We start from the raw sequence: 57671 nt of genomic DNA, 5'->3' as shown, positions 1-57671 counted from the left end.
TACGCCCACTGCCCTTGAGCGTGTGCAAGGCGCGCCGAACATCGCCCAGTGCTGCCATCTGCTGGTTATCGGCACGCCAGCGCAGCCAGTGCCGCTCGATTTCCGGTAACAGCTCACCGGCCTCTTCGAGGAACACCTCGCGCAGCTCATCATCGATGCCATCACTGCTGTCATCGGCGCCTTCAGTGGCGGTGGGTTGCGTACACTGCACCCCAAGCGCAGCCAGGCTGGCCCGTGCGGTGTCGATAAAGGGCTGGCCATCGGCCAGCGGATCTGCGACACGCCATTGCAGATAACACTCGGCCGCGCTCAGGGCCTGCGCCAGGTGGGCCAGCTCATCGGCCGGCGGCTCCGCTTCCAGGTGTTGCAGCCAACCCTGCACATAGCCGGCACACCCCCCAAACAGCTCGGCCACCGCAGGCAGCATCAACATGGCCAGTGCCCCGCGAACCTGCTGCAACAACCCCGGCAGGGGTTGCAGGCGCTGCCGCGGCCAGCCGGACTCCAGGCAATCGCCAATCAGGTCCTTGGCCTGCTGCAGCACATTCAGCGACTCGTTCAGCACCAACTGGCGAATCTCGGCCAGGTCCGAGCCAGCCAGGCCGCCCTGGCCGTTTTCCTCCAGCGGGCCGACCATGCCGTTGAGGGTAGCCTCCACGTACAGCAGCGCACCTGCCACATCCATCAGCACCGCATCGTCAACGGCACGCGCCCCCTCGGCCAGCGCCTGCAAGGCCAGCACCTGGTCGATGATCACCCGCCGTGGCTGCTGAAAGCCCAGCACGGCGAGGGTATCGGCGACATGCCGCAGGGGCGCCAGCAAAGCGTCAAGCTGTTCACGGTGCTGACGGTCGCCCCGCACGAACTGGTCAAGCCGCTCCTTGATGCGCATCAGGTCGTCGCACAGCGCGGTCACTACCGAGCGCAAGGCGTCCCGGCCCGGCCCGGCCTGCAGCTGTTCACGCCAATTGCCCAGCGACAGATCGAGGTTGGCCAGGTCATCGGCACCGGCGAAGCGGTGCGCCGTGCCGCTGATCAGGCTGGCCTGGGCCAGCGGCTCGACACCCCGGCAGGCGCGCAACTGGTTGAGCAACGGCAGCATCACCAATGGCAGGTCATGGCGCGCGCCACGCAAGCGTTCAAGGTACGCCGGCAATTGCTCGAGGCCGCGGAACAATGCGCCCAGGCAATCCCCGCGCGGGCTGACCTGGCCATCGGCCAAGGCCTTGGCGAACAGCTCCAGCTCTTCGGCCAAGCGTGTTGCGCCGCGCAATTCGAGCATCCGCAGGCAACCATGCACCTGGTGCAGGTTGTCGACCACGAAGGCCAGCATCGACAGCTCGCCCGGCTCGCCGGCAAAGCGCTCCAGCGCCTGGCGGGCCTGGCCCAGGCAATCGAGGATGGCGGCCTTGGTCCAGGTCAGCGCCACGGTATCGTGGCGCTCGGGGCTTAGTGCTGCTACAGCCATGGGCACTCCTCAGCGCGGCATATCAGTACGGCTCATCGCAAGGCCGGTTCACTTGGGCTCGGCAGGTGGTGGCAAGGTGAAGCCAGATACCGAACGGCGCATCTCGCTGGCCATGCGCGCCAGGTGGCGAATACTGTCGGCGGTCGCACCAGAACCGGCGGAAGTCTGCGCAGTGATCTGCTGGATCACCGCCATGGTGTGGGAAATCTGCCCGGCCGAAGAGGTCTGCAACTGCGCAGCATCGGAAATGCTGTGGATAAGGTCGGCAAGGTTCTGCGACACCCCTTCGATCTCGGCCAGCGCCACCCCGGCATCCTGGGCCAGGCGGGCACCGCGCACCACCTCGGCGGTAGTTTGCTCCATGGATATGACGGCTTCGTTGGTGTCGGCCTGGATGGTGCGCACCAACGCCTCGATCTGGCGGGTGGCCGACGACGAGCGCTCGGCCAGGCGCTGCACTTCGTCGGCGACCACGGCAAAGCCGCGCCCGGCTTCGCCCGCCAGCGAGGCCTGGATCGCCGCATTCAGGGCAAGGATATTGGTCTGGTCGGCGATATCGTCGATCAGGCTGACGATATCGCCGATTTCCTGGGACGACTCGCCCAGCCGCTTGATGCGCTTGGCGGTGTCCTGGATCTGCTCGCGAATGTTGTCCATGCCGTTGATGGTGTTGTGCACCACCTCGTTGCCCTTGTTGGCGATGGCCACCGAGCGCTCGGCAACCTTGGCAGATTCATAGGCATGTGCGGAAACCCGGTCGATCGACTCGACCATGTCGCCCACCGCCTCGGACGCCTCGCTGATCTGCTCAGCCTGCTGCTCGGAGGCCTTGGCCAGCTGCCGCGCGGTGTTCTGCGTATCCTGCACGGCGGCGGCAACCTGCACCGCACTGTGGTTGATGGTAGCGACCAGGTCACGCAGCTGGTCGACCGAATAGTTGATCGAGTCGGCAATGGCGCCGGTAAAGTCTTCGGTGACCGAAACCGTCACCGTCAGGTCGCCATCGGCCAGCTCTTCGATTTCATCGAGCAGGCGCATGATTGCCTGTTGGTTGCGTTCGTTCTTTTCTGCCGTCTCGCGCAGCTGGCGGTTGGTGGTACGCACCATCACCAGGCCGATGAGGATGATCGAAGCCAGGGCCAGCAGGCCCAGGGCGTAGCCACCCACGGTATCGAGGGTGCGCCCGCCGGCCAGGTTTTCAAAACCGTTGGCCAGGTGCGAGGCCTCGTCGAGCAGGGTTTGCGACAAGCTGAAGATATTGCCCGCCGCCTCGCGCACCCGGAACAGCTCTGGGGAGGTTTCGAGAATTTCGTCCACCGAACCGGCAACGAACTGGAACAGCTCGGCAATTTCGGCCAACCGGGCACGGGCGTCGGCATCTGCAACTCGGGTTACCTGGATGCCCGCATCGCCGTTGAGCATCCCTTGCAGCACCTGGCCGAAACGCCCGGCATCACGCCCGAACGCATCGGCCGCCTGGGCTGCCGCGTCATCACCGGCCAGCACGGTGTTGACCGAGCCGAGGATCCGCTCGGCCAGCAACAATTGGCGCTGGGCCACCGCCACCTGGTTGGCCGGGGCGCCGCTCTGCAGCAGGATCTCGACGACCTTTTCGTACTCCACCTGCAGTTGCGGCACGGTTTCGGCCAGTGTCGCCGCCACCTGGTGCAGCGACAGCACCGTCTGTTCAGTGGCCAGGATGGTATCGGTGTTCTTGCGCAGGTTTTCCCAGTCACGCCGCACCGCTTCCATTTCATCACGCACGGCGGGCGGCGCCGGCGGCAGGCCGGTGGCCTTGTCACCTTGGCGCAGGTAGCCCCAGCGCCGCTCGAAATCGTTGCGCGCATCCGACAGCAACTTGAACGCCAACGCCTTGCCTGCAGCGGCTTCGGTGGCGTTCTTGGCGATGCGCTGCGACAGCACGCGCAACTCGCCGGCATGGCCGATGTACTGCTTGTCGTAGTTGGACTGGGTGTTCAGGTAAGCGAAATTGGCGAACAGCAGGATGATCGACAGGATCAGGATCAGGAACAGCACGGTGATCTGCGCGATGCTGCGGGTACGCGGGGTCACGGTGGTGGCCGTGACGGGGGCGGCGGGTGTGTTCACGTTCGCAGGTCCTATAGCGCCACATCGAGAAAGCCCGGCGCCTGGGCCAGGGCGAAGGGGCTGAAGATCGCCCAATTGCGTTCACGCGGGAAGTGCCCCTGCACAAAGCGCGCAGCGGCCCGAATCAGCGGCTGTGGCGGGGACAGTTGCAGGCTGTCGAGGGTAAAGTGCTGCAAACCGAGCACTTCGTCCACCAGCAGGCCGACGAACAGGTCGTCGTGGTCCACCACCAGCACCCGGCGCTGCTTGCCCGGGGCGGCGTGGCCCAGGCCAAAGAAGCTGCTCAGGTCCATGACCGGCAACAACCGGCCACGCAGGTTGGCCACGCCGCAGACCCATGGCTGCACCCCCGGTACCCGGCTGCTACGCGGCTCGCGCAGCACCTCGGCCACCTCGCCCATGGGCGCGACGAACCATTGCCCGGCGGTGCGAAAGCCAATGCCACTCCACTCTTGCAGGCGGTTGTCTTGCGGCGGCTGGTCAGCGACCAGCAAACGGCAGCGCCGGTCGATGTCCAGCAACAACTCGAAGGCGGTCAGTGACGCGCCCTGCGGGCGGGTGGTCAAGCCCCCAGCACTTCTTTGAGCTTGGCGATCAGCGCCTCTTCGCCCACCGGTTTGGTGAGGAAGTCGCGGGCGCCCTGGCGGGTGGCCCAGATGCGGTCGGTCTCCTGGTCCTTGGTGGTGACCACGATCACCGGAATGGCACTGGTTTCCGGGTCTTTGCTGAGCTGGCGGGTGGCCTGGAAGCCGTTCATGCCCGGCATGACGATGTCCATCAGCACGGCGTCCGGCTTTTCCTGCCGGGCCAGGGCCACGCCGTCGGCACCGTTGTTGGCCTTGAGCACCTCGTGGCCATTCTTTTCAAGAAACTGGGTCAAACTCGTCATCTCTGTCGGCGAGTCGTCGACAATCAGAACTCGGGCCATGCTGTTACCCCATCAGGAAAGTAGAACCGTGCCATGGCGGGGCGCGGTCAGGGTGCTTGTGGTTCAGGTGCCGCAAACCCGGGCACATGGGCACGGATTGCGTCGAGCAGTTCTTCCTTGCTGAACGGCTTGGTCAGAAACTGATCAGAGCCGACTACCCGGCCGCGGGCCTTGTCGAACAGCCCGTCGCGCGACGACAACAGGATCACCGGGGTGTCCTTGAAGGCGCTGTTGTGCTTGATGATGGCGCAGGTCTGGTAGCCGTCCAGGCGCGGCATCAACACGTCGACGAAGATGATGCCGGGGCGGTGATCGACGATCTTGGCCAGGGCATCGAAGCCATCGCTGGCGGTGATCACCTCGCAGCCGGCTTCACCGAGCAACATCTGCGCAGTGCGGCGGATCGTGCGCGAGTCGTCGATCACCATCACCTTCAGGGGTTGTTCCATAGACGCCTACCCGTGGGAATTGAGCTGCAAGTTGCAAGCGGCAAGTTACAACAAAAGCCCAGCCGGCACGCGGCTGCTTTGCTCTTGAGGCTTGGAGCCAAGGGCTTGCAGCTGCATTTTTAACACACTCCGGGTGGCCGTTCCATCTGCGCCGCCCCTTGACCAGCGGCGTTCACAGCGCCACCCTGAGCCACTTTTCTTTCGACCCATCGCGGCAACGCGCCGCCAAGAGGAACCACCCCATGAGCGTTCGCCTCGGCATTGTCATGGACCCGATCGCGTCCATCTCCTACAAAAAGGACAGCTCGCTGGCCATGCTGCTGGCCGCCCAGGCACGCGGCTGGAGCCTGTTCTACATGGAGCAGCGCGACCTGTACCAGGGCGAAGGCAAAGCCCGTGCGCGCATGCGCCCGCTGAACGTTTTCGCCGACCCGGCCCGCTGGTTCGAGCTGGGCGAAGAACAGGACAGCACCCTGGCCGAGCTGGACGTGATCCTGATGCGCAAGGACCCGCCGTTCGACATGGAGTTCGTCTACAGCACCTACCTGCTGGAGCAAGCCGAGAACGATGGCGTGCTGGTGGTCAACCGCCCGCAAAGCCTGCGTGACTGCAACGAAAAACTGTTCGCCACGCTGTTCCCGCAGTGCACGCCACCGACGCTGGTCAGCCGCCGCCCGGACATCATCCGCGAGTTTGCCGCCAAGCATGGTGACGTGATCCTCAAACCGCTGGATGGCATGGGCGGCACGTCGATCTTCCGCCATCGGGTGGGCGACCCGAACCTGTCGGTGATCCTCGAAACCCTGACCGCGCTGGGTGCCCAGCAGATCATGGCACAGGCCTACCTGCCGGCGATCAAGGACGGCGACAAGCGCATCCTGATGATCGACGGCGAGCCGGTCGACTACTGCCTGGCGCGCATTCCGGCCAGCGGCGAAACCCGTGGCAACCTGGCTGCCGGTGGCCGCGGCGAGGCGCGCCCGCTGAGCGACCGGGACCGCTGGATTGCCGCCCAGGTGGGGCCAACCCTGCGCGAGAAAGGCCTGCTGTTCGTGGGCCTCGACGTGATCGGCGATTACCTCACCGAGATCAACGTCACCAGCCCGACCTGCATTCGCGAAATCGACAACGCCTACAACACCGATATCGGCGGCAAGCTGATGGATGCCATTGATCGCCAGTTGCAGGCGCGCTGACCGCCGACGCACGGCATTTACCCGGAGTGGGGTATGATGCGGGTCCCATTTGCCTGGCCTGCTGCCCCGCCCTGCGGTTGCTGGATACCCGATGACGCTGCCCGCTGACATCCCTTCCGACCTGCTGCCCCCACGTGTTCGCCCAGTGGACCGGCTCGGTTTCACGCTGTTCCTGGCTGCGCTGGTGCACCTGGCGCTGATCCTCGGCGTCGGTTTCACCGTGGTCAAGCCTGCCGAAATCCGCCATACCATGGACATTACCCTGGCCACCTTCAAAAGCGAAAAGCCGCCGGAGAAAGCTGATTTTCAGGCCCAGGACAACCAGCAAGGCAGCGGCACCCTGGACAAGAAGGCGGTGCCCAAGACCACCGAAGTGGCGCCGTTCCAGGACAGCAAGATCAACAAGATCACCCCCCCGCCGGCAGCCAAGCCGGAAGTAGTGCCGCCACCAACCCCGCAGAAGTCAGCGGTGGTGACCACCGCGCCCAAGGCGCACAAGGTCGAGCCCAAGCCCAAGCCCAGCAAGGCGCAACCCAAGCCAGCCGCGCCCGCCCCGGACTTCGACAGCTCGCAGCTGTCCAGCCAGATCGCCAGCCTGGAGGCAGAGCTGTCCAACGAACAGCAACTGTACGCCAAGCGCCCGCGCATCCACCGCCTGAACGCTGCCTCGACCATGCGCGACAAGGGCGCCTGGTACAAGGAAGAGTGGCGCAAGAAAGTCGAGCGGGTGGGCAACCTCAACTACCCCGACGAGGCGCGCCGGCAGCAGATCTACGGCAACCTGCGCATGATGGTCTCGATCAACCGCGACGGCTCGCTGTACGAAGTGCTGGTACTGGAGTCGTCCGGGCAGCCGGTGCTGGACCAGGCAGCGCAGCGTATCGTGCGGCTGGCGGCGCCGTTCGCACCGTTTACCGGGGACCTGGCCGAATTCGATCGCCTGGAGATCATCCGCACCTGGCGCTTTGCCCGTGGGGACCGTTTGTCCAGTAACTGAGTTATGCCTTGGGTTTAGGGCTTGCGATATGCGGCGGCGCTCGATCTCACAACCAACAAAACCCTCAAGACACTGACCAACCAAACGACACAAAGCGGACCTTGTCAGCCCCGCCACCTGGCGCCACACTACTACCCCATGAAAACCCTCACGCCGAGCTACCTCAAGCATCAGTTCCTGATCGCCATGCCGCACATGGCCGATCCGAACTTCGCCCAGACCCTCACGTACATTGTCGAGCACAACGCCCATGGCGCCATGGGCCTGGTGGTGAATCGGCCGCAGGAACTGAGCCTGGCCGATATTCTCGAGCAATTGCGCCCGGACGAAACGCCGCCGGACAGCACCTTGCAGGTGCCGATCTACCAGGGCGGCCCGGTGCAGACCGACCGTGGTTTCGTGCTGCACAGCAGCGAGTGCAGCTTCCAGGCGAGCGTGGCGCTGGAAGGGCTGACGCTGAGCACGTCGCAAGACATCCTGCTGGCCATTGCCGCCGGGGTCGGCCCCAAGCAAAGCCTGATCACGCTCGGCTATGCCGGCTGGGAAGCCGGCCAGCTGGAAGCGGAGCTGGCCGACAATGCCTGGCTCAACTGCCCGTTCGACCCGCAAATCATCTTTGAAATGGCCAGTGACCTGCGCCTGGAGGCCGCCGCCGCCAGCCTGGGCATCAACCTGCACCTGCTGACCAGCCAGGCGGGCCACGCCTGATGGCCGAACTACGCCTGCTGCTGGGTTTCGACTATGGCAGCAAACAGATCGGTGTGGCCGTCGGCCAGGTCATCACCGGCCAGGCACGTGAGCTGTGCACGCTGAAGGCGCAGAACGGCGTGCCGGACTGGGCCCAGGTGGAAAAGCTGATCGGTGAATGGAAGCCAGACGCCATCGTCGTTGGCCTGCCGCTGAACATGGACGGTACGCCCAGCGAAATGAGCGCCCGCGCCGAAAAATTTGCCCGCCGCCTCAATGGCCGCTTCAACCTGCCCGTGCACACCCACGACGAGCGCCTGACCACTTTCGAGGCCAAAGGCGAGCGCATGGCCCGTGGCGGCCAGCGCGGCAGCTACCGCGACAACCCGGTCGATGCCATCGCCGCGGCCCTGTTGCTGCAAGGCTGGCTGGAGGCCAATACCTGATCATCTTTGCCGCCGGCCATGCCCGGCGCACCCTTCCGAGGAGCCCGCAATGAGCCTACCAAACCCCGCCGAGCTGGTCCGGCAGATGGCTGTCGACCTTCGCGCCCACCTGGCCCGCCGCAGCATCAGCGAGCCGCGTTACATCGGTATTCGTACAGGTGGTGTCTGGGTTGCCCAGGCCCTGCAGGAGGCCATGGGCGACGAGAGTGCCATGGGTACCCTGGACGTCTCGTTCTACCGCGATGACTTCAGCCAGAATGGCCTGCACCCGCAGGTACGCCCGTCCGAGCTGCCGTTCGAAGTCGAAGGCGAGCACCTGGTGCTGGTGGATGACGTGCTGATGAGCGGCCGCACCATCCGCGCGGCGCTCAACGAGCTGTTCGATTATGGCCGCCCGGCCAGCGTCACCCTGGTCTGCCTGGTGGACCTGGATGCCGGCGAACTGCCAATCCGCCCGAATGTGGTCGGCGCCACCCTGTCGCTGGCCCCCGATGAACGGGTAAAATTGACCGGGCCCGCACCGCTCGCCCTCGAGCGCCAGGACCTCGCCTCCGCTTCCGCCCTTTAAGAGTCCCCCGCGATGACGCCAATCGACGCCAAGCGCCCGCTGCAGCTCAATGACCAGGGCCAGCTGCGCCACTTCCTCTCGCTTGACGGTTTGCCCCGCGAACTGCTCACCGAGATCCTCGACACCGCCGACTCCTTCCTGGAAGTCGGTGCCCGGGCCGTGAAAAAAGTCCCTTTGCTGCGCGGCAAGACCGTGTGCAACGTGTTCTTCGAGAACTCGACCCGTACCCGCACCACCTTCGAGCTGGCAGCCCAGCGCCTGTCTGCCGACGTGATCAGCCTGAATGTGTCGACGTCCTCGACCAGCAAGGGCGAGACCTTGTTCGACACCCTGCGCAACCTCGAAGCCATGGCCGCCGACATGTTCGTTGTGCGCCACTCCGACTCGGGGGCTGCGCACTTCATCGCCGAGCACGTGTGCCCGCACGTTGCCGTGATCAACGGTGGCGACGGCCGCCATGCGCACCCGACCCAGGGCATGCTCGACATGCTGACCATCCGTCGCCACAAAGGCAGCTTCGAGAACCTGTCGGTAGCGATCGTCGGCGATATCCTGCACTCGCGGGTAGCCCGCTCTGACATGCTGGCGCTCAAGGCCCTGGGTTGCCCGGACATTCGCGTGATCGGGCCGAAAACCCTGATCCCGGTCGGTATCGAGCAGTACGGCGTGAAGGTCTACACCGACCTCGCCGAGGGCCTGAAGGATGTCGACGTGGTGATCATGCTGCGCCTGCAGCGTGAGCGCATGGCCGGTGGCCTGCTGCCCAGCGAAGGCGAGTTCTACCGCCTGTTCGGCCTGACCACCGCCCGCCTGGCCGGGGCCAAGCCGGATGCCATCGTCATGCACCCAGGCCCGATCAACCGGGGCGTGGAGATTGAGTCGGCGGTGGCCGACGGCAAGCATTCGGTGATCCTCAACCAGGTTACCTACGGCATCGCCGTACGCATGGCAGTGCTGTCCATGGCCATGAGCGGGCAGAACGCGCAACGTCAATTCGACCAGGAGAACGCCCAGTGACCATCAGCATTCTTGGCGCCCGGGTCATCGACCCCAACAGCGGCCTGGACCAGGTCACCGACCTGCACCTGGACGGTGGCCGCATTGCTGCCATCGGCGCCGCCCCGGCCGGTTTCAGCGCCAGCCGCACGATCCAGGCGCAAGGCCTGATTGCAGCGCCTGGCCTGGTCGACCTTGGCGTGTCCCTGCGCGAACCGGGCTTTAGCCGCAAAGGCAACATCGCCAGCGAAACCCGCGCAGCCGTGGCCGGCGGCGTGACCAGCCTGTGCTGCCCACCGCAAACCAAGCCGGTGCTGGACACCTCGGCCGTGGCCGAGCTGATTCTCGACCGTGCCCGCGAGGCGGCCAACAGCAAGGTCTACCCGATCGGCGCCCTGACCAAGGGCCTGGAGGGCGAGCAACTGGCGGAACTGGTGGCCCTGCGTGACACCGGTTGCGTGGCATTCGGCAACGGCCTGAAGGAAATCCCCAACAACCGTACCCTGGCCCGCGCCCTGGAGTATGCCGCCACCTTCGACCTGACCGTGGTGTTCCATTCCCAGGACCGCGACCTGGCCCAGGGCGGCCTGGCCCACGAAGGCGCCATGGCCAGCTTCCTTGGCTTGCCGGGCATTCCGGAAAGTGCCGAAACCGTGGCCTTGGCGCGCAACCTGCTGCTGGTCGAGCAGAGTGGCGTGCGCGCGCACTTCAGCCAGATCACCAGCGCCCGTGGCGCGCGGCTGATCGCCCAGGCCCAGGCACTTGGCCTGCCGGTAACCGCTGACGTGGCGCTGTACCAGCTGATTCTCACCGACGAGTCGCTGCGCGAGTTCTCCAGCCTGTACCACGTGCAGCCACCGCTGCGTACTGCTGCTGACCGTGACGGCCTGCGTGAAGCGGTCAAGTCTGGCGTGATCCAGGCGATTTCCAGCCACCACCAGCCGCACGAACGCGATGCCAAGCTGGCCCCTTTCGGTGCTACCGAACCGGGTATCAGCAGCGTCGAGTTGCTGCTGCCGCTGGCCATGACCCTGGTGCAGGACGGCCTGCTCGACCTGCCCACCCTGCTCGCCCGCCTGAGTAGCGGCCCGGCTGCCGCCCTGCGCCTGCCTGCGGGTGAGCTGAAGGCAGGCGGCGCGGCCGACCTGGTGCTGTTCGACCCGCAAGCCTCGACCGTTGCCGGCGAGCAATGGCTGTCGCGGGGTGAGAACTGCCCGTTCATCGGCCACTGCCTGCCGGGTGCAGTACGTTATACCTTGGTCGATGGGCACGTTTGCCACGAGGCCTGAGGGCTAGCTGCAAGCTGCAAGTCGAAAGTCGAAAGTCGAAAGTCGCAAGAAGAAGCAAGCCTCCCACGGATCTGCTTTTTCTTGCCGCTTGTAGCTTGCAGCTTGCAGCTTGCAGCTTGCAGCTTGAAGAAGAAGCAAGCCACCCACCGATCTGCTTTTTCTTGTCGCTTGTAGCTTGAAGCTTGAAACTCTCCCCCCCACCCCCATATGAGTCTGCATCAGGCACTTTCGCCCCGCTGCGTGGAGACTCTCCCCTTGACCACCATCGTTTCTGTCCGCCGTAACGGCAAAGTCGTCATGGGCGGCGACGGCCAGGTATCCCTCGGCAACACGGTAATGAAAGGCAACGCCAAGAAAGTGCGCCGCCTGTACCACGGCCAGGTCATCGCCGGCTTCGCCGGTGCCACCGCCGACGCTTTCACCCTGTTCGAGCGCTTTGAAGGGCAGTTGGAGAAACACCAGGGCCACCTGATCCGTGCCGCCGTCGAGCTGGCCAAGGAATGGCGTACCGACCGTTCCCTGAGCCGCCTGGAAGCCATGCTGGCCGTGGCCAACAAGGATGCCTCGCTGATCATCACCGGCAACGGCGACGTGGTCGAACCCGAAGATGGCCTGATCGCCATGGGTTCCGGTGGTGCCTACGCCCAGGCTGCCGCCCGCGCACTGCTGAACAAGACCGACCTCTCGGCCCGTGAAATCGCCGAGACCGCCCTGAACATCGCCGGCGACATCTGCGTGTTCACCAACCATAACCTGACCATCGAGGAGCAGGACCTGGCCGACTGACTCAGCTGTTCTGGCGCCCCATCCCGGTGATGGGGCTTTTCCACGCTGACTCATCTGCCCAAGGACCCAATTGATCATGTCCATGACCCCCCGCGAGATCGTCCACGAACTCAACCGCCACATCATCGGCCAGGACGACGCCAAGCGCGCCGTGGCCATTGCCCTGCGCAACCGCTGGCGGCGGATGCAGCTGCCGGCTGAGCTGCGCGCCGAAGTGACGCCGAAGAACATCCTGATGATCGGCCCGACCGGTGTCGGCAAGACCGAAATCGCCCGCCGCCTGGCCAAGCTGGCCAACGCCCCGTTCCTCAAGGTCGAAGCCACCAAGTTCACCGAGGTCGGCTACGTCGGCCGTGACGTCGAGTCGATCATCCGCGACCTGGCCGATGCCGCACTGAAGATGCTGCGCGAGCAGGAGATCATCCGCGTGCGCCACCGCGCCGAAGACGCCGCCGAAGACCGTATCCTCGATGCCCTGCTGCCACAGGCGCGGGTGACCAGCTTCAGCGAGGAAGCCGCGCAGACCAGTAGCGACTCCAACACCCGCCAGCTGTTCCGCAAGCGCCTGCGCGAAGGCCAGCTGGATGACAAGGAAATCGAGATCGAAGTCGCCGATGCCGTAGGTGTCGAAATTGCCGCGCCGCCCGGCATGGAAGAAATGACCAACCAGCTGCAAAGCCTGTTCGCCAACATGGGCAAGGGCAAGCGCAAGGCGCGCAAGCTGAAGGTCAAAGAAGCGCTGAAGATGGTCCGCGATGAAGAAGCGGGCCGCCTGGTCAACGAGGAAGAGCTCAAGGCCAAGGCCCTGGAAGCGGTCGAGCAGCACGGTATCGTGTTCATCGACGAAATCGACAAGGTCGCCAAGCGCGGCAATGTGGGCGGTGCCGATGTGTCCCGTGAAGGCGTGCAGCGCGACCTGCTGCCGCTGATCGAAGGCTGCACCGTCAACACCAAGCTGGGTATGGTCAGGACCGACCACATCCTGTTCATTGCCTCGGGCGCGTTCCACCTGAGCAAGCCCAGCGACCTGGTACCCGAGCTGCAAGGCCGCCTGCCGATCCGTGTAGAGCTCAAGGCACTGACCCCGGAAGACTTCGAGCGTATTCTGCGCGAGCCGCACGCGTCGTTGACCGAACAGTACCAGGCGCTGCTGAAAACCGAAGGCCTGAACATCGAGTTCGTCGCCGACGGCATCAAGCGCCTGGCCGAAATTGCCTATCAGGTCAACGAGAAGACCGAGAACATCGGTGCCCGTCGCCTGCATACCCTGCTGGAGCGCCTGCTTGAAGAGGTGTCGTTCAGTGCCGGTGACCTGGCCAGCGCCCATGACGAAACGCCGATCCAGATCGACGCGGCCTATGTGAACAGCCACCTGGGTGAGCTGGCGCAGAACGAAGACCTGTCGCGTTACATCCTGTAAGCGGCAAGCTGCAAGCGACGAGCTGTTCGACGTCGCTTGCAGTACCGCAAAACATGGCCGTTACATGTCTTGGCCATCTCCTCTTGCAGCTTGAGGCTCGAAGCTTGAAGCTTGAGTCTTGTCGCCAAGAAGAGATTCAGCCCATGGCCCGCATGCCCACCGCCATCAACCTGCACAAAGCCTCGAAAACCCTCAGCCTTACCTATGCGCCCGGTGAGGTCTACACCCTTCCCGCCGAGTTCCTGCGCGTGCACTCCCCCTCCGCCGAGGTCCAGGGCCACGGCAACCCCATTCTGCAATTCGGCAAGCTCAACGTCGGCCTCAGCGGCATCGAGCCAGCCGGCCAATATGCACTGAAACTGACCTTCGACGACGGCCATGACAGCGGCCTGTTCACCTGGGAATACCTGGAACAGCTGTGCCTGCGCCAAAACGAGCTGTGGGCCGAATACCTCGACGAGCTGCACAAGGCCGGCAAGTCCCGCGACCCGGCGGAGTCGGTCGTCAAATTCATGCTCTAGCGCAAGGGCTGCAAGGTTTAGAGCGCATTTTCTAGTTTCATCTGTTTGAATGATGGGCAGACGGCCCAGTGACGGGCTGTCTTGCGCATTACATGAAAGTCGGGTAACCAATGTGAGTGGCAAGTTCCCTGCATCACGCTGCAGGTATACAGAACCCCGCAGCACCGCTGTTCCTTATCACTGGTCACCCGAGTAGCAGTACCGGGCTCAGGGCTGTGCCCTCGTCACAGCAACCGGTACTCGTCTCAGGACAACGGAGCGTCGTAGATGAGTAACAAGAACAACGATGAGCTGCAGCGGCAGGCCTCGGAAAACACCCTGGGGCTGAACCCGATCATCGGCATTCGCCGCAAAGACCTGTTGAGTTCGGCACGTACCGTATTGCGCCAGGCCGTGCGCCAACCGCTGCACAGCGCAAAGCACGTGGCCCATTTTGGCCTGGAACTGAAAAACGTCCTGCTGGGCAAGTCCAGCCTGGCCCCGGAAAGCGACGACCGACGCTTCAACGACCCGGCCTGGAGCAGCAACCCGCTGTACCGCCGCTACCTGCAGACGTATCTGGCCTGGCGCAACGAACTGCAGGACTGGATCGGCAGCAGTGACCTGTCACCTCAGGACATCAGCCGCGGCCAGTTCGTCATCAACCTGATGACCGAAGCCATGGCGCCGACCAACACCTTGTCCAACCCGGCGGCGGTCAAGCGCTTCTTCGAGACCGGTGGCAAGAGCCTGCTCGACGGCCTGTCCAACCTGGCCAAGGACATGGTCAACAACGGCGGCATGCCTAGCCAGGTGAACATGGACGCCTTCGAGGTGGGCAAGAACCTGGGCACCAGCGAAGGTGCGGTGGTGTACCGCAATGATGTGCTGGAACTGATCCAGTACAGCCCGATCACCGAGCAGGTGCACGCCCGGCCACTGCTGGTGGTGCCGCCGCAGATCAACAAGTTCTACGTATTCGACCTGAGCCCGGAAAAGAGCCTTCCACGTTTTTGCCTGCGCTCGCAGCAGCAAACCTTCATCATCAGCTGGCGCAACCCGACCAAGGCCCAGCGTGAATGGGGCTTGTCCACCTACATCGACGCACTCAAGGAAGCCGTCGACGCCGTATTGGCGATTACCGGCAGCAAGGACCTGAACATGCTCGGTGCCTGCTCGGGCGGCATCACCTGCACGGCACTGGTAGGGCACTACGCAGCCCTCGGCGAGCACAAGGTCAATGCCCTGACCCTGCTGGTCAGCGTGCTGGACACCACGATGGATACCCAGGTGGCGCTGTTCGTCGACGAGCAGACCCTGGAAGCCGCCAAGCGCCACTCCTACCAGGCCGGTGTGCTGGAAGGCAGCGAGATGGCCAAGGTGTTCGCCTGGATGCGCCCCAACGACCTGATCTGGAACTACTGGGTGAACAACTACCTGCTCGGCAACGAGCCGCCGGTGTTCGACATCCTGTTCTGGAACAACGACACCACGCGCCTGCCCGCCGCCTTCCATGGCGACCTGATCGAAATGTTCAAGACCAACCCGCTGACGCGCCCCAACGCCCTGGAAGTGTGCGGCACCCCCATCGACCTGAAAAACGTGCAGTGCGACATTTTCAGCGTGGCGGGTACCGCTGACCACATTACCCCGTGGCAATCGTGCTACCGCTCGGCCCACCTGTTCGGGGGCAAGATCGAGTTCGTGCTGTCCAACAGCGGGCATATCCAGAGCATTCTCAACCCGCCGGGCAACCCCAAGGCACGCTTCATGACCGGTGACGACCGCCCGGGTGATCCGCTGGCCTGGCAGGAAAATGCCACCAAGCATGCCGACTCCTGGTGGCTGCACTGGCAAGGCTGGCTGGCCGAGCGCGCAGGCGAACTGAAAAAAGCGCCGACCCGCCTGGGCAACCGTGCCTATGCTGCGGGCGAGGCGGCCCCAGGCACCTACGTTCACGAGCGTTGAGTGGCAGCGCCGTGGCGGCCCGCAGGGCGCCACGGTGTTCATTTCACCCAAGAGTCACGCGCATGACGCAACCGTATATCTTCCGGACCGTCGAGCTGGACAACCAGTCCATCCGCACCGCCGTCCGCCCCGGCAAGCCGCACTTGACGCCGCTGCTGATCTTCAATGGCATCGGCGCCAACCTGGAGCTGGTATTCCCGTTCATCGAAGCACTGGACCCGGACCTGGAAGTGATCGCTTTCGACGTACCCGGTGTCGGCGGCTCGTCCACCCCGCGCCACCCGTATCGCTTCCCCGGGCTGGCCAAGCTGACGGCACGGATGCTCGATTACCTCGATTACGGCCAGGTCAATGTGATTGGGGTGTCCTGGGGCGGCGCCCTGGCCCAACAGTTCGCCCACGACTACCCCGAACGCTGCAGGAAGCTGATACTCGCCGCCACTGCCGCCGGTGCGGTGATGGTACCCGGCAAGCCCAAGGTGCTGTGGATGATGGCCAGCCCCAGGCGCTATGTGCAGCCGTCCCATGTCTTGCGCATTGCCCCGCTGATCTACGGTGGCGGTTTTCGCCGGGACCCGGAGCTGGCCATGCACCACGCAGCCAAGGTGCGCTCCGGCGGCAAGATGGGCTACTACTGGCAGCTGTTCGCCGGCCTGGGCTGGACCAGCATTCACTGGCTGCACAAGATCCAGCAGCCGACCCTGGTGCTGGCGGGCGACGACGACCCGCTGATCCCGCTGGTCAACATGCGCCTGCTGGCCTGGCGGATTCCCAACGCCGAGCTACATATTATCGACGACGGCCATTTGTTCCTGATTACCCGAGCCGAGGCTGTCGCGCCAATCATCATGAAGTTCCTGCAGCAAGAACGTCAGCGCGCCGTGATGCACCCGCGCCCGGCCTCGGGAGGGTAAGCGCCAGCACCGCGAAAGGGGCTACAACGCGCAATGGGTCAGACAAGGGAGTGTTGCCATGACAGACAAACCGGCCAAAGGATCGCAAACGCTCCCTGCCGGCAGAATGACCGTGCAGCATGCCATGCTCGGCCTGCGCGGCCGCGACCTGCTGGCCACGCTACGCAATGTCGGCCGCCACGGGCTGCGCCACCCGTTGCATACCGCCCATCACCTGCTGGCCCTTGGCGGGCAACTAGGGCGGGTGATGCTGGGCGATTCACCGCTTCAACCCAACCCGCGTGACAACCGGTTCAGCGACCCTGCATGGAGCCTGAACCCGTTCTACCGCCGAGGCCTGCAAGCCTACCTGGCCTGGCAGCAGCAGACCCGCCAGTGGATCGACGAAAGCCATCTGCATGACGATGACCGGGCCCGCGCCCACGTTCTGTTCAACCTGCTCAACGATGCGCTGGCTCCCAGCAACTCGCTGCTCAACCCGCTGGCCGTGAAGGAACTGTTCAACACCGGTGGCCAGAGCCTGGTGCGCGGCCTGGCCCACCTGCTCGAAGACCTGCGCCACAACGATGGCCTGCCGCGCCAGGTCGATGAGCGGGCCTTCGACGTGGGCCGCAACCTGGCCGCCACCCCTGGGGCCGTGGTATTTCGCAACGAGCTGCTGGAGCTGATCCAGTACCGGCCGATGAGTGAAAAACAGCACAGCCGCCCGCTGTTGGTGGTGCCGCCGCAGATCAACAAGTTCTATATCTTTGACCTGAGCACGAACAACAGCTTCGTCCAGTACATGCTCAAGAACAACTTGCAGGTATTCATGGTCAGCTGGCGCAACCCGGACCCGCGCCACCGTGAATGGGGCCTGTCCAGCTACGTGCAGGCGCTGGAAGAAGCCCTGGATGCCTGCCGCCGCATCAGCGGCAGCCGCGACCCCAACCTCATGGGCGCTTGCGCCGGCGGCCTGACCATGGCCGCCTTGCAAGGCCACCTGCAAGCCAGGAACCAGTTGCGCCGGGTGCGCAGTGCCACCTACCTGGTCAGCCTGCTGGACAGCAAGTTCGACAGCCCGGCCAGTCTGTTCGCCGACGAGCAGACCCTTCAGGCAGCCAAACGCCGCTCTCACCAGCGCGGCGTGCTGGACGGCGCCGAAGTGGCGCGGGTGTTTGCCTGGATGCGCCCCAACGACCTGATCTGGAACTACTGGGTCAACAACTACCTGCTCGGCAAGACACCGCCTGCGTTCGACATTCTCTACTGGAACGCCGACAACACGCGCCTGCCTGCCGCATTGCATGGCGACCTGCTGGATTTCTTCAAGCTCAACCCGTTGACCTACCCGGCCGGGCTGGAGGTCTGCGGCACGCCAATCGACCTGCAACAGGTCAGCGTGGACAGTTTTACCGTTGCCGGCAGCAACGACCACATCACCCCTTGGGACGCGGTGTACCGGTCGGCCTTGCTGCTGGGCGGTGAGCGCCGCTTCGTGCTGGCCAACAGCGGGCATATCCAGAGCATCATCAACCCGCCAGGCAACCCCAAGGCCTATTACCTGACCAACCCCAGCCTGAGCAGTGACCCGCGCGCCTGGTTCCACGAGGCTACGCGCAGCGAGGGTAGCTGGTGGCCGTTGTGGCTGGCGTGGATCACCCAGCGCTCCGGGCCGCTCAAGGCGCCACGCAACGACCTGGGCAACGCCACCCACCCGCCCCTGGCCCCTGCGCCCGGCACCTATGTGCTGACCCGATGAGCAGACCGACCGGATGAAAACCCGCGATCGTATCCTTGAGTGCGCCCTGCAGCTGTTCAACCAGCAGGGCGAGCCGAACGTATCGACCCTGGAGATTGCCAACGAGCTGGGTATCAGCCCGGGCAACCTCTACTACCACTTCCACGGCAAGGAGCCCCTGGTACTGGGGTTGTTCGAGCGCTTCGAGGAAGCGCTGATGCCGCTGCTGGACCCGCCGCTGGAAGTGCGCCTGGATGCCGAGGACTACTGGCTGTTCCTGCACCTGATCGTCGAGCACATGGCGCAGTACCGGTTTCTGTTCCAGGACCTGTCGAACCTGACTGGGCGCCTGCCCAAGCTGGCCCGCGGCATGCGCAGCCTGATCAACGCCCTGAAGCGCACGCTGGCGGCACTGCTGGCCAGCCTCAAGGGCCAGGGCCTGGTACAGAGTGACACCCAGGCCTTGGGGCAACTGGTGGAACAGATCACCCTGACGCTGCTGTTCTCGCTGGATTACCAGCGGGTGCTGGGGCGCGAAGGGGACGTGGGAATCGTGGTGTACCAAGTGATGATGCTGGTGGCGCCGCACCTGCAGGCTCAGGCCCGGGGGGCAGCCGAGCAGTTGGCGATGAAGTATCTGGAGGACTAGCCCTGCAGGGGCTGTGCTGCTGCCGCCAACGCATTCGCGGGTGAACCCGCGCCTACAGGGTTGTGCTGAACCTGTAGGCGCGGGGCCACCCGCGAAGAGGGCGTTGCGGTATCAGATCAGGGTACCGGTCCCGTTGGCCGCCGACGGCGTGTTGCTGGCCGGGGCTGCAGCCGGGGCCGGGGCATCGGTTGCGGCAGGTGCAGCGCTGGCCGCCGGCTTGGCCGGTGCTTTCTTCGCTGCAGGCTTCCTGGCTGCTGCCGGTTTGGCTGCTGCCGGCTTTGCCGCAGGCTTGGCGGCGGGTTTCGCTGCTGCCGCCTTGCTTGCAGGTTTGGCAGCCGCAGGTTTTGCCGCGGCCGCCTTGGCTGCAGGTTTCGCCGCAGCGGTTTTGGCTGCGGGTTTGGCCGCTGCCGCCTTGGCCAGTGGCTTGGCTGCCGCCTTGCTGGCTGCCGGCTTGGCTGCGGCCCCACGCGACGAAACCGGCGCCACCGAGGCACCGGTCAGCTTCTCGATCTGCTTGGTCAGGCTGTCTACCTGTTGGTGCAGGGCCTTGATTTCGTTGCGGCTCGGTACACCCAGGCGCGAGATGGCGCTGTTCAGACGTTTATCGAAAGCCTCTTCGAGTTCGCTCCACTTGCCCAGCGCCCGGTCCTTCACGCCAGACACCCGCGAAGTGGTCGAAGACTTGGCGCTTTCGGCCACATCTTCGGCGCTCTTCTTGGCCTGCTTTTCGGCCTTCTCGCCATCTTTCACCAGCGAGTCGAAAAGCTTGGGGCCGTCCTGGTCGATCTTCGAATAGATACCCAGCCCCGCCAGCCAGATCTTGCGGGAGTACTTTTCGATCCCGCCGACCCAGGAGTTGCCTGCTTTGTCGGTATTCTTCTTGCCAGCCATCCTGCTCTCCTTATGGTTTGTGCGCGACGCGCTCAAGCAGCTCGTGCAGCTGTTCAAGCTTGATCGACAGCGCCTCAACGTCATGTTTAGACGGTATGCCAAGGCGATTCAAGGCGCGCCCTACCCGTGCGTCGAAAGCTTTTTCGATCTTGTCGAGTTGAATTTCTACCTTGCCACGTACGCGGCTCACTTCCTGGGCGGCGTCATCGATCTGCTGGTTGGCGGCGTCCAGCTCTTTATCGATGCGCTTCTTGCCCCGCTTCTCGACACCTTCGCCGGCCTTGACCAGCGCCTGGAAATAGTCGGCGCCTTCGTGGCCGACACGCGCATAGGCGCCGATGCCCGCCAGCCAGATCTTGCGTGCGTAACCCCGCACCTCACCCAGCGTGCCCGGCGCGTCCGCCTTTTTCTTCACATTCACTTTGGCCATGCTCTGTACCTCATGCTCATGAGTGGAGGAGGAACCGCCCATGGAGGGTGGGCTTGAGCATAAGGTAGAGGCAGGAATTAGAATCTTCACCCTAAGATCGGCGCACTGCTTTATCTACCACAGACGCAGCAGCCTGCTGCTCCAGCATTCGGCTCCCTTCAACCGGAGCCTCCTGCCATGCCATCGTCATCGCCCCTCTCGTTCAGGCAGCTTGTAGCCACCCAGTTCGCCAATCGCCCGCGCTTGCGCGAAGTCATCGCCCGCGCAGGCTTCGAGGTCATCGCGGCACGCTACCCGTGGACGCGCAGCCAGCACCCACAGCTGCAATCGATCCAGGGCTTCAGCATCCTGCGCGGGGTGAATGGGCAGCCGCCGACAGCGTCAGGCCAGCTGGTCGATACCCTGCTGACACATTTTTTCAATGGCCAGCCCATGGCGCTGCAGCCGACCGACCAGCTGAGCCTGAACCCACCGCGGGTCTTTCGCCCGCAAGACAGCGCCCCGGCCATCGACCTGCGCATGGAAGACCTGAACACCGACTTCGACAACATGCTTTCTACCCTCAGCGAGACCTTCCAGCGGGCGCAGGTCAGCTTCTGGAATGGCTGCGAGAAAGACTCGGACGTGACCCGCCTGCAATGGCTGCAGCAAGTGCTCAAGGCCGCCCTGCTCGGTACGCTTGAGCGCCAGGGCCTGGACCATGACCAGAAAGCCCTGCTGTACCCGCTGCTGGCCCAAAGCCACGCCGCGGCACAGGTGCAAGCGCTGCAGGTTTCCCTTGCCAGCCCTGGGGACACCCTGCAATGGGTGCTGCCGGACCTGCTGGTCACGGGCAGGCAAGGTACCCGTGAGCTCATTCTGTGGTGCCAGCCTTCGGGCACCGTGCGCAGCTTCGATGATCTGGCTGCTTTTTCCCGGGCCCTGCGCGAAGCGCTCGGCGAGCAGCATGCGTTCGACTCTATGTCCTGGGCCTGCACGCCCTTGCGCGAGGACCCGTTCGCCTATCAGGCCCGGCAACTGCTCAATGGCCTGCTGCAAAGAATCGATCGGCTGCAGCTTCGCCCAGGCGACCAGGCTAGCGACCTGGATGAGCGCTTCTACACCCTCAGCGACCCTTCATGGGTATTCCCGGCAAGTTTTGTGCTTCAGCCATCGACCCCGGCCATAGGGTTTCCGGACTGGCTCGGCAACGCCAGCCTGACTGATCGCTTCGAGTACCACACGGCGTTGCTGGCGCTGTCGGCCAGGCAGATGCTGGCCCAGGGTGGTTCGTCCCTGGACGGCATCGAGGACCTGCAGCAGTACGCGGTTCGCCGCTTGCGGGAACACATGCGCAATGACCACCCTGCGCAGGTCCTGTACGACCCTGATCAGCTGCTGATCAGCCTTGCCCAGGTGGTGCAGGTTTCCTCCACCGGCCCGGCGCGGCTTGAGTACCTGAGAACCATCAGCCTGACAGAACTGGCCATCACCCGGCTGCCGCCAGGCGGCGAGCAGGTCGCAGCGGCGATCCAACGCGCCGACCAGCAGCCACTGGATAGCTGGATGAACCTCGATTACGTCGCCGCCCTGGTCGACAGCGTGGATATCGGCGGCCAGTACCCGCTATTCGTTCACGACCAGTTGCAACGTGGCAACGACGCCGACCAACGGCGCCAACGCTTTGCCGAAGAATGGCGCACAAGCCTGCTGCTGAGCGCGCTGCAGGCCAAGATCATGGCCCAGCTGGACGAACGCACCTGGCAGGTCATCGCCGATTTTTGCCGGCGGCAACCCCATGCCAGCGGCACGCTGAAGCTGGCGCCGCTGGCATTCAACAGCGTGCCCGGCGGCCCGAAGAGCAACCCGGTGCATGGCATGTTCGTCATCGAAGTACCCACCACCGGGGCCTGGCTACTGTACCGGCCGATGCACACCCGGCAGCCCATCAGGCAGTTCGACAGCCGCCAACAACTGATCACCTGCATCCGGACCGAACACGCCCTGCAGCAGGACATCCTCATCTGGCTGGATGACGACGCCCGCCCCATTTACGCCGATGGCGGCTTTGTTCACCCCCACCTGCATTCCGGGCTGGCCGAGGTGGCCCATCTGCTGGCGCCCGGGGCTGCCTTGGTGGGGCTTGCCATCGAGCGCCTGAGGGTGCCGGTCACACTGGCTTTCAGCCCCTGGGCCGACGACCTGGACAGCCGTATTTACCAAGCCCGGGCCGAGGTTCTGCTGTTGCTGGCCTCACGGCAGAGCGTGTCCAACCAACAACTGCGCTGGGCGCTGGTCGAGCAGTTCGCCTGGGTGGCGTTCAATACGGTCACGCCGCTGCTGCGTGGCGCGGCAGGCATGCTGGCCTGGCTGGTGACCGCCCTGCTCGGCATCCGGCATGACCTCAACGCGTTGACCGCCGGCAGCGACCAGGAAAAATGGCTCGCTGGCGCAGATATCCTGCTGAACCTGGCCATGCTGCTGGCCCACGGCCCTGCCATTGCCCGCACACCGCCGGAACCCGCATATCAGGCCCCGCCGCGTCGGGCGCCGGCCGTGCTGGCCGATCGGTTACCGGAACAGCAAACCTGGACAGCCCTCGCCGAGCCAGCCCAGCCGACAGCGCTGAATGTCAGCCAATGGGGCCATGACCAACGGCTCGGCAACCTGCCGCGCGACGCCCGCGCCGCCCTCGAACGCCTGCGCGCCGCGGTCAGCCTGAGTGGGCTGCAACCGGTGGCCAGCGGGCGCATGCGCGGTTTGTATGCACTGGATGGGCGCTACTACGTGCAGTTGCAGAACGTGCCTTACGAAGTGGTCGAGAGCTGGAGCGGCATGCGCATCATGGGGCCGCCGCTGAGCCAGAGCGAATGGTCGCAGTCATGGGGGGCGGAGCCTGACGGCTATTACCTCCCCAGCCGCGAACGCAGCCGTGGCCCTTGGCTGAAACGCTGGAACGGTGAATGGATGCTGGACCTGCACCTTGCCGGGGGCATGCCGAAAAGCGCCCGAGCACTGATCAACGAAAAAACCGAGGCATTCAACACCCTGCTGGCGACCCGTGTCGCCAATGATCAAAAGCTCAACAACACGGAAACCTTCATCGGTGTCTACCTGAAGCGGGTGGAACCCTACGACCAGGCACTCGAGGCATTCCTGAAGTCGCTCGATGAGCACCCCGGCGCTTCGCTCGACAATTTGCCGGAGCACCTGCAGGAGCGCCTGCGCGCCCTGCAGGCGCTTCGCCAGGAGACGCGCGCCAACCTCGATGTGTTGGCACTCACCTATGAGAAACAGGCCACGCTGATCAGGGAGCAGATACAACTCTACACCCGCATGGGCGAACCGAAGTACCTCAGGTTCGACCCGCAAGCCACCGCTTCATTTGTCCGTGGCCAATGGTGGGAGCAGTTGCTGCAAACTGACCTGCAGCAGTTCCGCCGCCTGCTCGACATGAATGACTACGAGGTGCTCAAGAGCCAGTCCCGTCGCCTGGTGCAACTGCCGTTCGGCCAGGAGCAGGCAGAGCTGTACCTGGACTACAGCAAGAACATCGAAGCCGCACTGGCTGTGCACAGGCGTATCCTCTGCGTCAGCCAACGCCTGGACCAGAATCTCGCCGAGGCCTTGCAAGATGGGCAGATCCAGTTCCCCGGCAAACGCAAGAAGCTCGACGGCATCATCAGCACCCGGCAGTACTCGACCCTCATTACCCGCGCCCAGATCATCAGTGACCTGCATCAACTCGTCGTCCGCAGAGACCGGCTCAGCGCAGACGATTTCGAAAGTACCCTGCTCGCCCAGCAAACCCTGCGCAGCAAGCATTTCCACGAGGCACTGCTGAGCCACGACAGCCTGGCTGCCGCCGGCCTGACGCCCGAACAGCAAAAGGCGCCCCTGGAGAGCGCCGTTCGCGAATACAAGCTGGCCCTGAGCAATGCCCAATACCTGCTTTCACGCAACATGCCTGCGATGGACAGCAGCCAACTCCAGGCCTACATCGCCGAGCTCAATATACTGATAAGCCTGGGCGAGGATGACATGGCCAACCTGGCGGCCGCGACCGATCGCCAGGATGCAGTACCCGAGCAACCGCTGACCCACAGGGTGCGGGCCGTCCGACGCAAGGTGATCCGCACGGCGCGAGGCAGGTCGCTGGTGGTGGAGGAAACCGGGGAGGCCGGCGAAACCGTGCAGATCGACCCGATGACCCAGCAAACGGTTGCACGCTACCAGCAGCAAGGCGATCACTGGGACACCATTGCCCCCGCCACGCCGGCCCCTGACTACGCGCGCCTGCGGCGCATCGGCAATGATCTGCTGAGCCAGCAGGCGGCCAGGCTCAACCACGCCGCGCGCCACCTGGATGGGCCCAACAGCCTGGCCGACCTGCTGGATTTCTACTTGCAGGACCTGGCGGAAATCGCCGGTAACCTGCGCAGCGGCCCCGACCGGGAGCAACCCCTGGCCAGCAGGATCGAACAGGCCATTACCGAAGTGCGCGCTGACAAGCAGCGCCTCTTGACCAGCGCCTACCTTGGCACCCGCTACCCGGACAGCAAAGCCCTGCGCTTTCTGGTAGAGGCCCGCGAGGTCGAAATCACCCCGAACAGGGCGCGCAAACAGCTCAAGGCCAATGACTTTCTGGATGTGTACGACATCTATCGCCTGCAACCCAGGCAGAAGCTCTGGGAGGCGCACTTTCACTACACCACCGCCACCGCCAATGCCCGGCGCTTTGCCAAAGGCCATTTGAAGTTCCCGGAGGCCATGGGCCGCGACGAACGCTTGCAACGGGCACAGGCTTCGGCGGAGCGTTGCCAGGTGTACCGGGGTGACCTGCGTCTGGACCAGATCGAAGGCCTGATCCCGTTCCCCGCCAGCTGAATAAAGCGGGCGTCAGGCCAGTGCCTTGTCCAGCGCCCGCTCGATCTCGCCCTTGATGGTGCCGCTCATCATCGACAGCATCATGCCCAGTTTCAGCTCCACGCGGATGCTGTCTTCGCCGATCTGCACGCTACCCTTCGCGCCGCTGCGGGCCACATCGACCCGGTCACCGTTCCAGGTGGCCTGGAGGTCGTACTCGCGGCTGAGCTTGTCGACCAGCGCCTGGGCCTTGGCACGGGCGGCGTCACGGCCGAGGGAGTGTTTGCGTTCGACGCTGATCTGGGTCATGCGGGTGTTCCTGATGATGTAGACATAATCGGCATTATGCCCGCCCCCGGCCACAGGCACACCCTGCCAAGACAAATCCGCCCGTTCGCCCTAGAATGGCGGTAATTTTTTCCGGTGAAGCGATATGAACGACCAGCGCAAAGGCGACCACGCCGAACCCACCACCCATTTCGGCTACCAGGACGTCCCTGAAAGCCAGAAAGCCAAGAAAGTTGCCGAGGTATTCCATTCGGTAGCTGCCAAGTACGACCTGATGAACGACGTGCTCTCCGGCGGCATGCACCGCCTGTGGAAGCGCTTCACCATCGAGCTCTCGGGTGTGCGCAGCGGCAACCGCGTGCTGGACATCGCCGGTGGTACCGGCGACCTTGCCGCCAAGTTCTCGCGCCTGGTCGGCCCGACCGGGCAAGTGGTACTGGCCGACATCAACGACTCGATGCTCAAGGTTGGCCGTGACCGCCTGCTGGACCGCGGCGTGGCCGGCAACATCGAATTCGTGCAGGCCGACGCGGAAAAGCTGCCGTTCCCGGACAACCACTTCGATTGCGTGACCATCGCCTTCGGCCTGCGCAACGTCACCCACAAGGATGCAGCCATCCGCTCGATGCTGCGTGTACTCAAGCCCGGCGGCCGCTTGCTGATCCTGGAGTTCTCCAAGCCGACCAACAAGCTCATGTCCAAGGCCTACGATGCCTACTCGTTCGCCTTCATGCCACTGGCCGGCAAGCTGATCACCAACGACTCCGAAAGCTACCGCTACCTCGCCGAGTCGATCCGCATGCACCCCGACCAGGAAACCCTGAAAAGCATGATGGTCGAGGCCGGCTTCGACCGCGTCACCTACCACAACATGACCAGCGGCATTGTTGCCGTACACCGGGGAATCAAGCCCTGATGCTGCTGGCCGGGCTGCTCGCCAGTGTCGAACAGGGCCTGAACCGCGTCCTGCGCATGGACAGCACGGCCCTGCCGCGGCTGGGCGCGCTGGCGGGCAAGGTCATCGAGATAGACTGCCGCCAACCGGCCTTGCAGGTGTTCATCCTGCCCGATGAAGAGGGCCTGATGCTCGCCGCCCACTGGGAAGGCGAGGTCGACTGCAGCCTGCGCGCCCCGGCCGGCAGCCTGGCGCAACTGGCCATGGCCAAGGACAAGACTGGCGTGTTGCACAGCCCACAGGTCGAACTGCACGGCGACAGCGCCGTGCTGCTCGACCTGTTCGGTGTGCTGCAGGACCTGGAACTGGACTGGGAGCACGAGTTGCAACGCTGGCTCGGCCCGGTGGCCACGGCCCTGCTGGCCGGCCATATCCGCCTGCGCGCGCGCTGGACCCGCCAGGGCCTGGCGCGCTTCAGCCAGAATTTGTCCGAATACCTGGCCGAAGAGTCGCGCACGCTGGTCGGCAAGCGCGAAGCCGAGGCTGCCTTCAGCGAACTCGATGCCCTGAAACTCGACACCGAACGCCTTGAGGCGCGCCTCAAGCGCCTTTCCCGATCCCTTGATTCCAGCGATAACGCATGAAGCTGCTCGCCGTCCGCCGCCTTTTCCGCATTCAGCGTGTGGTCATCCGCTACCGCCTGGATGACCTGCTGTTCGATCAACCCCTGCTGCCCTGGTGGCTGGCCAGCCTGCGCCTGCTGATGCCGTGGCGCTGGCTGCCACGCAAGCCGTCCGAGCTCAACCGTGGCGCACGTCTGCGCCTGGCGCTGCAGGACCTGGGGCCGATCTTCATCAAGTTCGGCCAGTTACTGTCCACCCGCCGCGACCTGCTGCCCCCCGACATCGCCGACGAACTGATGCTGCTGCAGGACCGCGTGCCGCCATTCGACCCGAAACACGCCGTGGCGTTGATCGAAGCGCAACTGGGTGCCAAGGTGGGCGAGCTGTTCAGCCGCTTCGACGTCGAGCCGCTGGCCTCGGCCTCGGTCGCCCAGGTGCACGCCGCGCGCCTGAAAACGGGCGAAGAGGTGGTGGTCAAGGTGGTACGCCCCGGCCTCAAGCCGGTCATCGCCCAGGACCTGGCCTGGCTGTTCCTGATTGCCAAGGCCGCCGAGCGCGCCTCGGCCGATGCCCGCCGCCTGCACCCGGTGGACATCGTCGGCGACTACGAAAAAACCATCTACGACGAACTCGACCTGCTGCGCGAAGCGGCCAATGCCAGCCAGCTGCGGCGTAACTTCGAAGGGTCCGAGCTGATGTACGTGCCCCAGGTGTACTGGGACCTGTGCCGCCCCAAGGTGCTGGTCATGGAGCGCATCTATGGCGTACCCGTGACCGACATGGCTACCCTGGCCGACCAGCGCACCGACATGAAGCTGCTGGCCGAACGGGGTGTGGAGGTGTTCTTCACCCAGGTGTTCCGCGACAGTTTCTTCCATGCCGACATGCACCCGGGCAACATCTTCGTCAGCACGGTCAAACCGTGGAGCCCGCAATACATCGCCATCGACTGCGGGATCGTCGGCAGCCTCACCGCCGAAGACCAGGACTACCTGGCGCGCAACCTGTTTGCCTTCTTCAAGCGCGACTACCGGCGTGTGGCCGAGCTGCACATCGATTCGGGCTGGGTCCCGGCGCATACCAAGGTCAACGAATTCGAAGCCGCGATCCGCACCGTGTGCGAACCGATCTTCGAAAAACCGTTAAAGGATATTTCCTTCGGCCAGGTGCTGATGCGCCTGTTCCAGACCGCACGGCGCTTCAACATGGAAGTGCAGCCGCAGTTGGTTCTGCTGCAAAAAACTTTGCTCAACATCGAAGGCCTCGGCCGCCAGCTGTACCCCGACCTGGACCTGTGGAGTACCGCCAAGCCCTACCTGGAACGCTGGATGCGCGAGCGCTACAGCCCCAAGGCCATGTTCGGCAACCTGCACAGCCAGGTCGAGCAGTTGCCGCACCTGGCCGGTATGACCCGCGACCTGCTCGAACGCCTGTCGCAACCGCATTTGCATGATCCGCAACTGCCAGAGCGCCGCAAGGGCGACCGCTGGGCGCTGCGCCTGCTCGGGGCCGGCCTGCTGGGCGGGGGCGCGGTACTGGCCGCGGGTGCTGCCGAGGCCGCCAGCCTGGCCGCGCCTGCAGCCTGGCCCGCCTGGCTGATGCTGGCCGCCGGCCTTTACCTGATCGTGCGCCAATAGCCAGCCGCGCCTGTGGCTGGCACACTAGCGCAAATGGCCCGGTACAGGAGCGGGCTCGCTTTGGAGTCGACGATGAAAGACTGGCTGGACGAGATCAAGTGGAACAGCGATGGCCTGGTGCCAGCGATCGCCCAGGACCACAAGACCGGACGGGTGCTGATGATGGCCTGGATGAACCGCGAATCGCTGGCGCTCACGGCCGCCGAGCAACGCGCCATCTACTGGTCGCGCTCGCGTGGCAAGCTGTGGCGCAAGGGCGAAGAGTCCGGGCATGTGCAGAAGCTGCATGAACTGCGCCTGGACTGCGACGCCGACGTCATCATCCTGATGGTCGAGCAACTGGGCCATATCGCCTGCCATACCGGCCGGGAAAGCTGCTTCTATCGCGTCTACGAAGACGGCCAGTGGAAAATCGTCGACCCGGTCCTCAAGGACCCGGATGCCATCTACAGCGCAGGACACTGACATGAGCGACACCCTCAACCGCCTGGCCGCCGTGCTTGAAGAACGCAAGCAAGCGGCGCCCGACAGCTCCTATGTGGCCAGCCTGTACCACAAGGGCCTGAACAAGATTCTTGAAAAGCTCGGCGAAGAGTCGGTCGAAACCATCATCGCCGCCAAGGACGCCGCGCACAGCAAGGATTACAGCGATGTCATCTACGAAACCGCCGACCTGTGGTTTCATAGCCTGGTAATGCTCAGCGCGCTGGGCCAGCATCCGCAAGCGGTGCTGGACGAACTGGAGCGCCGCTTCGGGCTGTCCGGGCATGATGAGAAGGCTGCGCGAACGCCTTCTGCCTGATGCATTTGCGGGGGGCGCCGGGCGCCCCTGAAGCTTCACTGACATTTTTCAGGAGTACGAAATGGGTATCTTTGACTGGAAACACTGGATCGTCCTGCTGGTGGTCGTGGTGCTGGTATTCGGCACAAAGAAGCTGAAGAACTTCGGCAGTGACCTGGGCGAGTCGATCAAGGGCTTCCGCAAGGCCATGAACGATGAAGAGCACAAGCCGGCCGAGCAAACCCCGCCGCCTGCCCAGCCTGTGCCGCCAGTGCAGAACACCGCCCAGCCACAGCCAGGCCACACCATCGAGGGCCAGGCACAGCCGGTCCAAGAGCCACAGCGGAAAGACTGACCCATGTTCGGCATCAGTTTCAGCGAGCTGCTGCTCGTCGGCCTGGTCGCCCTGCTGGTGCTCGGCCCCGAGCGCCTGCCAGGCGCCGCCCGCACCGCAGGTTTGTGGATCGGGCGGCTCAAGCGCAGCTTCAACAGCATCAAGATGGAAGTGGAGCGTGAAATCGGCGCCGACGACATCCGCCGCCAGCTGCACAACGAGCACATCCTGCAGATGGAAGAGGAAGCCAAGCGCATCCTCAACCCGCTGACGCCACCGGCACAGCCGCCCGTGACCACCGCCACCGTGCAGCCACCCGCCGGGGTCGCAGCCAAGCCAGTGGAAACACCGGCCACCCCGGGCACAACCACTGAACCGCCTCAACCGCCGCGAGCCCCATGAGCGAGAATCCGGAACACGACCAGCCAATGCCGCTGGTTTCGCACCTGACCGAACTGCGCACCCGCCTGCTGCGCTGCGTTGCGGTCATTTTCCTGATCTTTGCCGGGCTGTTCTCCTTCGCCCAGCAGATCTACACCCTGGTCTCCGCCCCCCTGCGTGATCACTTGCCGGCCAATGCAACGATGATCGCCACCGACGTGGCCTCGCCGTTCCTCACGCCGTTCAAGCTGACCATGATCGTGTCGCTGTTCCTGGCCATCCCCTTCATCCTCCAGCAGATCTGGGGCTTCATCGCGCCGGGGCTGTACCGCCACGAAAAGCGCATCGCGATCCCGCTGCTGGTGTCGAGCATCCTGCTGTTCTATGCCGGTATGGCGTTCGCCTATTTCCTGGTGTTCCCGCTGATGTTCAAGTTCTTCGCGGCAGCCACCCCGGCAGGCGTGGCCATGATGACCGACATCGCCAACTACCTCGATTTCGTGATGACGTTGTTCTTCGCCTTTGGCGTGGCCTTCGAGATCCCGGTGGCGGTGGTGCTGCTGGTGTGGATCGGCGTGGTCGACGTGAAGTACCTGAAGAAGATCCGCCCTTACGTGATCATCGGCTGCTTCGTGGTCGGCATGATCCTCACGCCACCGGACATTTTCTCGCAGACCCTGCTGGCCGTACCCATGTGGTTGTTGTTCGAAGTCGGCGTGCTGTGCGGCAGCCTGGTGCGCAAGCGCAGTGCCCACGACGAAACTGCCGACGATTCCAACGACCAGCCACCAGCGACTCAACCGTGAACCTGCTGCTGCTTGAACAGGCCGACTTCGTTTCGGCCGACCGCGTGGTGCTGGCTGACCGGCGCTTCACCCACATGCAGGAAATCCACCGCGTGGCGGTCGGCGACCAGCTGCGGGTGGGCCGCGTCAACGGCTTGATGGGCAAGGCCACGGTGCTGCGCCTGGCACCGCACCAGGCCGAGCTGGAGGTGGCCTTCGACCAGCAACCGCCGGCCAAACTGCCGCTGACCCTGGTGCTGGCTGTACCCCGCCCGAAGATGCTGCGCCGGCTGTTCCAGACCGTGGCTACCCTGGGTGTACCGCGGTTGATCCTGCTGAACAGCTACAAGGTCGAGAAAAGCTTCTGGCAAACGCCGTTCCTGCAGCCGGAAAACATTCGGGACAACCTGATCCTCGGCCTGGAACAGGCCCGCGATACGGTACTGCCCGAGGTGATCATCGAGAAGCGCTTCAAGCCGTTCGTCGAAGACCGCCTGCCCGCGATCGCTGCTGGTACCCTGGGCCTGGTCGGTCACCCCGGCCCGTACCCTGCTTGCCCGCGCGCCGTGGACCAGCCCGTGACCCTGGCCATCGGCCCCGAAGGTGGCTGGATTCCTTACGAAATCGACCTGCTGGGCAAGGCAGGCCTGGCGCCCGTGCAGCTGGGTGAGCGCATTCTGCGCGTCGAAACGGCCGTCACTGCGCTGCTTTCGCGCATTTTCTGACGCAAACGCCACCTAATCGCCCATCAAGTTTCCCCTTCCCGGGCCGATGGCCTTGGCAACACAACAAAGTTTCGTGCTGCCAAGCCGACCGGGAGTCTACATGTATCAATGGTTAGCCCAATCGCTGGGCAATATGAGCGTGAACCGCAAACTGGGAATGGGTTTCGGCCTGGTCCTGCTATTGACCGTGGCCATCACCCTGACCGGCTGGCACGGCATGGACAGCATCATCGGCCGTGGCGACAAGCTGGGGAACATCTCGGTCATTCAGCAGCACACTCAGGAACTGCGTATCGCCCGCCAGCGTTATCAACGCGAGCGTGACGATGCCTCGATCGCAGACGTGGAAAAAGCCCTGGCTACGCTGGACCGCCAGGTGCAAGTGATGCTCGGCCAGATCGAGCAGCCCGCCGACCACCAGCGCCTGGAGCAGCAGCGCGAGGCCGTGCGCGGCTACCAGCAAGCCTTGGGCGAGCTGAAGCAGGCCGGCCAACGCCGCGAGGCAAGCCGCGCAGTGCTCGGCGATAGCGCCGACAAGGCCGTGGAACTGCTGAACCGGGTGCAACAGCGCCTGCGCCAGGGCGGCGACATAAGCCAATACCAGTCCGCCGTGGAGGTCAACGCCCTGCTGCAGCAAGCCCGCTTCCAGGTACGCGGTTATACCTACAGCGGCAATGCCGAGTACCAGCAAACCGCTTTGAAAGCCATCGACCAGGCCTTGCTCGAACTGCGGGCCCTGCCGGCCAAGGTGCCGGCCGACTACGCCGCCAGCCTGGACGACGCTACCACTGCCATGGGCGGCTACCGGGATGCGGTCAACCAGTTCGGCGCTGCCCAGACGACCAGCGATCAAGCCTTGCAACGCATGGTCGAGCTCGGCGCAGCGCTGCTGCAGACCAGCGAGGCGATGACCACCTCCCAGACCGCCGTACGGGATAGCGCTGCCGCCCAGGCCAAGACCCTGCTGCTGATCGCCACCGTGCTGGCGCTGGCCCTTGGCCTGCTGGCAGCCTGGGCGATTACCCGGCAGATCGTCGTGCCCCTGCGCCAGACCCTGAGCGCCGCCGAGCGGGTAGCCAGCGGCGACCTCAGCCACAACCTGCCGGTAGACCGCCGTGACGAGCTGGGCCAGTTGCAAGCCAGCATGCAGCGCATGACCCAAGGCTTGCGCGAGCTGATCGGTGGCATCGGCGATGGGGTAACGCAGATCGCCAGTGCGGCCGAGCAACTGTCGGCGGTGACCGAGCAGACCAGCGCCGGGGTCAACAACCAGAAGGTCGAGACCGATCAGGTGGCGACTGCCATGAACCAGATGACCGCGACCGTGCACGACGTGGCACGCAACGCCGAGCAAGCCTCGGAAGCGGCCTTGATGGCCGACCAGCAGGCCCGTGAAGGTGACCGGGTGGTGGGCGAAGCGGTGGCGCAGATCGAGCGCCTGGCCGGCGAAGTGATCAACTCCAGCGAAGCGATGAACCAGCTCAAGGCCGAGAGCGACAAGATCGGCAGCGTGCTCGACGTGATCAAGTCGGTGGCTCAACAGACCAACTTACTGGCGCTCAACGCAGCGATCGAGGCTGCCCGTGCAGGCGAAGCCGGGCGCGGCTTTGCCGTGGTGGCCGACGAGGTGCGCAGCCTGGCCCAGCGCACCCAGCAGTCGACCGAAGAAATCGAAGAACTGATTGCCGGCTTGCAAAGCGGAACCCAGCGGGTGGCCAGCGTGATGGACAGCAGCCGCCAACTGACTGACAGCAGCGTCGAGCTGACCCGCCGCGCCGGCAGCTCGCTGGAAACCATCACCCGTACCGTGTCGTCGATCCAGGCGATGAACCAGCAGATCGCCACCGCGGCAGAAGAGCAAACGGCCGTGGCCGAAGAGATCAACCGCAGCGTGATGAATGTGCGGGACATTTCCGACCAGACCTCGGCGGCCAGTGAGGAGACGGCCAGCTCCAGCGTGGAGCTGGCGCGGCTGGGCACCCATTTGCAAGGGTTGGTGGGGCGCTTCAGGCTCTGATCGGGTGTGCCTGGCCTCTTCGCGTCAGTTCGGCGCGGAGCGGCCAGGCACAGGCGACACATTTCCTACTAGCCGCAGCGAAATTTCCTACCTGATTATCAGGTCAAGTCCTACAGCTCCGCTGCCGATGGGCAAAGGTATCATGCCGGCAATACGCCTGCATGCCCTCCCCCTTTCGCACGGAGACTCACCATGCTCGGCTACCTCAACCGCAAGCTCGGCAACATCAGCGTGGCTGCCAAGCTGGCCCTCGGCTTCGCTGTGGTCCTGCTGCTTACCCTGGCCACCACCATCAGCGGCTGGCGTGCGTTGGACGACGCCATCGTCCGCTCGCAACAGCTCAGCGAAATCGGCCGGATCAACGACCTGACCAAAGACCTGCGCGCAGAGCGCATCACCTTCCGCGTGCTCAACGACGACGCCAGCAAGGCCACTATCGGCAACATCCTCGACCAGCTCAACAGCATGCTCAGCACCCTGCAGCAGCGCAGCAACGTCGATGAGTCGCGCCAGATGCTGACCGATAAGCTGACCCTGCTGCAGCGCCTGCGCGATGACTTCACCGAGTTGCAGCGCACCGTCGCCAACCGGGTGGCCTTGCGCCAGGCAATGCAGGAGCAGGAGCAGAAGCTCAACGATGCCATCGACGAGCTGCAGACCCAGGCGTTGCTGAACATGCCGGCCCACAGCCAGCAAAATGGTGCCCTGGCGCAAATGGACACCCTCAGCCGGCAAGTGGACGGTGCCAACCAGCAAAGCCTGGTACCCGCCTACACGTTCGTCCCGGTCGAGGACTTTGCCAAAGTCGGCGACAGCGCCCTGGACGCAGCCCAGGCCAGCCTCGAGCAACTGCTCAAAGGCCTGGCGCCGCTTGGCCTGCCACGCGCTGTCAGCGAACAGCCCGGTGTCGAGCTGGCCAAATACCGCGCCAGCCTGGACCAATACCGGCGCGCCGCCGTGCGGGTCGAGCAATTGCAGAACAACATGGAGCGAATGGGCAACGAGTTGCGCGCGCTCAGCCTGGAACTGGGTAAACGCAAGATCGAGCAACGTGACCGCGAAGCCCTGGCCGCCCGCTCGCTGCTCACCAGCGTTGCCTTACTGGCATTGGTGGCGGGAGCCCTGGCTGCCTGGCTGATCACCTTGCAGATTACCCAGCCCTTGCGCCAGACTCTGGCATTGGCGGCGCGCATCGCCAAGGGCGACCTGAGCCAAGTCGACACCGTGCAGCGCCGTGACGAAATGGGCCAGTTGCAGACCAGCATGCGGGAGATGACCTTGAGCCTGCGCGAACTGATCGGGGGCATCGACCAGGGCGTCGGCCAGCTGTCGCAGGCGGCCTCGCAGCTGGCGACCAGCAGCGAAGACACCAAGCTGCGCATCAACCAGCAGCGCGAGGAAACCGATCAGGTTGCCACCGCCATGAACCAGATGAGCGCCACGGTTCAGGAAGTGGCACAAAACGCCGAGCAGGCCTCGCAGGCCGCCACCAGCGCCGACCAGCAGGCTCAGGTGGGCGACCAGGTGATGGCCGAAGCCATCGGCCGCATCGAGCAACTGGCCGGGCAGATGGACCATTGCCTGGCGGCCATGCATCACCTGGCGGGCGAAAGCCAGCGGATTGGCAGCATTCTCGATGTCATCAAGTCGGTCTCCGAGCAGACCAACCTGCTGGCCCTGAACGCCGCCATCGAAGCGGCGCGGGCCGGTGAAGCCGGGCGCGGTTTCGCCGTGGTGGCCGACGAGGTACGCGGCCTGGCCCAGCGCACCTCCACGGCAACCGAAGAGATCGGCCAGTTGATCGACAGCCTGCACAGCGGCACCGACGAGGTCACCCGCTTGCTGGACAACAGCAAGCAGCTGACCGAACAAAGTGTGGAGCTGAGCCGCAGGGCCGGCGATGCCTTGGGCCAGATCACCAACACGGTGTCGAACATCCAGGGCATGAACCAGCAGATCGCCACGGCCAGCGAAGAACAGAGCGTGGTGGCCGAGCAGATCAACCGGAGCGTGCTGAATGTGCGGGATGTGTCGGACCAGACCAGTGCGGCCAGTGAGCAGACAGCGATGTCGAGCGGCGAGCTGGAACAGCTGGGGCAGCAGCTGCGGGGGATGGTCGGGCGGTTCAATATCTGACGCCGCGACGCAGACATCGCAGTGGATGGCACCGGCATTGCCGGTGTTCGCGGCTAAAGCCGCTCCTACACCGACCACGTTGCGTGTAGGAGCGGCTTCAGCCGCGAAGAGGCCGGTGCAGGTTAAAGCACCTGGCGCAGGAAGGCCTGCGCGCGCGGGTCTTTCGGTGCAGCGAAGAACGCGGCTGGCGCCGAGTCTTCCAGCAGCTTGCCGTGATCGAAGAACAGCACCCGGTCGGCCACTTCGCGGGCAAAGCCCATTTCGTGGGTGACGCAGACCATGGTCATGCCTTCCTGGGCCAGGGTCTTCATCACGTCCAGCACCTCGCCGACCATTTCAGGGTCCAGCGCAGAAGTCGGTTCATCGAACAGCATGACCTTGGGCTCCATGCACAAGGCGCGGGCAATCGCTACACGCTGCTGCTGACCGCCGGAAAGCCGTGACGGGTATTCGTTGGCCTTCTGTGCAATGCCCACCTTCTCCAGCAACGCCCGGGCCTTGGCCTCGCGGTCCGCCTTGTTGCGCTTGCGCACCACCTTCTGCGCCAGGCACAGGTTTTCCAGCACGGTCATGTGCGGGAACAGGTTGAAATGCTGGAACACCATGCCGACTTCGCGGCGGTAGGCGTTGATGTCGGTCTTCGGGTCAGCCAGTTGCAGGCCGTCGATGGCGACATGGCCCTGGTCGAAGTGCTCCAGCCCGTTAAGGCAACGCAGGAAGGTGGATTTGCCCGAGCCCGACGGGCCCAGTACCACCACCACTTCGCCCTTGGCCACCTGGGTGGTGACGTTATCCACAGCCCGGACCACCTGGCCGCGGGTGTCGAAAACTTTCAGCAGGTCACGGACTTCAATCACTTTGCGCAAGCCTCCGCTCGAGCCGGCTGGCAATGTGCGACAGCGGCAGGTTGATCAGCAGGTACAGGCCTGCCACGCAGAACCAGATCTCGAAGGTGGAGAACGAGGTGGTAATGGCCTCGCGGCCGCTCTTGGTCAGTTCGGTAATGGCGATCACCGACACCAGCGAGGTGTCCTTGACCAGGCTGATGAACTGGCCGGCCAAGGGCGGCAGTACGCGTTTGAAAGCCTGGGGCAGGATCACGTGGCGCATTGACTGGCCGGCGTTCAGGCCCAGCGAGCGTGCAGCTTCGTTCTGGCCTTTGGCAATCGACTGCACCCCGGCACGGACGATTTCTGCCACATAGGCGCCCGTGAACAACGCCAGTGCAGCCACCCCGGCAAATTCGCGGGACAGGTTGAGCACCGTACCGATGAAGAAGTAGAAGATGAATATCTGCACCAGCAACGGGGTGCCACGCACCAGTTCGACGTACACCGTCGACAGGTCGCGCAGGGTCGGGTTGGTCGACAACCGGCACAGGCCGGCGAACAGGCCGATCACCAGGCCCAAGGCGCCGGACACGACCGAGATCCATAGCGTGGTCCACAGGCCCCAGGCCAGCGGCCCGGCGGCCCAGTGGCGGGTCACACCGATCTGGTCGCCCTCGGCAACATCGTCGCCGCGGCTCAGTTGCAGGCTGTCCGCGTCCACATCCAGCACCTGCTCGGCGCCGCTTTCGTCCTTCAGCGTCACGCGGGCGTTATCGCCGGAAATGACGATTCCCTGCACGGTGCCGTAATCGGCTGCACGCTGGGTTTCCTCGGCCTTGTAGGCGAAGTACTGCGGAACGCGGTTCCAGCGCCACTCGTAGGAAATCATCGAGGTGGCCATGTACAGGCTGAACGCCAGGCCCACCAGGACCAGCGCGGTCAGCCCGTGCCAGGGCCACTGGGCTTTCTTGTGTTTGATCACGTGGGTACTCCAGAAAGCGTCAAGCCGCAAGCTGCAAGCTGCAAGCTGCAAGCACAAGCACAAGCAAAAGCGGATCGGTGCACGGTCCGCTTGCGCTTGAAGCTTGTGGCTTAAAGCTTGTGGCTTGTGGCTTGTGGCTTGTGGCTTGAAGCCAGCCTTTATTCCATTTCCTTCAGCCAGTCCTTGTTCTTGAACCACTTGTCGTGAATACGATCGTAGGTCCCGTCGTGCTTGATCTGGTGCAGGAAATTGTTGATGAAGTTGATGCTGTCGTAGTCGCCTTTCTTCAGGCCGAAGGCCAGCGGCTCGTAGGTGAAGGGTTCTTCGAGGAACAACAGCTTGCCGGCACCGGCCTTGTCCACCGCCACCACGTTATAGGGCGCGTCGTAGACAAAAGCGTCAGCCTTGCCGTTGACCACATCCATCACGGCTTCCTGCTCGTTGTCATAGCCATGGTACTTGGCTTTGCCGATCAGCTTCTTGGAAACCATTTCGCCGGTGGTGCCAAGCTTGGAGGTGAGGCGGTACTTCTCGTTGTTCAGGTCCTTGTACGACTTGATCTCGCCTGCCAGTTCCTTGCGGATCAGCAGGGTCTGGCCAACCACGATGAAGGGTTCGCTGAAGTTCAGGCGCAGGTTGCGTTCCTGGGTAAGGGTCATGCCGCTGCCGATCATGTCGAACTTGCCGGTCAACAGCGCCGGGATGATGCCGTCGTAAGCGGTGGACACCGCCTCGAACTTGACGCCCATCGACTTGGCCATGGCTTTGAGGATATCGACCTCGAAGCCGATGATCTCGCCACGCTTGTTGGTCATCTGGAACGGCATGTAGGTCGGGTCCATGCCCACCCGCAAGGTGCCGCGCTTGACCGCATCATCGATGGCGCCGGCCTGCGCCGCTGTCACGGCGACCAGGGCGGTGACACCGACCAGCAGTCGCGAAAGGTATTTCTTGATCATCACCAAGTCCCCTAGCAAGAAAAGTAGCGAATCTTATTGTGTTGGCACGGCCGTACCGGCCGATGCTTCGTATCGGAGAGGGATGCTAACGCATGCCGGCCCGGGGACCTAGCACTGGGGGGGACTTTGTTGGCCAAAATCAGGGTTGGGCCCTTAAAGCTTCGCGGGCACGCCCGCTCCCACAGGGAAATGCGGAACCCTGTGGGAGCGGGCGTGCCCGCGAAAGGGCCGGTCAGGCGCCTGCGAGTGCCGGCTGGCCTTCATTCTCCGGATGCAACGGCAGCAGCGGCGAATGCGGGTCGTTCTTGATCGAGGCACGCCACACATCGATCCACGCCGCATTGTGCTCGGCCCATACCTGCTCGTGCAGGCGGCTCAAGGCGACCGGGTCGCTGAGCAACGCCAGGCGGGTATTGAGGTCCAGCCCTTTCGGCCCGACCTCGATGGCCTTGGCCACGCGCTCGGCACGCAGCGCCTCGATCGGCGCCGCCTGCCCGTGGCGGGCCGTGGCCATGGCGCAGGCCAGGGCGTTCTGCCGCGGGTCGACCACAGCACGCACGAAACCGTCATGCAGGGCATGCCAGCGGTTTTCGTGGGTGTACTGGTCGGTTGCCAGCAACTCCTGCGGCGTCGCGTACTCCTCGGGGATCAGGAACAGCTTCTCGTCCTTGGCCGCTAGCCCCAGGCGGGTGCGGCTGGAAATGACCGATACCGGAATCGACAGCATCAGCGAACCGACGATCGGCGCTAGCCACCACAGGAAGCTTGGGTTCAGCCATGCCACCAGCCCGGCCCAGGCAATGCCCAGCAGCGTCTGCGGGCCATGCCGGCGTAGCGCTTCGCTCCACGGTGTGGAGTCGTCGTCGCGCTGCGGCGAGTTCCAGGTCGCCGCCCAACCGAGGAACGCCGCGAGGACGAAGCGGGTATGGAAGATCATGCGCACAGGCGCCAGCAGCATGGAGAACAGCATCTCCATCAGCATCGACAAGGTGACCTTGATTCGCCCGCCGAACTCGACGGCGCCCTTGGCCCAGATCAGGATGACGCTGAGCAGCTTGGGCAGGAACAGCAGCACGATGGTGGTGGAGAACAGCGCCACGGCCTTTTCCGGGTGCCACTGTGGCCACAGCGGGTACAGCTGGTACGGCTCGATGAAGTACTGCGGCTCCATCAGCGTGTTGGTCGCCAGCAGCGCGGTCGACAGCACCAGGAACAGGAACCACAACGGTGCCGACAGGTACGACATGACCCCTGTGAGGAACACCGCACGGTGCACCGGGTGCATGCCCTTGACCAGGAACAGGCGGAAGTTCATCAGGTTGCCGTGGCACCAGCGACGGTCACGCTTGAGCTCGTCAAGCAGGTTCGGCGGTAGCTCTTCGTAACTGCCCGGCAAGTCGTAGGCGATCCACACGCCCCAGCCGGCACGGCGCATCAACGCCGCTTCGACGAAGTCGTGGGACAGGATGGCGCCGGCGAAGGCGCCCTTGCCCGGCAACGGCGCCAAGGCGCAGTGCTCGATGAACGGCTTCATGCGGATGATCGCGTTGTGGCCCCAGTAGTGCGACTCGCCCAGTTGCCAGAAATGCAGCCCGGCAGTGAACAGCGGGCCGTACACGCGGGTGGCGAACTGCTGCATGCGCGCATACAGGGTGTCCATGCCCGAGGCTTTCGGCCCGGTCTGGATGATACCGGCGTCCGGGTTGGCCTCCATCAGGCGCACCAGGCTGCTCAGGCATTCGCCACTCATGACGCTGTCGGCGTCGAGCACGACCATGTACTTGTACTCGCCACCCCAGCGACGGCAGAAGTCGTCGAGGTTGCCGCTCTTGCGCTTAACGCGCCGCCGGCGGCGGCGGTAGAAGATCCGGCCAAAGCCTTTGGTTTCACGGCACACGTCCAGCCAGGCCTGCTGTTCGGCCACGGCGATGTCGGTGTCGTTGGTGTCGCTGAGCACGAAGAAGTCGAAACGGTCGAGGTTGCCACTGGCGGCCACCGATTCGAACGTCGCCCGCAGGCCGGCGAATACCCGCGGCACGTCCTCGTTGCAGATCGGCATCACCAGCGCGGTACGCGCCTCGGGCGCAATCGGCTCGTTGCCGGCGCTGCTGCCGGAGATCTTGTACTTGTCGCGCCCGGTGAGCAGCTCCAGGAAGCCCATCAGCGCAGTCCAGAAGCCCGCCGACACCCAGCAGAACAGGATGCCGAAGAGGATCAGGATGGAAGTCTGCAAGGCATAGGGCCATACCTGCACCACCGTATCCCACAACGGCTGGTTGAGCACTTCGTCGAGGTCGACGAAAGACCAGCCCTGGTACGGCAGGATGCTCTTCATGTACCAGCCGGCAACGATGGTCTGACCGATCATCAGGGCCAGCAGGATATAACGGCGGATCGACCCGACCGTGCGCCAGCGCGCTGCCGGCAGCTCGCGCTTGGGCGGCTGCGGCGCATTGGGGCGGCCGGTCATGCGGCGCCACATGCGGACCAACAGGTTGGTGCGCCACGGCTCCGGCACGACCTTGGTACGCTTGATAGGCGGGGCAATCTTCAGGCACAGGCGGCCGCTGCCGTCGACGCCGAGCATTTCGGCCTCTTCCAGCTCGGCGGCGCTGCCTACGGTAAGGCGCGGGCCCACCGAGGCCTGCACGGCCTCGGCAGGGCTGGCGGCCGGGTTGGCCGCCAGGCGTTGGTGCAGCTCACTGAACGAGGTGCAGCTGGCCAGTTCTGCCCGCTGCTCGTCGCCAAGTGGTAGGTGGGCCAGGTACTCGCCAAGCGATTCCGGCCTTGCGCTTGAGTTACTCATCGGCAGGCAACTGATAGCTCCAGGTCTCGGTCAGCACCTTCTCGGTGGTGGCCGGGGCCCCGTTGGTGGGCGCCGCGTCGGCGGCAGGTTGTTCGGCCTTGGCGGCCTTGTCCGCTTTGTCGGCCTTGGCAGGCTTGGCGGCGGCCTTGTCCTGCTTGGCGTCCTGGGCAGGCTTGGCCGGTTCGGCTGGCACATCACGCACCAGCGCGGCACGCATTTCAGTCGACTTGTTGGCCTCTTTGACCTTCAGCCGCAGAGTCAGGCGCCAGCCCTTGGTCTCTGGGTTATAGCGCAGGTTGTTCTCGACCACATCGGCGTTGTCGCCCACGCTGACCTGGCTGCGCAGCGGAGTGTCCTCAGGCAGGGCAGCCAGCGCCGGGCCGGCGAAGTCGACCACGAAGGCCACGCTACCGTCTGGCTGGCGGATCAGGTTGGACTGCTTGACGTCACCCGTGGAGCGCAGGGTCTGCTTGACCCAGCCCAGGTCAGGGGCCTGGAACTTGGGTTCGTCGATGGTGAAGTGCAGACGGTAGTCGTACTCGAACGGCTTGCCGGGTTCAGGCAGCTTTTCCGGGCTCCAGAACGCCACGATATTGTCGTTGGTCTCGTCAGCAGTCGGGATTTCGACCAGGTCGACGGTGCCCTTGCCCCAGTCACCCTTCGGCTCGATCCAGGCGCTTGGGCGCTTCTGGTAGTTGTCGTCGAGGTCTTCGTAGTCGCTGAAGGCACGCTGACGCTGCATCAGGCCGAAACCGCGTGGGTTTTCCACGCTGAAGTTGCTTACCGACAGGTGTTTCGGATTGTTCAGCGGGCGCCAGATCCACTCGCCGTTGCCAGCGTGGATGGACAGGCCTTCGGAGTCATGCAGGGCCGGCCGGTAGTTGAGCACTTTGGACGGCTGGTTAGGGCCGAACAGGTACATGCTGGTCAGCGGGGCAATGCCCAGGCGGCTGACCTGATCACGCAGGAACACGCGGGACTGCACGTCGACCACGGTGTCGGTGCCTGGGCGCAGGATCAGTTTGTAGGCGCCGGTGGAACGCGGCGAGTCCAGCAGGGCGTAGATCACCAAATGCTTGTCAGCCGGCTTGGGCTTCTCGACCCAGAATTCGGTGAAGCGCGGGAACTCCTCGCCCGACGGCAGCGCGGTGTCGATGGCCAGGCCACGGGCCGACAGGCCGTATACATGGCCCTTGCCGACTACGCGGAAGTAGCTGGCACCCAGCAGGGTCATGATTTCGTCCTGCTTGTCTGCCTTGTTGATCGGGTACAGCACACGGAAACCGGCGTACCCCAGGTTCTTGGTGGTATCCGGGTCGTGTGGCACGTCACCGAACTCGAAACGGCTCGGGTCGTACTTGATTTCCTCGACCTTGGTCGCGGTGACTTCGTTGATTTTCACCGGTGTGTCAAAGTGCATGCCCTGATGGTAGAAGGACAGCTTGAACGGGGTCTTGTCCTTGGCCCACTCGGCCTTTTCCTGCAGGAAGTGGATCTTCTGGTAGTCCGCGAACTTCATGTCGCGGAACACTGCCGGCAGGTTGCTTTTCGGTGCCTCGTACTTCTGGCCGGCCAGATCCTTTGCCTTGGCTGCAACATCGTCAAGATTGAATGCCCACAGCTGGCCCGCGCTCATCAGGCCAATCAGGGCCATGCTGGCCATCAGGGCCTTGCGCAACCGGATGCCGGGGATTCTTGATGCTTTTTGGGGACTAACAATCACGAGCAACCCTCGCCGAAAACAGATCATGAAACCAACGGCCAGCGACAAATGCCGGGTTGGCGAGCACTGTTCGGACCCCGAGAGGGCGTAATGATTCCCCAAACGGTTCCAGACAATGCTCGAGTCAGAGTGAAACGAACCTGCGAACGCAGGTCCATGCAGCGCGCGATTATCCAGCAGGTCGCGTGACAACGCATCAGGCTGGAACAACTATTTATCGTACAAAACCCCTTGTTTTCCTGTGAACAAGGGGTTTATTGACCTCAAATTTGTAACATAAATGTCACGGGGCCATCATTTACCAGGTGCACCTGCATATCTGCGCCAAATCGGCCGCTGGCCACAGGGGCGTATTGGCTGTTGGCCTGCTGCAAAAGATAGTCGAACAATTCGGCCCCGAGCGCCGGCGGCGCAGCCGTCGAGAAGCTCGGGCGCAGGCCGTTGCGGGTGTCTGCCGCCAAGGTGAACTGCGACACCAGCAGCAAGCCGCCGCCAACATCCTTGAGCGACTTGTTCATCTTGCCCTGCTCGTCGCTGAATACCCGGTAGTTCAACAGCTTGTGCAAAAGCTTATCGGCGTGCTCGCGGGAATCTTCAGGCTCTACGGCAACCAGCACCAGCAACCCCTGGTCGATGGCACCCACCACCTCGCCCGCAACTTCTACCCGCGCCCCACGCACCCGTTGCAGCAGGCCCCTCATGCTTCTTCCAGCGGCAGGTCGAGCAAGCGGCGTGCCATTTGGTCGGCGGCACGGACCAGTGCATCGGTAATGCCAGGCTCGGAGGCCGCATGGCCAGCGTCACGGATCACCTTCAGCTCGCTGTTCGGCCAGGCCTGGTGCAGGGCCCAGGCGTTGTCCAGCGGGCAGATCACATCGTAGCGGCCGTGCACGATCACTGCCGGCAAATGGGCGATTTTCGGCAGGTCGCGGATCAGCTGGTCCGGCTCGAGGAACGCGTTGTTCATGAAGAAGTGACATTCGATACGGGCAATCGACAGGGCCCGCTGCGGCTCGGAGAAGCGGTCGACCACCAGCGGATTGGGGCGCAGGGTGGCGGTGCGACCTTCCCAGGTAGACCAGGCCTTGGCGGCGTGCATCTGGGCGATCTGGTCATTGCCGGTAAGGCGCTTGTGGAAGGCCGCCACCAGGTCTCCACGCTCCTGCGCGGGGATCGGCGCAATGTAGTCCTGCCAGTAGTCGGGGAACAGGCGACTGGCGCCCTCCTGGTAGAACCACTGGATTTCCTGGGGCCGGCACAGGAATATGCCGCGCAGGATCAGGCCATGCACCCGCTCGGGGTGGGTCTGGGCGTACGCCAGGGCCAGGGTGGAGCCCCACGAGCCACCGAACAGCACCCATTTATCGATACCCAGGTGCTCGCGAATACGCTCCATGTCTTCGACCAGGTGCCAGGTGGTGTTGTTCTCCAGGCTGGCATGGGGCGTGGAGCGGCCACAGCCGCGCTGGTCGAAGGTGATGATGCGATACAGGTTGGGGTCAAAATAGCAGCGGCTCTGGGCGTCGCAACCAGCGCCAGGGCCACCGTGGATGAACACCACGGGCAAACCTTCCGGCGAGCCGCTTTCGTCGACATACAACACATGCGGCGCTTCCACGGCCAGATCGTGCCGGGCGTAGGGTTTGATCTGCGGGTAGAGGGTCTGCATCGCGCACTCCGTGTGAGGATATATTCGGCCGTTGGCCATCATAAACCTGAATTGCGCTTAGAGCATGTACCTAAGCGAGATCATCTTATGTGCAGGGCGCAGGCGAGCCTCCCTAGCATCGGGGAACACCCTCGAAGTGAGACTCCCCATGATCGACTCCACCAAACCTGCAGCCTGCGAGCCCGACTTCTACCACCAGTTGGTCAGCAGCAAGCTACCCGCCTGGGTGGTCGACGCCCGGCCAGAGCAGCGCCGCCAGCTGCGCCAGGCGGCCAGCCAGCGCGACCCCAGGCTGGAACGCGCATGCCTGGCACACCCAACGGTGGCCAAGGCCCTGGTGCAAACCTATGGCCAACACGTGCAAGCCGAAGCGAACCTGAGTGCCCTCCTGGCAACCCTGCCGGACCTGCAGCGCTATGCCACCGAGCTGCTGTCCACCGCGGTCAGCCAGCGCTTGGGCACCACACTCGATGTCGAGCGTACCTACCTGATGAACCTGAACAGGGCGGCCGCCCTTACCGAGGCGCTCTCCAGCCCTGGCGGCGATCCTTTCGTCACTTCGTCCCGCGCGCTGAAGCTGGCAACCCAACCCCTGCTGCACTGTGCCTTGCAGAACTTCGAGGCCTTCGAGGCCCAGCCGGACGGCTTGCGCGCCGGCGGCCACGCCTCGGCCATTCTCGATAGCAACGACGTTGGCCTGGCCTCCCAGGCGGTGCCACTGCCCATCGTCGCGGAAGCGTTCGCGGCCCTGGCACGCGAGCTGGATATCGGCGGCAAGTATCAACGGCTGCTCGACGCGCTCGACCCACCGGGCGAGCAGCCCAACGCGCCGGCCATTGCCGGCGTGTTCAAGGCTGCCGAGCGCTCCACATTCGAGTTGCAGGTTCACTACGCCTGCCTGCTGGGCCGGATCGACACGGCCCTCCATGCAACCTTGCTCAAGCTCGCCACTGAGCCAAAGGTTGAGCACGATGGCCGCCCGGTCCTGTGTTCGGGCATCGAGTTGCTGCATGTTCCGCTGACCGGGGCCATGGCGATTGGCCTCGACGCACGCCGGCCGGTGGGCGCCGGCCGATTCCCACCAGGGCCGGTGTACCCGTATGCGGGCTGGGTGGTGCTTTACCTGCCCGGCATGCCCGAGCCGTTGACCCAGCACGCCAGCAAGGCCGATGCCGAAGCGTTCCTGCGTGAACAGTTGCCTGCCTTCCGCCGCCCGGAATGCCAGCGCCTGCTACCCGATCGGCACAAGCGCCACTTCCTGGAGCGCATCGCCAACGCGCAGGTGCGTCTGCACGTGCAGCCCTTCACCCGCTCGTGCCTGGACGAGCTGGCCTGCCAGCGGCAGAAGCGGCTGAGGGATGACGGGCTGTTCCATGTGGTGCCGACAGCCATGCAAAACGGCAAGACTGCGCAACGCCACCTTGACTACTTCAAGGCCCTGGCCTTCGTCAGCCTGAACGTTGCCGCCCTGTTCATCCCCCCGCTCGGCGCCGCGATGCTTGGGGTAACGGCCCTGCAGCTGGCCAATGAAACGTTCGAGGGCATCGACAGCTGGCTTGACGGTGATCGTCAGCAGGCATTCGACTACTTGATGGACGTGATCGACAACGTCGCCATCATGGCCGCGCTCGCGGCAGCCGGCGGGGGGCAGGCTACGCCGGTGGTCGAGCGGATCCCCGTGGAGACGCCGTCATTCATCGAAGAACTGCAGCCGATCGACCTCGCCGACGGCGGGCAACGCCTGTGGCACGCGGACCTGGCGCCCTTCGCCCACGACAGGGTACTGCCGGGTGGGCTGGAGCCAGACGAATCCGGCCTGCTGCACTACGGCGGCAAAACCTGGCTGCCCGTGGAAAACCGGGTTTACTCGGTGACCCGCGCTGCGACGGGTTACCGCCTTGAACACCCGACCCGCCCGGCAGGTTACCAGCCCAAAGCGCTGCACAATGGTGCAGGGGCATGGTTGCTGGAGTCCGAGCAGCCGCAAAGCTGGGACGGCGCACGCCTGCTGCGCCGCCTGGGGCACCTGAGCGGGTCTTTCGATGAAGCGACCTTGCAGCGGATCCTGCACGTCTGCGATATCCACGAAGACACGCTGCGCCACTGCCTGGCCCACAACCGGCGGCTGCCCGCACTGCTGGAAGACACCCTGCAGCGGTTCAAGCTGGATGCCCACATCCGCCAGTTGCCAGACCAAAGCGCCTGGCATGCAGCGTTCACCACGGCGTACGCGCGCATCGCTACCCCCCTGCCGGCCAACAGCGCTGTGATCCGCCGGGTCTACCCCAGGCTGCCAGCGCCGATCATCGATGAGCTGGTGCGCAACGCAAGTGCCATTGACCTGCAAGCCCTTGGTGCCGGCAAGGTGCCTCTGCACCTGGCCGAGGAAATTCGCGCCTACCAACAACACGTGCGCCTTGCCCGCGCTTATGAGGGCCTGTACCTGGCCGGCGCGCAAAGCTGGGACAGCGACCGGCTGATCATGCAAACCCTGCCCGCCTGCCGGGCTGGCCCGCAGACACGCGGCTGCGCCTGTTGCAGCGCAGTCACTGGCCCGACCAGGACCATGCCATCGGCGCGCAGGGCAGCAGCCCCTGGGCGACCATCACCCACTCGCCGGCCGGTTACATCGTTCACGCGCAGGGCGAGCCCGGGGCGGTGGTGCGTCGCTACCCGCAGCTCTTCAGCGCGCTGCATGCAGCCTTGCCCGAAGCCATGCAAGGCCTGGGCGTCACCAGCGGCGAGGCCCTTCAGCACCTGCTGCAACAGAGCCCGCTGTTACCCCGCCCGGCCTTGCGCGATGCGTTGGGCATGCAACCGCCCCGGCCCGGCTATCGCTCGCCGATGCGCCTTGCCGATGGCCGCGTTGGCTACCGTTTGAGCAGCGGTGATGACCAAAACCAGGGCAGCATGCGCCAGCACCTGCTGAGCACGCTGAGGGCCACCGGCATTCCGGAACGCACCGGTAGGCCGGCCGAGCAGGTGCTGATGTCGCTTGCCGCCAACGGCCGCAACCGGCTGCAGATCCTCGAATACCTGACCACGCTGATGGAGCAACGCAACGCCTTGCAACGCAGCCTGGACGACTGGAGCGAAGCCATTTCACCGGCCTCCGACCAGGCGGCCCGCACCTATGACACCCTGCGTGAAGCGATCATGCAGCACTGGTACGACACCGCCCTGGAGGATGATGCCGCGCTCGGTGCCGAGCTGCGCGTGCAAGGCGTACCGCTGACCGACATCCCGCTGACCCTGCCCGATTTCTTCTACCGCCGCGTGCGCAGCCTGCACCTGCTCGACCTGCCAAGCGGCACCCTGGCAGGTTGGGGCCAGAGCGAGCGGCTGATGCAACGCTTGCTGCGGCTGATGCCCGGGCTGGAAGCACTGGAAATCAGCAGGCCGTACAACCCCAGGGCAACCCCCTCGCTACTGCTGCCCAGCGTGCCGACCATTGCCTCGACCCTGCCGAACCTGCGCAGGCTGGCCATGACCAACCAGAACCTGGCGTTCAGCAACAGCCACCTTGGCGAGCTGGCAGGCCATGCACGGCTTGCCCATCTGGACCTCAGTGGCAACCGGCTGCAGCAAGGCATCGACAGGGCCAGCTTCCACTGGTTTACCCTGGATTACCTGGGCTTGAACCGGATGCAACTGAGCCAATGGCCCACCGGTATCGACAGCGAGACCCTGAGCCGTATCGGGCACCTGTCGTTACAGGACAACAACCTGACGTCACTGCCCGCGTTCCTGCTGGGGGAAACGCCGCTGCAACGCGCGCCGGTAATTTCGCTGCAAGGCAACCCCATCAATGAAACGCACCTGCAACGCCTGCTGCTGAACGAACGCCCGGAAACCGCCCAGGTCACCGTGGATCAGCCCCCGGCGCTGAACCAACGGCTGGAACGCCTCCGCAGCGAGCGGCAACTCATGCGCGATGCGATCGATGGCTGGGTCCATGCCTCGAGTTCGAGCAACCCGTTGACCCAGGCGGCCCTGACCGACCGGCAGCGTATGGCAACGGCGATAAACGCATTCTGGGAGCGCCAGGAGCAGGGCCAGCAATACCTACGCCTGCAACTGGAGGACGTTGCCATCGAACACTTCCCGCGCCGACTTCCGGCGTTCTTCGGCGAGCGTGTGCATGCGATGACCCTGACCCGCCTCAGTGGCACCTCAGCACAACTCAGCGAACTGCTTGCCCGCTTTCCGAATATCACCCGCCTGACCATCGATGCTCACCAAGGTGCTACGCCTGCACTGGCATCGGCCCTGCCACGCCTGCCGCGCCTGACCTACCTGGAGTTTCGCAACATGGGCCTGGAGGTCGACCAGGCCATGCTGGAAACCTTTGCCGAGCTTGAGCACCTGACCTCGCTCGACCTGTCTGGCAACCGGGTCGGCAGCATCACCCAGGTGCCCGCACGGTTGTCCGCCAACCTGACGTCCCTCGAACTGACCAACATGAACCTGCACGCATGGCCAGACTGGTGCGACGCGCTGCTACCCCTGGAGTTGCTGGACCTCAGCTCGAACAACATCACCCAACTGCCTGAGCACATCCTCTCCAACCTGAACAACGCCATGCCGATTTCGTCGATTTCGTTGTTCGACAACCCCTTGCCCGACGCCACCATCCTGCGCGTGCGGGCCTACTCGGATAGCCAGCGCAGTTACTCGTTCGCCCTGGACATTCCAGACAACCTGATGCTGGTCAACTCGTCCAGTGAAGGCTCGCTCGACCATCCGCACTTCCCGTTGCAGGGCGACGACACCCCCAGGCTCGAAGACTGGCTGCTGGGTGACGAGGCTCAGAACGAAGCCTTGCGCAGCTGCTGGCAACAGCTGGAGGGCAGCGACCTGTTGCGGCTAGCAGGCCGTTTGCACAACGCCGCGCCGTTCGTCGACCCCACCACCCGGGGCGACTTCTGTGCGCGGGTGCGCCTGATGCTGGTGGCAGCCGCAGCCAACCAGGATGAACGGCCGATCATGGAAAGCATTGCCGCAGCGGCGCTGCCCGACCCAGAGACGGGCTCGCAGACGTGCCACGACGGCGCACTTCAGGAGTTCAACAACATCGAACTGTACCTCATGGCCAACCGCCTGCTGATCGACGCTGGCGATACCCTGCACAGCCTGCACCAGCGCCTGTTACGGCTGTTCCGCGTCGACCAGCTGGAAAAGCTTGCCGCCACGCGCACCGGTTCGGGCGACCTGGTCTCGGTGCGCCTGGCCTACCGTCGCGAGCTGGCCAGGGAGCTGGACCTGCCGATCGCCGACAGCATGCGTTTTCGCGGGGCCGCAAACCTGGCCCGTGGCGAGCTGTCGCGGGTACTGGAAAGCGTGCGCCAGAGCGAACACAGTGAAGTGTTCATCGATTACCTGCTGGCCAATAGCGGCTGGGCCCAGCGCCTGCGCGGCGAACATGCGCCGCGCTTCGCGCAGATAGAGGCCCGTTACCGCCAGCGGGTACTGGAGCTGTCCAGCAGCGGGCACCCGCTGCACGAGGAAGTCGCTCTGCAGCAGGGCCTTTGGGAGGACAAGCAGCAGGAAGAGCTGGCGCTGCTGCGCGAACTCACCCTCACCTTCGTGGGCAACAGCTGAGCCAACCCACGCGACTGCGCGCCGCTCATTACTTGCCGTAATGCGCCCGGCCCCACGCCAATGCGGCCTGGAGCAACGCCTTCAACACCTCGCGCGTCGGCTGGGCGCGGTCTTCGCGGTAGGTAAAAGGCTCCTGCTCTTCCATGTAGGTGCTTTGCGCCAGCTCCAGCTGTACGGCATGGATGTCATGCGCCGGGTCGCCGTAATGCCGGGTGATGTGGCCGCCTTTGAAGCGCCCGTTAAGCACATGGCTGTAACCCTCGGCTTGGCTGCACACCTGGACCAGCCGCTCGGCCAGGCCCGGGTCGCAACTGGCGCCATTGAACGTGCCCAGGTTGAAGTCCGGCAGCCTGCCATCGAACAGGTGCGGGATCAGCGAACGAATCGAGTGGGCATCCCACAGCAGCGCGTAGCCGTGGATTTCCCGCAGGCGCGCCAGCTCGTTGCGGATCGTTTGGTGATAAGGCTGCCAGATCGTCGCCAGGCAGGCCTCGCGCGCTTCGGCAGTGGGCTCCAGCCCCTGCTTGAACAAAGGCACGCCATCGAACAGCGTGGCCGGATACAAGCCGGTTGTAGCACCGGCATATAACGGTTTGTCGTCAGCCGGGCGGTTCAAGTCGATGACGAACCGCGAATACTGTGCGGCGACCAAGCTGGCCCCCAGTTCCCGGGCAAAGTCGTAGAGATGGGGTATGTGCCAATCCGTGTCGGGCAGGCTGCGCGCTTGGTCGACCAGGCCCTGGTCCACGGCCGGGGTGAGCTTGAGGCCGGCGTGGGGCATGCTGATCAGCAACGGCAAATGCCCTTGGTGGAAACTCAATACCTTGTCCATCTAGCCTCCCTCAATTGGTAATTTCATGGCCACTGCGCACCACGCGCTTGGGCAGGTCGCCGCCGAGCCAGTACGCCAGGTCGGCGGGGCGCTCGACCTGCCAGGCGACGAAGTCGGCCACCTTGCCAACCTCCAGCGAGCCGTGACTGTCACCCAGGCCCAGCGCGGTGGCGGCATGCACCGTGACGCCGGCCAGGGCTTCTTCCGGCGTCATACGGAAGCACGTGCAGCCCATGTTCAGCATCAACCGCAGCGACAACCCGGGCGAGGTACCCGGATTGAGGTCGCTGGCAAGGGCGATCTTCACCCCATGGCGGCGCAAGGCGTCCATCGGCGGCAGTTGGGTTTCGCGCAAAAAATAGAAAGCGCCCGGCAGCAGCACCGCGACCGTGCCCGCCTTGGCCATGGCGATGGCGTCTTCTTCAGTCATGAATTCCAGATGGTCGGCCGACAGCGCCTGGTAACGCGCAGCCAGGCTGGAGCCGTGTAGCGAAGACAACTGTTCGGCGTGCAGCTTGACCGGCACCCCCAACGCCCGCGCCTTGATGAACACCCGCTCGACCTGGGCCGGGGTGAACGCCAGGTGCTCGCAGAAGGCGTCCACTGCGTCCACCAGGCCTTCGCCGACCAGGCTTGGCAGCAGTTCGTCGCAGATGTGCGTGATGTAGTCGTCCGCCCGGCCGGCGTACTCCGGTGGCAAGGCGTGGGCAGCCAGGCAGGTGGCCCGCACCGTCAGTGGCAGGGCATCCGCCAGCCGCCTGGCCACGCGCAGCATCTTGCGTTCGTTGGCCAGGTCCAGGCCGTAGCCGGACTTGACCTCGAGGGTTGTCACGCCGTCGCGCATCAAGGCTTGAACCCGCTGGCGCGCACTGGCGAACAGTTCATCCTCGCTGGCCGCGCGGGTGGCCCGCACGGTGCTGGCAATGCCCCCGCCTTGGGCGGCGATTTCGGCATAGCTGACGCCTTGCAGGCGCTGTTCGAACTCGCCACTGCGGTTGCCACCGAATACCGCGTGGGTATGGCAGTCGATCAGCCCGGGGGTGACCCAGGCGCCGCCCAGGTCCACCGTGCGCCCGGCGTCGACCGGGCCCAGCCCGGCCCGCGGGCCGATCCATTCGATCAGCCCGGCGTGGGTGACGATGGCCGCATCTTCGATAAGCGAATAACGGCCATCGGCCATGGTTGCCGCATGGCAGTGCTGCCAGAGGGTTCTCATGCACAATCTCCTGTACTAGCGGTGTAGCTCGGCCGGCTCTGCAACTGGCTGGCCCTGCCCTGCCCGCGGCTTGCACCACAGCAGGTAGGACGCCACCAGGAACACCACCCAGACCACCCCGACGACCAACGCCGCCTGGGTGTCCGGGAAGTAACCGAGCACGCCAAAGATGAACACCATGAAGGCAATGGCCATGGCCGGGCCATAGGGCCAGAACGGTACCGGGAACTTCAGCTGGGCGACCTCTTCACGGCGCAGGCTGCGGCGCATGGCCACTTGGGTAACCAGGATCATCAACCACACCCAGACGGTGGCGAAGGTGGCGATCGAGGCGATCAGCAGGAACACGTTCTCGGGGATAAGGTAGTTGAGCAGCACGCCGACCAGCAGTGCCGCCCCCATCACGACCACGGTCATCCACGGCACGCCGTGCCTGGACAACTTGCTGAAGCCGCGCGGCGCATGGCCTTGCTGGGCCAGGCCATACATCATGCGGCCGGCACCGAAGATGTCGCTGTTGATGGCCGAGATCGCCGCCGAGATCACCACCACGTTCAGCACCGCGGCCGCCGAACCGATACCCAGGTTGCTGAAGATCTGCACGAACGGGCTGCCCTGGCTACCGATCTGCGGCCATGGGTACAGGCACATCAGCACGAACAAGGTGAGCACATAGAACAGCAGGATGCGCAGCGGCACCGCGTTGATCGCCTTGGGGATCACGCGCTGTGGGTCTTTGGCCTCACCGGCCGTGACACCGATGATCTCGATGCCGCCAAAGGCGAACATCACCACGGCGAACGAGGCGATCAGGCCACCGACGCCATTAGGCATGAAGCCGCCATGGTCGAACAGGTTGCTCACGCCAACGGCCTGCCCGCTGCCCACCTGGCTGAAGCCGAAGGCCATGATGCCCAGGCCGGCCAGGATCATCGCCACGATGGCGCCGACCTTGAGCAACGACAGCCAGAACTCCATTTCGCCAAAGACCTTGACGTTGCACAGGTTCAGGCCGCCAATCAGGAACACGATGCCCAGCACCCAGATCCAGCGGGCGACCTCGGGGAACCAGAACCCCATGTAGATGCCGAAGGCGGTCACGTCGGCGATGGCGACGATGACCATCTCGAAGGCGTAGGTCCAGCCGAGGATGAAGCCGGCCATGGGGCCGAGGTAGGTGGTGGCGTAGTGGCCGAACGAGCCGGCCACCGGGTTGTGCACGGCCATTTCGCCGAGGGCGCGCATGACCATGAACACGGCGGCGCCGCCGATCAGGTAGGCCAGCAACACGGCCGGGCCGGCCATCTGGATGGCCGAGGCAGAGCCATAGAACAACCCGGTGCCGATGGCCGAGCCGAGGGCCATGAAACGGATGTGGCGGGCGCTTAGCCCACGCTTTAGACCTTGAGCTTGTTGCATGTCACGTCCTTGAATTGTTTTTGTGGTCGTGAGGTCGAGAGGGGGCTGCCTTGCAGCCAGATCGCCGGCAAGCCAGCCCCCTCACTGGGGGAGCCGGCTTGCCGGCGAGTGGGCCGCATGGCGGCCCAGGGGCATTACAGGCTTGGCAGCACACCGGCCGGCAGCAAACCGGTCAGGCTCCCCTTGGCCAGCAGTTCCACGGCCTTTTCGATGTCTGGCGCAAAGAAACGGTCACGGTCATAGTGCGGCACTTCGCTGCGCAGCGCCTGGCGCGCCTGCTCCAGCTTGGTGGAGGTCTTCAGGCCCTTGCGCAGGTCGAGGCCCTGGCAGGCACCCAGCCACTCGATGGCCAGGACGCCTCGGGTATTCTCGGCCATTTCCCACAGGCGCTTGCCGGCAGCCGGGGCCATCGAAACGTGGTCTTCCTGGTTCGCCGAGGTGGGCAGGCTGTCGACGCTGTGCGGGTGGGACAGGGCCTTGTTCTCGCTGGCCAGCGCAGCAGCGGTCACCTGGGCAATCATGAAGCCGGAGTTGACCCCGCCATTTTCCACCAGGAACGGCGGCAGCTGGGACATGTGCTTGTCCATCATCAGCGAAATGCGGCGCTCGCTGAGCGAGCCGATTTCGGCGATGGCCAGGGCAATGTTGTCGGCGGCCATGGCCACCGGCTCGGCGTGGAAGTTGCCGCCGGAAATCACGTCCCCTTCGGCAGCGAACACCAGCGGGTTGTCGGATACGGCGTTGGCTTCGACCGCCAGCACTTCGGCGGCCTGACGCAACTGGGTCAGGCACGCACCCATGACCTGCGGCTGGCAGCGCAACGAATACGGGTCCTGCACCTTGTCGCAGTTCTTGTGCGACAGCGACACTTCGCTGGCGTCGCCCAACAGGTCGCGGAAGCACGCCGCGGTGTCGATCTGGCCACGCTGGCCCCGCACTTCGTGGATACGCGCATCGAATGGCGAACGCGAACCCAGCGCGGCTTCGACGCTCAGGCCACCGCAGGCAATGGCAGCGGCGTACAGGTCTTCACCCTGGAACAGGCCGCGCAGCGCATAAGCGGTGGAAGCCTGCGTGCCGTTGAGCAGGGCCAGGCCTTCCTTGGCGGCCAGGGTCAATGGCTCGAGGCCGGCCACCGCCAAGGCTTCGGTCGCTGACAGCCACTGGCCCTTGTAGCGTGCCTTGCCTTCGCCCAGCAGCACCAGCGACATGTGCGCCAAGGGGGCGAGGTCACCGGAAGCCCCCACCGACCCTTTCAGCGGGATGTGCGGGTAGACTTCGGCATTGACCAAGGCAATCAGCGCGTCGATGACCTTGCGGCGAATGCCGGAGAACCCGCGGCTGAGGCTGTTGATCTTCAGCACCATGATCAGCCGCACCAGGTCGTCATCCAGCGGCGCACCGACACCGGCAGCGTGGGACAGCACCAGCGAGCGTTGCAGGTTTTCCAGGTCGTGGCTGGCGATACGGGTCGACGCCAGCAGGCCAAAGCCGGTATTGATACCGTAGGCGGTGCGGTCTTCGGCAATGATCTGCTCAACGCAGGCCACACTGGCGTCAATGGCGGGCGCGGCGCTGGCATCCAACTGCAAGCGCACGGGCGCGGCGTGAATGGCGCGCAGCTGGGCCAGGGTCAGGGTGCCTGGCTTGAGGGTGAATTCGGTCACGTTGCTACTCCAGTCGCTTGGAGCCACAGGCCCGTCTGTGGTGCCTGTGCGCTCCTTCTTGTTGTTCAGTATCACCCCTGGCGGGGTGCGAGCCAAAGCCGGGGGTCAGCCCGTAATCATCGGCAGGTCCAGGCCCTGCTCCCTGGCGCAGTCGATGGCGATGTCGTAGCCGGCATCGGCGTGGCGCATGACACCGGTCCCCGGGTCGTTGGTCAGCACGCGGGCGATACGCTCGGCGGCTTCGTCGGTACCGTCGCAGACGATGACCATGCCCGAGTGCTGCGAGAAGCCCATGCCTACGCCGCCACCGTGGTGCAGCGAGACCCAGGTGGCGCCGCCTGCGGTATTGAGCAAGGCGTTGAGCAGCGGCCAGTCGGAGACAGCGTCCGAGCCGTCGCGCATGGCTTCGGTTTCGCGGTTGGGGCTGGCCACCGACCCGGAGTCCAGGTGGTCGCGGCCAATCACTACCGGCGCCGACAGCTCGCCGCTGCGGACCATTTCGTTGAACGCCAGGCCCAGCTTGGCACGCAGGCCCAGGCCAACCCAGCAGATACGCGCCGGCAAGCCCTGGAAGCTGATGCGCTCGCGGGCCATGTCCAGCCAGCGGTGCAGGTGGGCGTCGTCGGGGATCAGTTCCTTGACCTTGGCGTCGGTCTTGTAGATGTCGTCGGCCTCACCGGACAGCGCCGCCCAGCGGAACGGGCCAACGCCGCGGCAGAACAACGGGCGGATGTAAGCGGGTACGAAACCTGGAAAGTCGAAAGCGTTCGCTACGCCTTCTTCCTTGGCCATCTGGCGGATGTTGTTGCCGTAGTCGAACGTCGGGATGCCCTGCTTCTGGAAGTCGAGCATGGCCTGCACGTGCACGGCCATCGACTGCTTGGCGGCCTTGACCACTGCCGCAGGTTCGGTCTGCGCGCGGTCGCGGTACTGTTCCCAGGTCCAGCCGGCGGGCAGGTAACCGTTGAGTGGGTCGTGGGCGCTGGTCTGGTCGGTGACCATGTCCGGGCGCACGCCGCGCTTGACCAGTTCGGGCAGGATTTCAGCGGCGTTGCCGTGCAGGGCGATGGAGATTGCCTGGCCTTCGGCGGTGTACCTGGCGATGCGTGCCAGGGCGTCGTCGAGGTCGGTGGCCTGCTCGTCGACGTAGCGGGTTTGCAGGCGGAAGTCGATGCGGCTCTGCTGGCATTCGATGTTCAGCGAGCAAGCCCCGGCCAGGGTCGCCGCCAGTGGCTGGGCACCGCCCATGCCGCCCAGGCCGGCGGTGAGTACCCACTTGCCTTTCAGGTTGCCGCCATAGTGCTGGCGACCGGCTTCGACGAAGGTTTCATAGGTGCCCTGGACGATGCCCTGGCTACCGATGTAGATCCAGCTGCCGGCGGTCATCTGGCCATACATGGCCAGGCCTTTGGCGTCCAGCTCGTTGAAGTGCTCCCAGCTGGCCCAGTGCGGCACCAGGTTGGAGTTGGCGATCAATACACGCGGGGCGTTGCTGTGGGTCTTGAACACCCCGACCGGCTTGCCCGATTGCACCAGCAGGGTTTCGTCGCCTTCCAGGCGGGTCAGGGTTTCGACGATCTTGTCGTAGCATGCCCAGTTGCGCGCGGCGCGGCCGATGCCCCCATAAACCACCAGCTCCTTCGGGTTCTCCGCGACCTGCGGGTCGAGGTTGTTCATCAGCATGCGCAGTGGCGCTTCGGTCAGCCAGCTTTTGGCGGTGAGCTTGTTGCCACGTGGGGCACGGATTTCAACGTCACGGTATTTGTTGTTGTCGGTCACGGGAAGGGTCCTCTGCGGTCGAGCGCGGGCGGGTATGTCGTGGTCGATATACAAACACACCTTTACTTGTATGTACAAGAACGGACAACCAAAATAATCGGAACGGTCCGTTGAATGGATCGGACAACAAAGGGGCCGCTGCGCGACCCAATCGCCGGCAAGCCAGCTCCCACAGGTAAACCTAGCCTTCGAGACTTGTGGCATACCTGTGGGAGATTCTATGGTTCCTGGCAAGGGTAGCCGGAGCATCTTCAGCGCCTGTGAGATCGAGCGCCGCCCGCGCGGCGCATCGCGAGCTGCGCTCGCTCCTACGTTTGTTTCGGGCCAGTA

Annotated in this window: 48 protein-coding genes and 1 pseudogene (1 of these 49 running past the window's edge); 29 read left to right on the top strand and 20 right to left on the bottom strand. The window is 64.4% G+C overall.

Annotation, left to right across the window (positions count from 1 at the left end; all coding sequences use genetic code 11):
* The 5 genes in view from DMX12_RS10705 to DMX12_RS10685 are tightly spaced (at most 48 nt apart) and all read right to left on the bottom strand, a layout consistent with a single transcriptional unit that may run on beyond the window.
* Nucleotides 1-1468: the 5' portion of an Hpt domain-containing protein gene (locus DMX12_RS10705; protein WP_110677458.1), read on the bottom strand. It extends 3482 nt beyond the left edge of the window; 1468 of the gene's 4950 nt are visible here — the first part of the coding sequence; the start codon lies at nt 1466-1468; its stop codon lies beyond the left edge, outside the window.
* Between the two features lie 48 nt (nt 1469-1516).
* Nucleotides 1517-3541 carry a methyl-accepting chemotaxis protein gene (locus tag DMX12_RS10700; protein ID WP_223809682.1) on the bottom strand — a complete coding sequence of 675 codons (2025 nt, stop codon included), beginning with the start codon at nt 3539-3541 and terminating at the stop codon, nt 1517-1519.
* Between the two features lie 47 nt (nt 3542-3588).
* The gene (locus tag DMX12_RS10695) at nt 3589-4143 is read right to left on the bottom strand and encodes a chemotaxis protein CheW (RefSeq protein ID WP_009682820.1); all 555 of its coding nucleotides are present in this window, start codon (nt 4141-4143) and stop codon (nt 3589-3591) included.
* On the bottom strand, nt 4140-4505 hold the full coding sequence (pilH, locus tag DMX12_RS10690; RefSeq protein WP_009682819.1) for a twitching motility response regulator PilH: 366 nt from the start codon (nt 4503-4505) through the stop codon (nt 4140-4142). The genes DMX12_RS10695 and pilH overlap by 4 nt, the downstream gene beginning before the upstream one ends.
* Before the next feature lie 47 nt (nt 4506-4552).
* On the bottom strand, nt 4553-4954 hold the full coding sequence (locus tag DMX12_RS10685) for a PleD family two-component system response regulator (RefSeq protein ID WP_009682818.1): 402 nt from the start codon (nt 4952-4954) through the stop codon (nt 4553-4555).
* A gap of 242 nt (nt 4955-5196) precedes the next feature.
* Here DMX12_RS10685 and gshB point away from each other — a divergent pair, with 242 nt between their 5' ends.
* The 14 genes from gshB (at nt 5197) to DMX12_RS10615 (ending at nt 19090) form a co-directional block, all read left to right on the top strand.
* Complete coding sequence (gene gshB, locus DMX12_RS10680) at nt 5197-6150, top strand: glutathione synthase (RefSeq protein WP_054904978.1); 954 nt, start codon at nt 5197-5199, stop codon at nt 6148-6150.
* Between the two features lie 91 nt (nt 6151-6241).
* Nucleotides 6242-7147: an energy transducer TonB gene (locus DMX12_RS10675; protein ID WP_054904979.1), complete on the top strand. Its 906-nt coding sequence runs from the start codon at nt 6242-6244 to the stop codon at nt 7145-7147.
* 138 nt (nt 7148-7285) lie between these two features.
* Nucleotides 7286-7855 (top strand): YqgE/AlgH family protein, encoded by a 570-nt coding sequence (locus DMX12_RS10670; RefSeq protein ID WP_029887678.1) that lies wholly within the window; start codon nt 7286-7288, stop codon nt 7853-7855.
* On the top strand, nt 7855-8280 hold the full coding sequence (gene ruvX / locus DMX12_RS10665) for a Holliday junction resolvase RuvX (RefSeq protein ID WP_110677457.1): 426 nt from the start codon (nt 7855-7857) through the stop codon (nt 8278-8280). Before DMX12_RS10670 ends, ruvX begins: the two co-directional genes overlap by 1 nt.
* Nucleotides 8281-8329: 49 nt before the next feature.
* The gene (gene pyrR, locus DMX12_RS10660; RefSeq protein ID WP_110677456.1) at nt 8330-8848 is read left to right on the top strand and encodes a bifunctional pyr operon transcriptional regulator/uracil phosphoribosyltransferase PyrR; all 519 of its coding nucleotides are present in this window, start codon (nt 8330-8332) and stop codon (nt 8846-8848) included.
* Between the two features lie 12 nt (nt 8849-8860).
* Nucleotides 8861-9865: an aspartate carbamoyltransferase catalytic subunit gene (locus DMX12_RS10655; protein WP_009684474.1), complete on the top strand. Its 1005-nt coding sequence runs from the start codon at nt 8861-8863 to the stop codon at nt 9863-9865.
* On the top strand, nt 9862-11133 hold the full coding sequence (locus DMX12_RS10650; RefSeq protein WP_110677455.1) for a dihydroorotase: 1272 nt from the start codon (nt 9862-9864) through the stop codon (nt 11131-11133). Before DMX12_RS10655 ends, DMX12_RS10650 begins: the two co-directional genes overlap by 4 nt.
* 255 nt (nt 11134-11388) lie before the next feature.
* Nucleotides 11389-11919: an ATP-dependent protease subunit HslV gene (gene hslV, locus DMX12_RS10645; protein WP_009682353.1), complete on the top strand. Its 531-nt coding sequence runs from the start codon at nt 11389-11391 to the stop codon at nt 11917-11919.
* A 76-nt stretch (nt 11920-11995) separates the two neighbouring features.
* Nucleotides 11996-13339 (top strand): ATP-dependent protease ATPase subunit HslU, encoded by a 1344-nt coding sequence (gene hslU, locus DMX12_RS10640; protein ID WP_110677453.1) that lies wholly within the window; start codon nt 11996-11998, stop codon nt 13337-13339.
* A gap of 143 nt (nt 13340-13482) precedes the next feature.
* Nucleotides 13483-13860, top strand: coding sequence for a gamma-butyrobetaine hydroxylase-like domain-containing protein (locus tag DMX12_RS10635; RefSeq protein WP_029886361.1), 378 nt, complete (start codon nt 13483-13485; stop codon nt 13858-13860).
* Nucleotides 13861-14127: 267 nt separating this feature from the next.
* Nucleotides 14128-15807 carry a class II poly(R)-hydroxyalkanoic acid synthase gene (gene phaC, locus DMX12_RS10630; RefSeq protein ID WP_110677451.1) on the top strand — a complete coding sequence of 560 codons (1680 nt, stop codon included), beginning with the start codon at nt 14128-14130 and terminating at the stop codon, nt 15805-15807.
* 62 nt (nt 15808-15869) lie between these two features.
* Nucleotides 15870-16721, top strand: coding sequence for a poly(3-hydroxyalkanoate) depolymerase (phaZ, locus tag DMX12_RS10625; RefSeq protein WP_029886363.1), 852 nt, complete (start codon nt 15870-15872; stop codon nt 16719-16721).
* Nucleotides 16722-16779: 58 nt separating this feature from the next.
* Nucleotides 16780-18462: a class II poly(R)-hydroxyalkanoic acid synthase gene (phaC, locus tag DMX12_RS10620; RefSeq protein WP_110677449.1), complete on the top strand. Its 1683-nt coding sequence runs from the start codon at nt 16780-16782 to the stop codon at nt 18460-18462.
* A gap of 13 nt (nt 18463-18475) precedes the next feature.
* A complete protein-coding gene (locus tag DMX12_RS10615; RefSeq protein WP_029886365.1) occupies nt 18476-19090 on the top strand; it encodes a TetR/AcrR family transcriptional regulator in 615 nt (204 codons plus the stop codon).
* A 111-nt stretch (nt 19091-19201) separates the two neighbouring features.
* On the opposite strand, the gene DMX12_RS10610 is transcribed toward DMX12_RS10615, so the two are convergent.
* Nucleotides 19202-19981: a phasin family protein gene (locus tag DMX12_RS10610; RefSeq protein ID WP_110677447.1), complete on the bottom strand. Its 780-nt coding sequence runs from the start codon at nt 19979-19981 to the stop codon at nt 19202-19204.
* A 10-nt stretch (nt 19982-19991) separates the two neighbouring features.
* Nucleotides 19992-20411 carry a phasin family protein gene (locus DMX12_RS10605; protein WP_009682364.1) on the bottom strand — a complete coding sequence of 140 codons (420 nt, stop codon included), beginning with the start codon at nt 20409-20411 and terminating at the stop codon, nt 19992-19994.
* A gap of 177 nt (nt 20412-20588) precedes the next feature.
* Between DMX12_RS10605 and DMX12_RS10600 the strand changes: the two genes are divergently transcribed.
* Entirely contained in the window at nt 20589-25277 is a 4689-nt protein-coding gene (locus DMX12_RS10600) for a DUF6543 domain-containing protein (protein ID WP_110677443.1), read from the top strand.
* Nucleotides 25278-25289: 12 nt separating this feature from the next.
* Here DMX12_RS10600 and DMX12_RS10595 read toward each other — a convergent pair whose 3' ends face one another.
* Nucleotides 25290-25565, bottom strand: coding sequence for a polyhydroxyalkanoic acid system family protein (locus DMX12_RS10595; protein ID WP_009682366.1), 276 nt, complete (start codon nt 25563-25565; stop codon nt 25290-25292).
* 124 nt (nt 25566-25689) lie between these two features.
* On the opposite strand from DMX12_RS10595, the gene ubiE reads away from it, so the two are divergent.
* The 12 genes and pseudogenes from ubiE to DMX12_RS30270 all read left to right on the top strand — a co-directional run bounded on the left by ubiE (nt 25690) and on the right by DMX12_RS30270 (nt 35858).
* Nucleotides 25690-26460 carry a bifunctional demethylmenaquinone methyltransferase/2-methoxy-6-polyprenyl-1,4-benzoquinol methylase UbiE gene (gene ubiE, locus DMX12_RS10590; RefSeq protein WP_009682367.1) on the top strand — a complete coding sequence of 257 codons (771 nt, stop codon included), beginning with the start codon at nt 25690-25692 and terminating at the stop codon, nt 26458-26460.
* The gene (locus tag DMX12_RS10585; protein WP_110677442.1) at nt 26460-27083 is read left to right on the top strand and encodes an SCP2 domain-containing protein; all 624 of its coding nucleotides are present in this window, start codon (nt 26460-26462) and stop codon (nt 27081-27083) included. Before ubiE ends, DMX12_RS10585 begins: the two co-directional genes overlap by 1 nt.
* Complete coding sequence (gene ubiB / locus DMX12_RS10580) at nt 27080-28699, top strand: ubiquinone biosynthesis regulatory protein kinase UbiB (protein ID WP_029886369.1); 1620 nt, start codon at nt 27080-27082, stop codon at nt 28697-28699. The genes DMX12_RS10585 and ubiB overlap by 4 nt, the downstream gene beginning before the upstream one ends.
* Before the next feature lie 72 nt (nt 28700-28771).
* Nucleotides 28772-29164: a phosphoribosyl-AMP cyclohydrolase gene (gene hisI, locus DMX12_RS10575; RefSeq protein WP_003249284.1), complete on the top strand. Its 393-nt coding sequence runs from the start codon at nt 28772-28774 to the stop codon at nt 29162-29164.
* Between the two features lies 1 nt (nt 29165).
* Nucleotides 29166-29501: a phosphoribosyl-ATP diphosphatase gene (locus tag DMX12_RS10570; RefSeq protein ID WP_009684306.1), complete on the top strand. Its 336-nt coding sequence runs from the start codon at nt 29166-29168 to the stop codon at nt 29499-29501.
* 61 nt (nt 29502-29562) lie between these two features.
* Nucleotides 29563-29835 carry a twin-arginine translocase TatA/TatE family subunit gene (locus DMX12_RS10565; protein WP_029886370.1) on the top strand — a complete coding sequence of 91 codons (273 nt, stop codon included), beginning with the start codon at nt 29563-29565 and terminating at the stop codon, nt 29833-29835.
* A gap of 3 nt (nt 29836-29838) precedes the next feature.
* Nucleotides 29839-30216 carry a Sec-independent protein translocase protein TatB gene (gene tatB, locus DMX12_RS10560; protein WP_110677441.1) on the top strand — a complete coding sequence of 126 codons (378 nt, stop codon included), beginning with the start codon at nt 29839-29841 and terminating at the stop codon, nt 30214-30216.
* Nucleotides 30213-31001 (top strand): twin-arginine translocase subunit TatC, encoded by a 789-nt coding sequence (gene tatC / locus DMX12_RS10555; RefSeq protein WP_009684304.1) that lies wholly within the window; start codon nt 30213-30215, stop codon nt 30999-31001. Before tatB ends, tatC begins: the two co-directional genes overlap by 4 nt.
* Nucleotides 30998-31705 carry a 16S rRNA (uracil(1498)-N(3))-methyltransferase gene (locus tag DMX12_RS10550; RefSeq protein WP_054912124.1) on the top strand — a complete coding sequence of 236 codons (708 nt, stop codon included), beginning with the start codon at nt 30998-31000 and terminating at the stop codon, nt 31703-31705. Before tatC ends, DMX12_RS10550 begins: the two co-directional genes overlap by 4 nt.
* Nucleotides 31706-31805: 100 nt before the next feature.
* Nucleotides 31806-33722: a methyl-accepting chemotaxis protein gene (locus tag DMX12_RS10545; RefSeq protein WP_110677439.1), complete on the top strand. Its 1917-nt coding sequence runs from the start codon at nt 31806-31808 to the stop codon at nt 33720-33722.
* A 192-nt stretch (nt 33723-33914) separates the two neighbouring features.
* Nucleotides 33915-34955 (top strand): annotated as a pseudogene (locus DMX12_RS30275) (methyl-accepting chemotaxis protein); the annotation flags it as partial.
* A gap of 9 nt (nt 34956-34964) precedes the next feature.
* Complete coding sequence (locus DMX12_RS30270; protein ID WP_371928257.1) at nt 34965-35858, top strand: methyl-accepting chemotaxis protein; 894 nt, start codon at nt 34965-34967, stop codon at nt 35856-35858.
* Nucleotides 35859-35980: 122 nt separating this feature from the next.
* Here DMX12_RS30270 and DMX12_RS10535 read toward each other — a convergent pair whose 3' ends face one another.
* The 7 genes from DMX12_RS10535 to pip all read right to left on the bottom strand — a co-directional run bounded on the left by DMX12_RS10535 (nt 35981) and on the right by pip (nt 44827).
* Nucleotides 35981-36715 (bottom strand): amino acid ABC transporter ATP-binding protein, encoded by a 735-nt coding sequence (locus tag DMX12_RS10535; protein ID WP_110677437.1) that lies wholly within the window; start codon nt 36713-36715, stop codon nt 35981-35983.
* On the bottom strand, nt 36708-37670 hold the full coding sequence (locus tag DMX12_RS10530) for an amino acid ABC transporter permease (protein ID WP_009684299.1): 963 nt from the start codon (nt 37668-37670) through the stop codon (nt 36708-36710). The genes DMX12_RS10535 and DMX12_RS10530 overlap by 8 nt, the downstream gene beginning before the upstream one ends.
* A 158-nt stretch (nt 37671-37828) precedes the next feature.
* Entirely contained in the window at nt 37829-38626 is a 798-nt protein-coding gene (locus DMX12_RS10525) for a transporter substrate-binding domain-containing protein (RefSeq protein ID WP_033690660.1), read from the bottom strand.
* Between the two features lie 235 nt (nt 38627-38861).
* Nucleotides 38862-41435: a glucans biosynthesis glucosyltransferase MdoH gene (mdoH, locus tag DMX12_RS10520; protein ID WP_054912121.1), complete on the bottom strand. Its 2574-nt coding sequence runs from the start codon at nt 41433-41435 to the stop codon at nt 38862-38864.
* Complete coding sequence (locus DMX12_RS10515) at nt 41428-43158, bottom strand: glucan biosynthesis protein G (RefSeq protein ID WP_218277982.1); 1731 nt, start codon at nt 43156-43158, stop codon at nt 41428-41430. The genes mdoH and DMX12_RS10515 overlap by 8 nt, the downstream gene beginning before the upstream one ends.
* Nucleotides 43159-43421: 263 nt before the next feature.
* On the bottom strand, nt 43422-43859 hold the full coding sequence (gene dtd / locus DMX12_RS10510; RefSeq protein ID WP_009684267.1) for a D-aminoacyl-tRNA deacylase: 438 nt from the start codon (nt 43857-43859) through the stop codon (nt 43422-43424).
* Nucleotides 43856-44827 (bottom strand): prolyl aminopeptidase, encoded by a 972-nt coding sequence (pip, locus tag DMX12_RS10505; protein WP_029885408.1) that lies wholly within the window; start codon nt 44825-44827, stop codon nt 43856-43858. The genes dtd and pip overlap by 4 nt, the downstream gene beginning before the upstream one ends.
* Nucleotides 44828-44975: 148 nt before the next feature.
* Here pip and DMX12_RS29930 point away from each other — a divergent pair, with 148 nt between their 5' ends.
* Both DMX12_RS29930 and DMX12_RS30265 read left to right on the top strand, forming a co-directional pair.
* Entirely contained in the window at nt 44976-47708 is a 2733-nt protein-coding gene (locus tag DMX12_RS29930) for a dermonecrotic toxin domain-containing protein (protein ID WP_256598410.1), read from the top strand.
* The gene (locus DMX12_RS30265; protein WP_371928256.1) at nt 47639-50428 is read left to right on the top strand and encodes an NEL-type E3 ubiquitin ligase domain-containing protein; all 2790 of its coding nucleotides are present in this window, start codon (nt 47639-47641) and stop codon (nt 50426-50428) included. Before DMX12_RS29930 ends, DMX12_RS30265 begins: the two co-directional genes overlap by 70 nt.
* Nucleotides 50429-50456: 28 nt before the next feature.
* Here the strand turns inward: DMX12_RS30265 and hutG are convergent, their stop codons facing one another.
* The 5 genes from hutG to hutU all read right to left on the bottom strand — a co-directional run bounded on the left by hutG (nt 50457) and on the right by hutU (nt 57341).
* Nucleotides 50457-51260, bottom strand: a complete 804-nt coding sequence (hutG, locus tag DMX12_RS10495; protein WP_110677431.1) for an N-formylglutamate deformylase — start codon at nt 51258-51260, stop codon at nt 50457-50459.
* A gap of 10 nt (nt 51261-51270) precedes the next feature.
* On the bottom strand, nt 51271-52476 hold the full coding sequence (hutI, locus tag DMX12_RS10490) for an imidazolonepropionase (protein ID WP_110677429.1): 1206 nt from the start codon (nt 52474-52476) through the stop codon (nt 51271-51273).
* Between the two features lie 15 nt (nt 52477-52491).
* Nucleotides 52492-53895 (bottom strand): amino acid permease, encoded by a 1404-nt coding sequence (locus DMX12_RS10485; RefSeq protein ID WP_110677427.1) that lies wholly within the window; start codon nt 53893-53895, stop codon nt 52492-52494.
* A gap of 134 nt (nt 53896-54029) precedes the next feature.
* On the bottom strand, nt 54030-55562 hold the full coding sequence (hutH, locus tag DMX12_RS10480; RefSeq protein ID WP_029885413.1) for a histidine ammonia-lyase: 1533 nt from the start codon (nt 55560-55562) through the stop codon (nt 54030-54032).
* A 105-nt stretch (nt 55563-55667) separates the two neighbouring features.
* Nucleotides 55668-57341, bottom strand: a complete 1674-nt coding sequence (gene hutU, locus DMX12_RS10475) for a urocanate hydratase (protein ID WP_110677425.1) — start codon at nt 57339-57341, stop codon at nt 55668-55670.
* Between the last annotated feature and the right edge of the window lie 330 nt (nt 57342-57671).

It is taken from the genome of Pseudomonas sp. MB-090624 (assembly GCF_003205245.1).
GTDB lineage: Bacteria > Pseudomonadota > Gammaproteobacteria > Pseudomonadales > Pseudomonadaceae > Aquipseudomonas > Aquipseudomonas juntendi.
Note: the sequence above shows the minus strand (reverse complement) of the source record. Positions and strands in the feature narration are given on the sequence as shown.

What these genes read in the sequence shown, in the direction of transcription:
- pilH (WP_009682819.1), bottom strand. Translation starts at nt 4,505, where the DNA reads ATGGCCCGAGTTCTGATTGTCGACGACTCGCCGACAGAGATGACGAGT.
- DMX12_RS10685 (WP_009682818.1), bottom strand. Translation starts at nt 4,954, where the DNA reads ATGGAACAACCCCTGAAGGTGATGGTGATCGACGACTCGCGCACGATC.
- gshB (WP_054904978.1), top strand. Translation starts at nt 5,197, where the DNA reads ATGAGCGTTCGCCTCGGCATTGTCATGGACCCGATCGCGTCCATCTCC.
- DMX12_RS10675 (WP_054904979.1), top strand. Translation starts at nt 6,242, where the DNA reads ATGACGCTGCCCGCTGACATCCCTTCCGACCTGCTGCCCCCACGTGTT.
- DMX12_RS10670 (WP_029887678.1), top strand. Translation starts at nt 7,286, where the DNA reads ATGAAAACCCTCACGCCGAGCTACCTCAAGCATCAGTTCCTGATCGCC.
- ruvX (WP_110677457.1), top strand. Translation starts at nt 7,855, where the DNA reads ATGGCCGAACTACGCCTGCTGCTGGGTTTCGACTATGGCAGCAAACAG.
- pyrR (WP_110677456.1), top strand. Translation starts at nt 8,330, where the DNA reads ATGAGCCTACCAAACCCCGCCGAGCTGGTCCGGCAGATGGCTGTCGAC.
- DMX12_RS10655 (WP_009684474.1), top strand. Translation starts at nt 8,861, where the DNA reads ATGACGCCAATCGACGCCAAGCGCCCGCTGCAGCTCAATGACCAGGGC.
- hslU (WP_110677453.1), top strand. Translation starts at nt 11,996, where the DNA reads ATGTCCATGACCCCCCGCGAGATCGTCCACGAACTCAACCGCCACATC.
- DMX12_RS10635 (WP_029886361.1), top strand. Translation starts at nt 13,483, where the DNA reads ATGGCCCGCATGCCCACCGCCATCAACCTGCACAAAGCCTCGAAAACC.
- phaC (WP_110677451.1), top strand. Translation starts at nt 14,128, where the DNA reads ATGAGTAACAAGAACAACGATGAGCTGCAGCGGCAGGCCTCGGAAAAC.
- phaZ (WP_029886363.1), top strand. Translation starts at nt 15,870, where the DNA reads ATGACGCAACCGTATATCTTCCGGACCGTCGAGCTGGACAACCAGTCC.
- phaC (WP_110677449.1), top strand. Translation starts at nt 16,780, where the DNA reads ATGACAGACAAACCGGCCAAAGGATCGCAAACGCTCCCTGCCGGCAGA.
- DMX12_RS10615 (WP_029886365.1), top strand. Translation starts at nt 18,476, where the DNA reads ATGAAAACCCGCGATCGTATCCTTGAGTGCGCCCTGCAGCTGTTCAAC.
- DMX12_RS10610 (WP_110677447.1), bottom strand. Translation starts at nt 19,981, where the DNA reads ATGGCTGGCAAGAAGAATACCGACAAAGCAGGCAACTCCTGGGTCGGC.
- DMX12_RS10605 (WP_009682364.1), bottom strand. Translation starts at nt 20,411, where the DNA reads ATGGCCAAAGTGAATGTGAAGAAAAAGGCGGACGCGCCGGGCACGCTG.
- DMX12_RS10600 (WP_110677443.1), top strand. Translation starts at nt 20,589, where the DNA reads ATGCCATCGTCATCGCCCCTCTCGTTCAGGCAGCTTGTAGCCACCCAG.
- DMX12_RS10595 (WP_009682366.1), bottom strand. Translation starts at nt 25,565, where the DNA reads ATGACCCAGATCAGCGTCGAACGCAAACACTCCCTCGGCCGTGACGCC.
- ubiE (WP_009682367.1), top strand. Translation starts at nt 25,690, where the DNA reads ATGAACGACCAGCGCAAAGGCGACCACGCCGAACCCACCACCCATTTC.
- DMX12_RS10585 (WP_110677442.1), top strand. Translation starts at nt 26,460, where the DNA reads ATGCTGCTGGCCGGGCTGCTCGCCAGTGTCGAACAGGGCCTGAACCGC.
- ubiB (WP_029886369.1), top strand. Translation starts at nt 27,080, where the DNA reads ATGAAGCTGCTCGCCGTCCGCCGCCTTTTCCGCATTCAGCGTGTGGTC.
- hisI (WP_003249284.1), top strand. Translation starts at nt 28,772, where the DNA reads ATGAAAGACTGGCTGGACGAGATCAAGTGGAACAGCGATGGCCTGGTG.
- DMX12_RS10570 (WP_009684306.1), top strand. Translation starts at nt 29,166, where the DNA reads ATGAGCGACACCCTCAACCGCCTGGCCGCCGTGCTTGAAGAACGCAAG.
- DMX12_RS10565 (WP_029886370.1), top strand. Translation starts at nt 29,563, where the DNA reads ATGGGTATCTTTGACTGGAAACACTGGATCGTCCTGCTGGTGGTCGTG.
- tatB (WP_110677441.1), top strand. Translation starts at nt 29,839, where the DNA reads ATGTTCGGCATCAGTTTCAGCGAGCTGCTGCTCGTCGGCCTGGTCGCC.
- tatC (WP_009684304.1), top strand. Translation starts at nt 30,213, where the DNA reads ATGAGCGAGAATCCGGAACACGACCAGCCAATGCCGCTGGTTTCGCAC.
- DMX12_RS10545 (WP_110677439.1), top strand. Translation starts at nt 31,806, where the DNA reads ATGTATCAATGGTTAGCCCAATCGCTGGGCAATATGAGCGTGAACCGC.
- DMX12_RS30270 (WP_371928257.1), top strand. Translation starts at nt 34,965, where the DNA reads ATGGGCCAGTTGCAGACCAGCATGCGGGAGATGACCTTGAGCCTGCGC.
- mdoH (WP_054912121.1), bottom strand. Translation starts at nt 41,435, where the DNA reads ATGAGTAACTCAAGCGCAAGGCCGGAATCGCTTGGCGAGTACCTGGCC.
- dtd (WP_009684267.1), bottom strand. Translation starts at nt 43,859, where the DNA reads ATGAGGGGCCTGCTGCAACGGGTGCGTGGGGCGCGGGTAGAAGTTGCG.
- pip (WP_029885408.1), bottom strand. Translation starts at nt 44,827, where the DNA reads ATGCAGACCCTCTACCCGCAGATCAAACCCTACGCCCGGCACGATCTG.
- DMX12_RS29930 (WP_256598410.1), top strand. Translation starts at nt 44,976, where the DNA reads ATGATCGACTCCACCAAACCTGCAGCCTGCGAGCCCGACTTCTACCAC.
- DMX12_RS30265 (WP_371928256.1), top strand. Translation starts at nt 47,639, where the DNA reads ATGCAACCGCCCCGGCCCGGCTATCGCTCGCCGATGCGCCTTGCCGAT.
- hutG (WP_110677431.1), bottom strand. Translation starts at nt 51,260, where the DNA reads ATGGACAAGGTATTGAGTTTCCACCAAGGGCATTTGCCGTTGCTGATC.
- hutI (WP_110677429.1), bottom strand. Translation starts at nt 52,476, where the DNA reads ATGAGAACCCTCTGGCAGCACTGCCATGCGGCAACCATGGCCGATGGC.
- DMX12_RS10485 (WP_110677427.1), bottom strand. Translation starts at nt 53,895, where the DNA reads ATGCAACAAGCTCAAGGTCTAAAGCGTGGGCTAAGCGCCCGCCACATC.